Genomic DNA, 57531 nt, shown 5'->3' with positions numbered 1-57531 from the left:
CACTGGAGCAGTCTGACCGGGCAGGAGAAAGAAGGTTTCCGCTTCCTGCACGTCTCAACAGATGAGGTGTACGGCACACTCGCGCCAAACGATCCGGCGTTCACCGAAACCACCCCCTATGCGCCCAACAGCCCCTATTCCGCCAGCAAAGCCGCCAGTGACCACCTGGTGCGGTCCTACTTCCATACCTACGGTATGCCAGTCCTCACCACCAACTGCTCCAACAACTATGGGCCGTTCCACTTCCCCGAAAAACTGATCCCACTCATGATCGTCAACGCGCTCGCGGGCAAACCGTTGCCGGTCTACGGTGACGGCCAGCAGATTCGGGACTGGTTGTACGTTGAAGACCACTGCTCCGGTATCCGTCGTGTGCTGGAAGCCGGCACCACAGGCGAAACCTACAACATCGGCGGCTGGAACGAGAAAGCCAACATCGATATCGTGCGTACCGTCTGCGGCCTGCTCGACGAGATGGCACCAGCGTCCGCGCGCAATGTGACCAACCAAAAGACCGGTGCACCTGTCGAACACTACGCCGAGCTGATCACCTACGTGACCGACCGCCCAGGCCACGACCGCCGTTATGCCATCGATGCACGTAAGATCGAGCGCGAGCTAGGCTGGAAACCTGCGGAAACGTTCGATACCGGCATTCGCAAAACGGTCGCCTGGTACCTTGCCAATCAGGAATGGGTGCAGGGCGTGATGGACGGTTCGTATCGTGATTGGGTGGCTAAGCAATACGGGGCAAATGAAGCGTGAAAATCCTGCTGTTGGGGAAAAACGGGCAAGTCGGCTGGGAGCTGCAACGGTCCCTTTCGCCGCTCGGTGAAGTTGTAGCACTGGATCGTCAGGGTGACGGGGCGCTCTGCGGTGATTTGAGCCAGTTGGATGCATTGGCGAATACGGTTCGTTTGCTAGCGCCTGATGTAATCGTCAATGCGGCCGCTTATACAGCAGTGGACAAAGCAGAGAGCGATCCACAGGCTGCAGCGCTTATCAATGCTCAAGCCCCTGCTGTACTGGCACGCGAGGCCGCTCGCTTAGGTGCATGGCTGATCCATTATTCCACCGACTACGTGTATGACGGCAGCGGTGATCAGCCCTGGCAAGAAACCGCAGCCACAGGCCCGCTGTCGGTCTATGGCCGTACCAAGCTTGAGGGTGAGCAGGCCATTGAAGCCAGCGGTGCCAAGGCCGTGATCCTGCGCACCAGCTGGGTGTACGCGGCCCGCGGAAATAACTTTGCAAAGACCATGCTGCGCCTCGCCCAGGAGCGGGACGGCTTGAGTGTGGTATCTGACCAGTTCGGCGCCCCGACGGGTGCAGACCTGATCGCGGATGTTACCGCCCATGTCGTGCGGCAGGTGGTCAACCAACCCGCGAACGATCATCTCGCTGGGGTCTACCACTTGGCAGCCTCGGGTGAAACTTCCTGGCACGCCTATGCGCAATTAGTGCTGCAGGACGCGCTTTGCAGGGGCATATCGCTTAAAGTGAACGCTGATCAAGTATCAGCGATCAATACCGACGCTTACCCTGTACCCGCGCCGCGCCCGCGAAATTCGCGGCTGGCGCTGGGCAAGCTCGAAAGCGCGTTTAAGTTGAAAATGCCGCCCTGGCAGCAAGGCGTTAAACGTATGCTAGACGAAATCCATAAGTAAGGATTCCCATGGCTCGTAAAGGAATTATTCTGGCCGGCGGCTCAGGCACACGCCTGCACCCCGCAACGCTCTCGGTATCGAAGCAGCTGCTGCCGGTGTATGACAAACCCATGATCTATTACCCGCTGAGCACCCTGCTGCTCGCCGGTATCCGCGACATCCTGATCATTTCAACGCCGCAGGACACGCCTCGCTTCGAGCAACTGCTTGGCGACGGCAGCCAATGGGGCCTGAACCTGTCCTACGCCGTGCAGCCAAGCCCCGATGGCCTGGCTCAGGCGTTCACCATCGGCGAAGCCTTCATTGGCAACGACACTTCTGCGCTGGTGCTGGGCGACAACATCTTCTATGGCCACGACTTCCAGTCGCTGCTGTTGAACGCGGGCCAACGCGAAACGGGCGCCTCTGTGTTCGCCTACCACGTCAACGACCCTGAACGTTACGGTGTAGCCGAATTCAATGAGGCCGGGCGCGTCCTGTCGCTGGAAGAGAAGCCAAAACAGCCGAAGTCCAATTATGCGGTGACTGGCCTTTACTTCTACGACAACCAAGTGGTCGACCTGGCGCGTAGCCTGAAGCCATCGGCCCGAGGCGAGCTGGAAATCACCGACCTCAACAACCTGTACCTGCAACAAGCGCAACTGCATGTGGAGATCATGGGACGTGGCTATGCATGGCTGGACACAGGCACCCACGACAGCCTGCTCGATGCAAGCCAGTACATTGCAACCATGGAGCGCCGCCAAGGGCTGAAGGTGGCGTGCCCGGAAGAGATCTGCTTCCGTGCAGGCTGGATTGATGCCGAACAACTCGAGCGCCTGGCCCAGCCATTGCTCAAGAATGGCTACGGCCAGTACCTGCGTAACCTGCTTAGCGAAAAGGTTTTCTGATGCACGCAACCCCTCTGGCCATCCCTGATGTCCTTCTGTTCGCCCCCAAAGTCTTCGGCGATGACCGTGGCTTCTTTTACGAAAGCTTCAACGCCAATGTCTTTGAAGAAGTCACTGGCCTGCGACCCGATTTCGTTCAGGACAACCACTCTCGCTCAGTGAAAGGCGTGCTTCGGGGCTTGCACTACCAGCTGCCCCCTCATGCCCAGGGCAAATTGGTGCGCGTGGTGCAAGGTGAAGTGTTCGACGTGGCGGTTGATATCCGTCGCTCCTCCCCCACTTTCGGCAAATGGGTCGGTGCGGTGCTTTCTGCGGAAAACAAGAATCAGCTGTGGGTCCCGCCAGGGTTCGCACACGGGTTTGTCACTCTGAGTGAAACCGCTGAGTTCCTGTACAAGACCACCGATTTCTACTCGCCTGCCAGTGAGCGTTGCATCGCTTGGGATGACCCAGAAATCGCCATCGAGTGGCCGATTGATTTCAGCCCGAGCTTGTCTGGCAAGGATCAACTCGGCGTGCTGTTGGCTAACGCTGAAGTGTTCGAGTAATCCTGCAACGAGGCCAAGCCGCTTGAGGCTTGGCCTTGTCAGAAATTGCAGTCTAAGCAGTTCTGATTGCCTAGTGCCTAGGCTAGCCCTAGCAAGAAACGCTTAAAAGTGATTTCAGCCGCTGTAATCATCGAGGCCTCACCGGTTTTCTCGGTAAACGACTGAGTCTGCTTTTGAGCCCGCAGGCTTAGGCTTCAGAAAGCAAAAAGATCAGAATCTACCCCTTCCTTGTAGTCCGTTTCCCAAAGATACTCTTCCTCCCTATTTCCCGTTGCGGCCATTGTGGAAGCGACCTAGTCTCGCCCTGTCGTTGGCTATCAACGACACGGCTTTGACAGGCCGTCACGGTACATAGAGATCAGCTCGTCCTTTATGGCGGCTGTACGTGCGGGCACGCTTGCGTGCGCCGGAACTTGCTATGTCCGCCGGTCTGTCAACCCACGTACAGCTGCCACCCACTTGTTTGACAGCAAGAGGCGGCCGCATTGATCAAAGGACATACGCGATGCTTAAAATCGTCCCCGACCCACCGCACCACATCCACTCCCTTGAAGACACCCTGATCCAAGCCACGGACCACGCGCTATGCGCCGCGACCGTCGCCCATCAGGCCTTGCTGCTACAGCCCAAATCGCCGGCATCGATTCTGATCATGACGTCTCTGCACGAACTCGAGACGCTGCGGGCCTTGCTGGAGTCAGCGCTTGTGCACGTGCAAAAGCCGAAAGAACCTCAAGCAATGCATTGAAGCCAGCTGGCGCTGCGCCAGGCAGACCATTGCCAAGCAATGGTCGCCCGCACTGCAGCACTGGCAGCAAACAATTAGGGAGATCAACCAATGACCGCACACCACACCGGCGTCACCGCCGGCAAAACCAAGTTCTATCAAGGCAAACAGCAAACCGAGCCCCTGTTCTGTATCGAACCCGGCATACCGTGCGAGCACGCCCGCGCCCAAGCTTCTGAGTAGATCGTCCTTTGAGACATATTCAACAGATATTCAAAATGCTCTATTGCTGATCGAAATCCCCTATTGCTAATCTGGACCACCTTTTCAACTGGCCATGGATTGGCACTAAATGCTCAGACGACGTTTCTTGCAGTTCACAGGCTTGTCTACTTTGGGCCTGACTGGGGCAGGTAGCCTGATGGCGCAGCCCATGGCTACCTTCCCTCGCCCGGAGTTCTCGGTCACAGGTGTCCAGGTTAGGCTTTTCGGTCCCGCGTTTGCACAATCTACCCGTGTCTTTTTTTTGTCGGACACGCATCTCTGGCAAAGCGACGAGCGTGAATTGCCCTATCGGCAATACAGCGAACGCATGGCCGCCGCCTATAACCAAACGCAGCATTTCCAGACCGGTCAACCGACCAACCCCATGCAGGCGTTCGAAGCAACGCTTGATCTGGCTGCCGAGCAAAAGGTGGATTTGCTGGTTCTGGGTGGCGACATCGTTAGCTACCCGTCCGAAGCTGCTATTGAGTGGGTACAAGGCAAGCTCAAGGCGTGCGGTATTCCCTATACCTACATCGCGGGTAACCATGATTGGCACTACGAGGGTATGACGGGAAGCCAGGATAGCCTACGCCGGGAGTGGTCTGAAAAGCGGTTGAAGCCGTTGTACCAAGGGGCCAACCCCCTTATGTCTACACGCGACGTGAACGGTATCCGCTTTATCGTCATTGATGATTCAACCAACCAGATAGTGCCCGAGCAACTGGAGTACTTCGTCCGGCAGGCTGCGTTCGATGGGCCTGTGGTGTTGGTCGCGCATGTGCCTTTGTACGTACCGGGCAGGCCTATCACGTTCTCGTGTGGCAACCCGTATTGGGGGGCTGCCAGTGACACCCTGTACACCATGGAGCGACGGGAACAGTGGCCAGCCAAGCACAGCGACGTGACCATGGAGTTTCACCGACGTGTGTTTTCGACGCCAAACCTGGTCGGCATCCTGGCAGGCCATATTCACAGTCAGTCGGTGGATGTGTTCAACGGAATTGCGCAATTCGTGGCGCCGCCTAACCTTGCGGGCGGGTATCTGGACGTACGCTTCGAACCGGCCTAAGCAAGCCCGGGGTGCGAACCATCACCGGCAAGCCACCAACGCCTGAATACAGGCGCCAGTGGCGGCCCGAAGGCTATCAGCCGAGGCGTTCAGCCAACACGATTTCGGTTAGCCGTTGCGCGCTTTGAGCCCATGTCAGCGATGGCATGCCCTTGGAGTCAGGATGCTGGCCCTGCTCGAACAAGGCCAGCCAGGCCTTGATGCTCTGAGCCAAATCGGCGGGCTGCTCCCCCTTGAAGTAGTAAGCATGATCCAGCGCTACTTCCCTGAAGATCGGGATATCCCGCGCCAGAATGGGCAGGCCATGCTGAGCAGCCTCGATCAACGGCAGGCCGAACCCTTCGCCCACCGAGGTAAACACCAGGCAGGCACTGCTGGCGTACACCTGCTCGAGGTACTCGTCGCTGATGCCGGTCAGCCAGAACAGCCGCTGGCCCTGCTGTGGATGCTCACGCAACCGGGCGATAGTCTCTGGTATATCGCGACGTGCTTCATCGCCCAAGGCTTTCCAACCCTCCCCGCCCACGATGGCCAGGTTCACGTCTACCCCTTCGTCCCAAAGCAGCTCGAACGCTTTAAGGGCTTGAAGGTAGGACTTGCGAGGCTCGACGGTACCCACCAGCAGGAAGGTCGGCTTGGCACGCAGCGTGCTCAGCGTTTGTTCGGCACTGGCAGGCATGCCTTTGCTGGGCGCTGAGTTTGCAAGGTCCGCGCCGTGGTGAGACCAATTGATCTGCAGGGCTCGCTTACCCTTGCGTTCCAGGGCCTGCTCTTTGACCCACGCTTGCAAGTCATCGGCCACTGCCTTGGACACGGCGACAACCCCATCCATGCCCGTGAGCACCTTGAGCCACTGTGCAAAACCAGGTTCGGTCCCTGGTGGGAAGACATGGGGCATGCGCAGCGGTAGCAAGTCGTGAAGCATGAACCATACGGCCACCCCGGTATCGCGGTAATACTGGATAAGCCCCGCTTCGTTGGCCCGTACCAGTGTATCGCCGGAGAGGTCCAGGCCAATCAGCACGTCGCCGGCCATTGGGTCGACCCGCTCTTCGGTCGCCCAGTCATGCGCAACCCCCAGCATGTCCAGGGTATAGCGACGGGCGTAGTGATAGTTCCAGCTGCCGCTCTTGTCGCTCAGATAAACCGGCTCGATGCGGTAGCCGGCAGGCGGGTTTTGCAGCAGGGCCAGCATCAAGGCGCGGGCTACGCGCTCGATGCCTGTCTTCAAGTCGGAGTGGCTGGTGGCGGTTACGTCCAGGAATAGTCTGCGTTGCGGGCGCATCAACGGCATGTTGAGCGCGATGCACTGCGACAATTGCCGGCGTTCAACGTCGGTCAGGGCCTGGTTACGCGCTACAAGCTCAGTGACCAGGCTGTCTACCCCGGCGCGCGCGGTGCGGTCGAACGCTTCAATGGCTTCGAAATAGGCACGTGCACAGGCAGCGGGGGCGTGCTTGTCGTGGATAACGCTGCGTGCGTGGTTACCGAGGGTGGCGCGCAGCTGTGGGTCGCCGTGCAATGCGTTGATCGCCTCGATCAAGCTGTCAACGGTGCAGTCGTCAGGCAGTAGCCAGACCGCTTCAGCATCGAGCTCGGCCATGGAACCGTTGGCATTGACGACCAATGGCAGGCCGTAGTTCATGCAGTCCAGCACAGCGGCCGACGTCTCGCCGCGCGATGTGGTACGCAGCTGTATCGCCATGTCGGCGGCCTGAAGGTACTGATGGAAAGTTTCACGCGAGGCATAACCGGTGATCTTGACCGTACTGGCATGGCCGCTGCGGCGAATGGTGTCGAGCAGTTGTTGGCCATACGCACCGCCATGGTTGTCACCGACGAACACCAGCTTGCAGGTCTTGTCCTGCGCCAGCGAACTGCCAAACCACGCATCAAGCACCTGATGGTTGAGCTTGGAAGGGTCCAGGAAGCCGAAGCTGCATACGACAAAATCGTCCTCACCCAACCCCAATTGCCTACGTGCCGTGGCCCTGTCCGGTTGCAGGGCAGGCTCGCGCAGCAGGGGGATGACGTGCCAATTGGCGGGGTCAGAGTCGCTGTACCATTGCCGGGCAAGCTTGCAGGAGTATTCGGAATGAACGATCAGCCCCTGAGCGTGCTGCAGCGGGTGCAGGTTGACGGGGTAATTGAGCCTGGCTGCATCTGCATCCCGGTACAGCTCTGCTGCGGCCTTGTAGCCGTGGCTGGCGTACAGCGCCTTGACCCAGTCATGGGAATAGCCGGCGTGTTGCTCGCGCCAGCTCATCAGGCCGCTCATATAGAAATCATGCAGGACCACGGTGCCAGGCACTGCCTGCATCAACGCCAGCATATGGTCGTGATACGGCGAGTTGCCCATCTGATAGATCACCCGGTCGACGGTGTGGGCATTGTCCAGCAACCACTGTGCATCATGCACATCGAACCCGGCCTGCACCCAGTGCTGTTCATAGCGGTCTTGGGCCACGATCAAGCTGATGTGGTAATACTCGGCAAGCGCAGGCAGCAACTCTGCGCTGTAGTCGGCAATGCCTGTGCGCTCGGGCGGTAACGGCGAGACAAAGGCCAGCCTGGGTTTCGGCCCCTGGCCAGGTGTACTGTGCCGTGCGGGCTCGACGGCCGCGATGGCTTCGAAGGCTTCAATGGTGCGCTTTGCTGTCTGGTCCCAGGAGAACCGGCGTGCCTGCTGCAGCGCATGGGCGCGCTGGGCATTCAGAAACGCTTCGTTGCCAAGTGCCTCGGTCATCTTGGCCGTGATGGAGGCAACGTCGAGGGGATCGAAAAGCGCTGTTTCCAAGCCGATGACTTCAGGCAGGCTGGAGGTGTTGGCGGCGATCACTGGCGCACCACAGGCCATGGCCTCCAGCGCCGGCAGACCAAAGCCCTCATGCCAGGATGGGAAAACGAAGAGCTCGCACAGGTTGTAGAGCTGTACCAGCTCTTCTTCGGTCACGTAGTTGGTGAAGCGCAGTTCATCCTCGCGCAAGCCGGCTTTACGCGCCTCCTGCATCAACCCCATCCGGTCGCCTTCGGACATCTTCCCGGCGAACAGTAGCTGGTGGTGCTGACGCAGGCCGCTCTCGAGCCTGGCAAAGGCCTGGATCAAGCGCGGCAGGTTCTTGCGTTCGTCCGCCCCGCCGGTGTACAGCACGAATGGCCTGTCGAGCCCGAACTTGGCCTGAAGCGCTTGCGCATGGGCCGGGCTTACTTCACATGGCTTGAAATGGTCGTCGATGGCAGTCGATACGTTTACGACGCGCTCGGCTGGCACGCCGAGGGTATCCAGTGTTTCCTGACGGGAGAAGGCCGAGATGGCCAGCAGCCCACTGGCGCGCTGTAGGTACCCTACCTTGCGCATGTAGTACTGCTCGTAGCTGGGGTTGGGCTTGAGGTAGTGGTCGGGGTTGAGCAGCGGAATCAGGTCATAGAGCGAGACGGTGACCGGGACTTGGGTATCGAGCAGCCCTACGCTGCTGATCGCATCGTCGATATAGCCTTCGAACAAGCTGGTGATGTGAATGACGTCCGGCTTGAGGCTGGCGAGAAACGCCTCTCGTATCAACTCGGCATTCTGGCGGCGCGCCGTGTTGCCAGGGTCGATCTCCTGGACCGGGCCTGGGGCGTGCCAGACCCGAATGTTCTCCTGGGGCAAAAGCCCCTGGAATGCTTCGCGAATGCCTTCGATGGTATGCGCGAACAGGCCATTGAGTGCCAGGAAGACTTCGTGATCGCCGCGATTACGGACGATGCCCTGGGCAAAGGACAGTGTATAGCGACCAATGCCGCGGAAGCGGCTTTCGGTCTGTGCCCCTTGCATGTCAATAACAATACGCATCAACGCACATCCTTAATCTTGGTCGCTTTCTCGAACTTGTGTAACACCTCCAGCCCGCGTGCCGACAAGGTGTCATCGACAGTGCCAGCAGCCATGGCCTGCATCATGCTTGGCATTGAGGAGGCGACAGGATGTGCACCGGCCAGGCCGTGGTGACGGGCAAACTGGCGCAGCCTCGAGGCCAGAGGCGGGTATTGGTTGATCAAGTTGACCAGCTTGCGTTTGGCCTCCGGACGCGCGGCCGCCTGGCGGATTAGCACTACCAGCCCTTTGCGCACTACGGCCTTGCTGCGCTGTAGCAGGCCGCGGGTTACCCGCTTGCCCTGCACCACGGCTACCCGCATGGGCTTGGTCATGAACCAGGAGGTGCTGGTCAACAGCGCCTGTACCCGCTGCTCGCTGAGCGCGGCACGTTCCTCGGCTGCAGCCGCGTGGGCCTGACTGGCCTGCAATTGTGCCTGGCTGGCCGCCGCATGGGCTTCGTGCTCCTGGGCCTTTTTTGCCCAGCGGTCAAGGTCTGCCTGGGAGGCGCGAAGTTGCGCGTCGATCGCTCGGTTGGCCTGGATATGGCTTTGTACTTCATCGGCCAGCTTCGTCCGCTCCTGCTGAAGTTCAGCCAGGTGGCGTTCGTAGACTTGCGACATCCGATCGCTTTTCTCGTCCAGTGCTCTCAGACGGTCTTCGATGCGGGAGCTTGCAGCGTTTTGATGGGTTTCCACGTGGTGCACATGCTTTTTGATTGCTTGAAGAGCACTTTCGATGCTGCTCATCCACAGCACGCTCGACGTGTCGGGCACTGGCTCATCGCTGTGCTCTGAAAGCCCCTGCAACGTGTCGAGCAGCAACTGGAAGCTCCAGGTACTCACCGGCTTGCTCCAGAGGCTGTTCATCCAGTTGGCGTACGGTTGCGGCAGGCTGAACGGGCTGATGGCAATTTCACGCAACGGCATTGGCTTATCGACGCTGCCAGTCACCACTTCCTTGACGAAAATCATGAAGGCCAGATAAAGGTTGTGTGGCCAGACACAGTCAGTGGGCTGGTTGCCGATGGAGCCGAAATCTATGAGCCGAGCCTTGCCGCCGGTATCGAGCATCACGTTCCATACCCGGACATCGTCGTGATAGAAACCATGCTGTTCCAGCAAGGCCAGCTGCCTGAGTACATCCAGCAATACCGCCTGCTTGTTCAGCGGCTCACCTCTGGCAATCACGTCGAGTAGCAATTGCCCCTTGATCCGGTCAGTCACCAACCAGCTTTCTGTAGCGTTCGCGCCACTGACATGATGGGCCGGGGCGTCGAACCCTGCAGGCGGATGCAGAAGAAACTGCGCCTCGCGCTCCAGTTCAGTTCGGTTTCGAGCACCGAATGTGCCATCGACCCGAAAGACTTTGACGAAATAGTCATCACTCTCGTAATAACGGCGTGCGCCCTGGTGCGCACCATCTGCCAGTGCGTGAGAGTCGGGGGTCCAAGAGCTGATACGCTGACCGACCCCTTCGAGGTACCAGATCTGGTTACTGGCAACATAGAGGGGGCGCTGGATCTCGGCCAGGTGGGTGGAGTGTCGCGCAAGCTCATGCAGGAAGGCGCTGTTTTCGAGCAAATAGCGTGGGTCTTCCGGTTGGGCCGGCCCCCAGTACAACGGCTCTTCAGCCACTGCAAACTCACCCACGAAAACCACGACTTTGTGCAGCAACTGCTCAAGCAGCGCCTTTATGTGCTCTTTGCCCAAGTCGTATACCAAATGGTGGAACACACTCAGGCCCAACACCATATCAAACTGCCCAGGCTCGACCGTTTCGAGGAAGTCCTGCACCTTGCCGAACGTGAACTGAGCCTTGTACTCGGGGTGTTCGGCCAACAGGGCGCGACATACCTGGACGTTCTGCTCCAGATAGTCGATGCCGTGCACCTGCGCGCCCAGAGCTGCCAGGTTGAGGCTGAAAAAACCTTGTGCACAGCCCAGGTCAAGCACTTTCAGCGGGCGGCCCTGGATACGTTCCACCACCTTGTAGATACCCGCTATATGCGCCAGGCGGTCATGGCTGGTGCGCGAGCTGCCTTCGGATAATTCGGGGTGGCCAAAAATGGGCTGATACAGCTCCGGCAGACTGGCTACCTGCGACTCGATAGTGCTCATTTGGAGGGTACCTCAAGGTGCTTTCCGCATTCTGAGAATGCAGATTGCATATCAACAATTCCTGAAAACTGCATTGGCCTGGTGACATTCAGCAAAACAGAATCGTAACGGCGGTCCAGCGGTTGCAAGTCATGCAGCGGATCACCGGCCGAGACGCCGAAGGACACCAGGTAGTGACCTGCATTCAGGTGCATGGGCACCGAGAAGCGAAACACCTTGATGTCACCGGCACGTGCGCGAATGGTGTCGGCACTTTTACCCGCCAGGAAGGAGTTCGTGCCGTACAGGAAAATGCCTTCCAGCGTTTTGAGCAGAAAACCCGGGACTACGCTGTCGTAGTCCTGATCGAAGCGAACCTTGAAATAGAAGTCCACCGGGCTGTTGCTTTCAATCTGCGAAGGGTACTGCACGCCATCGGCGACTATCAGGTAATCGAGAATGGTCGCGCCCGTGTGCCCCCACCGGTATTCTTCCTTGCGGTAACCAGGACGGGTATGGAAGTCGTCCGTTGCGCCTTCGAGCATCTTCGAGCTCAATTGCTGTTCCACTTCTGCGCTCACCGCCTTCAGCACTGGCGCTTTTCCGAACAACTCGTCCAGGTAACGGTTGGTGACGTCGCGCGCACTACCGTCCATCTCGACGCGGCCGTCCTTGAGCATGATGGCACGCTCGCAGTGCTTCACGACGTCGCCTGGGCTGTGCGAAACAAGAATCAAGGCCGTGCCCTGCTTCTTGAATTCGGCAATGCGCGTGTAGCACTTGGCCTGGAAGTAGGCATCGCCCACCGAAAGTGCCTCGTCCACGATCAACACATCAGGGCGAAACGCCGTGGCCACTGCAAAGGCGATACGCATCTGCATGCCACTCGAATAGGTGCGCACGTGGGTATCGAAGTATTCGCCAATTTCGGCAAACGCTTCGATCTCGGGCATCACGCGATCGATTTCTTCAGAGCTGAAGCCCATAAGGCCGGCCACGTGCCGCACGTTCTGCCGCCCCGTAAGCTCGGGGTTGAACCCCATGCCCAATTCCAGGATAGCGGAGATGCGCCCGTTGATACGCACTTCACCCTGCGTGGGTTGGAGCGTACCTGTGATCATTTTCAGCAGGGTCGACTTACCGGCACCGTTCTTGCCGACAATGCCGATAGCTTCGCCCGCTTCGATCGTGAAGCTGACGTCGTTCAGGATCCAGTGCTCGGCCGAGGGCTTGAGCGGCACAAAGAACCAACGGGCAATACGCTGCCATTCGGAGCGGTAACTTCTGTAGGCTTTCCCCAGGTTACTGACTTTCACAAGGCTCATAGGGAATCCACCATCTCTGCCGACGCACGCCGGAACATGAACAGGCCGATGACCATCAGGCCCACGGCGACGGCGGTGATCATGCCGGTTTCATCCAGGTTCGGTGTACGGTTGTAGACCAGTACGTTGTGATACCCGGTCACGATCGGGTACATCGGGTTCATTTGCAGCACGCCCTTCATGTACTCCGGGATGATGTTCACCGAGTAAACGATCGGGGTAAACCAGAACCAGACCTGCAGAATGATAGGCACCACTTGCCCGATATCCCGCAAAAACACGTTGAGCACACCAAGAATCAGGCCAATGCCCACAGCCAGGGCCACCACTGCAAACGTCAAGGGCAGCAACCACAAGGCTTGCAACGTCGGCGGCTGGCCAAATGCGGTGAACACTGCGACCACTGCAACGAACAGCAACAGGTTGTTGAGCAACGCCGTTCCCACCACGATCACTGGCAAGGTAATGCGCGGGAAGCTCATTTTCTTCATCAGGTTGCCCTGCTCGATAAAGAGCGTGAGGCATCGGCTGACAACCTCAGCGAACAGGTTCCACGCTAGCATCCCTGCCATCAGATACAGGGCGTACGCGTACTTGTTGTCTATGCCGGGCAGCTTGGCGCCTAGTACATTGGACAGAATCAGCGCATAGATCGCCACTTGCGCCAGTGGATGAATGATCATCCACAGACCGCCTAACTTCGATCGCGAAAAACGAGCGATAAATTCGTTGCGGATCGACGTAACCACGAAGTTACGGTAGCTCCACAAACCTCTCAACATGCCTAGCATGGTTACTCCTGAATCAGACGCTCGATTTCCGCAACACGCTCATCCACCAGCGCCTGTTGGGCACGGCTTTCTACGTTCAGACGCAATAGAGGCTCGGTATTGGAGCCACGCAGACTGAATCGCCAGTCGGCAAACTCCACACTGATGCCATCGGTCCTGTCGACCGTCGGCTGTTGTGGCAGGTAGTACGCCAGGATCTTTTCGATGCTGCTGTTGACGTCATCGACCTGGTAGTTGATTTCGCCGCTGCACGGGAAGGCGGCGATGCGCTCGTCCACCAACTGAGCGAGGGTCTTGCCGGTCTGCGACATCAAGGCTGCTACGAGCAGCCAAGGGATCATGCCACTGTCGCAGTAGGCAAAATCACGGAAGTAATGGTGTGCGCTCATCTCGCCGCCATAGACGGCGTCTTCTGCACGCATGCGCTCCTTGATGAAGGCGTGACCGGTCTTGCTCTGGATGGCAATACCGCCGGCAGATTCGACTTGCTCGATAGTGTTCCAGGTCAGGCGAGGGTCGTGAATGATTTTGCTGCCTGGCTGCTGCCTGAGCAGCATTTCGGCCAGCAGGCCGACCAGGTAATAGCCCTCGATGAACCGCCCGCTGGCGTCGAAGAAGAAGCACCGGTCAAAGTCACCGTCCCAGGCCAATGCCATGTCGGCACCTGCGTCAAGCAGCGCCTGGCGGGTAAGCTCACGGTTTTCTGGCAGCAAGGGGTTAGGCACGCCGTTGGGGAAATGGCCATCGGGCTCGGCGTTGATCATCACCCATTCGATGGGCAAGCGCGCAGCCAATGCCTGCACCACCGGCCCGGCGGCACCATTGCCTGGGTCGGCGACAATCTTCAGGGGCTTGAGCGATGCCACATCGACGTAGGTAAGCAGGTGGTCTAGATAGGCAGTCTTGTCGAACGCTTCACGCACGCTACCTGATGTCGGGCTGACCTGGCCCAGGTCGCCGGCTTCAACACGCTGTTTCACGGCGCCAAGACCAGTGTCGCCACTGATCGGGCGTGATTGGGCCCTGACCAGTTTCATGCCGTTATAGCCCTTAGGGTTATGACTGGCTGTAACCATTATCCCGCCATCGGCCTGGTAGTGGCTGGTGGCAAAGTAAACCTCTTCGGTGCCACAAAGACCGATGTCGATGACATCAGCACCGGCATCGACGATACCGCGGGTCAGCGCCGCCGCCAGGCCTGGGCTTTCCAGGCGCATGTCGCGGCCAACGACAAAGGCCTTGCCGCTCAATTCCAGCACCAGCGCTCGACCGATGCGGTAGGCAATATCGTCGTTCAGTTGAGAAGGAACCTGGCCTCGGATGTCATAGGCCTTGAAGCATTGGGTCTGGATGGGATCGAACATTGTCTTCCAACTCAAGTGCCGAGGCCACCCTTAGGTGGCCATCGGTGGAGAATGAAACGCGAGCCGTCCCCGCGCCGTTGCGAGCCCGTATGGCAACAAAGATCGGCGCAGGTTCAGTGACGGCTAGTTAGTGCAGCGGCCGTAATTGTCTTCGAAGCGGACAATATCGTCTTCGCCCAGGTAGTCACCGCTCTGGACTTCGATCAGCACCAGATCGATGACACCAGGGTTTTTCAGGCGGTGCTTATGGCCAGCACGGATGAACGTGGATTCATTGGTGTTGAGCATCAGCTCTTGGTTGTCGTTGACCACGACGGCCATGCCACTGACCACGATCCAGTGCTCACTGCGGTGGTGATGCATTTGCAATGACAGGGATGCCCCTGGCTTGACGACGATACGCTTGATCTTGAAACGCTCACCGTTTTCCAACGTGGTGTAGGTGCCCCACGGACGGTGTACCGTCTGGTGCAGGAGATGAGCCGTATGGGATTGTGCCTTGAGCTGCCCGACGATGTGCTTGACGTCCTGGGCGTGATCCTTGTGAGCGACCAGCACCGCATCGGGTGTATCGATGACCAGCAGATCCTTTACACCAACCAACGCCGTCAGACGACCTTCGCTGTTGACGTAGTTATTGCTAGCGCCATGAGCGAGGACTTCGCCTTCGAAACGGTTGCCGTCCTGGTCGACCGAGGTCAGTTCGCTGACCGCATTCCAGGAGCCGATGTCGTTCCAGCCGATGTCGCACGGTACTGTCGCCACCTTGCTGGAGCGCTCCATCAGCGCATAGTCGATGGAGATGTCCGGGGCCTTGGCAAACTGCTCAGTGTCCAGCGTGAGCCAACTGTCGGCACCGCTGGTGGCCAGGCGCGAGGCTGCCAGTGTTTGCTGAGCCACTTCCAGCACCTCTGGCGCGTGCTGGTGCAGCTCGGCCAGTACGGTACCAACCCGGAAGCAGAACATGCCCGAGTTCCAGAAATAGTTACCGGCGGCGATATAGCCTTCGGCCGTTTTCAGGTCGGGTTTTTCGACGAAGCGGGCGACGGTGAGGCCGCCGGACTCACCACAGCTGTGGGAGGCCTCGATGTAGCCAAACCCTGTTTCAGGGTATTGAGGCTGAATACCGAACGTCACCAGCCAGCCCTCGGCGGCCAGCTGTTGTGCGGTGGCAACCGCGCGGGCAAATGCCTGCTCGTCCTGGATCAGATGGTCTGCGGCCAGCACCAGCATCTGCGCGTCGTCACCTTGGGCCTTCTGCAGCTGCAGCGCAGCCATGGCAACAGCGGCTGCCGTGTTACGGCCGAAAGGCTCCAGAATGTAGCTTTGCGCATGGCCGCTCTGGTTGACCGTGCGGTATTCGTCTTCAGTCTTGAACAACAGTTCACGGTTGGTGACCGTCATCACCTGGGAAACTCCTGGCAGCCGCGAGGCGCGCAGGAAGGTTTTTTGAATGAGGTTCTGACCACCAGGCAGCGTCATGAATGGCTTGGGGTGCGCTTCTCGCGACACGGGCCATAGCCGGCTGCCGACGCCACCTGAAAGAATTACCGGGACCAGGTCCATATATCTAATCCTTAGTTGCCACTCTCATGGCATCTGACAATTTACTGAAGAAGCCTGAATCATCGTGATGATAACGTTGCTTCATGTTTTTGCTTGCTCTGCCATGCGGCGAAGCGCGTAAGCCAGCACCAGTCCGTGTGCCGAAAGAATATCAGGAAACTCCCCTACCAGTCTTGCCTGCCCCGAACCATCACACCCGGTATCGCCAGGGCTTGACGACCATCCAAGGTAGGAACGGCGGGCCACCGGGGGCCCGCCATCGACAATGCTCACTGTGCAGCAGCACGCGATGATTGCAGGGCCGGATACTGCCCGCTCGGCTGCACCCTGATACGCGAAATACCCAGGCCTAAAAGGCGCTCGTCACTGCTGGCACCCAGCGCACTGGGGCTGATGGGCGAGGGAGGTAAAATTTCGATGCTGTTGCCTTGAACGCCTTCGAAGGTGATCTCGCGGGTACTTTGATCAGCGCCGAACACGACCTGGCGTTTGACACCCCCTGCACTGACCGTGACAGGCGCACCGGCGTTCGGCCCATAAGCCAAGGCGCTGATCTGGAGAACGAAGTCCCGTGGCAGAGGCTGCTCGAAGGTGAGGCTGACAGGCCCCAGATGAGCGTCGGTCCAGCGCCCCCAACTTTCAGCCTGGGAGAAGCCGGAAACCTTGGTAAGAAAGTCTGGAATGCCGGTCTTGCCCAAATCGATGCCTTGCTCCAGCGATGCCGGGTAGCGGCCCAATCGAGGCTCGATGAAAGCGGTGAAGGCTGGGAGCAACACCATGTTGCCATGCCCGCTCAGGTGGTCACCGTCAAGAAACAGCGGCTTGTCTCCATCAAAGGCACTGCAGGTATCACCCGGACACAGGGTAGGGAACGGGTCCCATACTTCGACATTAGGCAGCCGTGCGGCAATGTTGGCATAGCTGGAAAGCACTGGCGCCCTGAACGCCTCCATCATGCTTCGGGGCATTTCAAAACCTGGCGCACAAATAGGATTACTTTTGTCGAACCAGTCGGCGCAACGGAACGGTGGCGCCTTGTACAGGGGTTTCGGCCCTTCGAAAACGACGCGAACGCCTATGTCAGTGAACTCTTTGAGTACTGACACAGCGTAGTCTTCCGCCCGCTTGCGACCGGCTTCTGCCGCTGGGCCGAACATCTGGGAGCGTGCCGCCTGCTCGCCGAAGTACGCCCACTGATCAGCAAAGCGCGGCAAACGAAGTGACGCCAGGAACAAGATATCGCCTGGTTTAATGCGCTTTCGCAAGTCAGCCAACGCAGCATCGGTGTTGCGCCTGCACTCGCTGTTGTCCATATCGCGTGCGGGCTGCAGGCTGATGAACGGGCAGCCGCCGTTGTTGTACGCATTGATTTGCGTGGCGTGACGAATGGCGTACTGTTTGAACAGGCTGGAATAAGCAAGTGCATGGGAGTCGCCTATCACATAGACACTGGCGTCATTGCGCGGTCGATTGTCCTGGCACCCCAACGGGTTATAGCTCAACATCACCCCCCCGCCCACTAGGTGGAAGTCAGGGCCTGCGACGCAACCTGGGTAGTTGGGGTCGAGTGGATAGCCGTCTGGGTACCAGACGTCAGCGTGCTTGGCCACTTGGCTCAGCGAAAGCTTGGGCGCGGCATGGTTGATGCCCATGGCCAGCCAGCACGACAGGCCGATGACGGCAATACCACCTACGATGATGCCCGACTGCGGGACCTTGCGCATGGCGCCGGACTGGCGCACAGGCGTTTCAACAAAGCGATAGGACAGCCACGCTAGAGCGAAGGCGATCACAACAGCGCTCATCCATTGGGCCGGCGCATCCAGGCCGTAGGTCCAGCGGAACAATACGAATACCGGCCAATGCCACAGGTAAAGCGAATAAGAGATGCGCCCTATTCCGACCATCGGTGCACTGCCAATCAGGCGATGCATGAGGCGCAACTCAGGATGATGGTGCAGGCTGTAGATCAAGCCAAGCGTTGCCAACACCGCCATCAATGCACCGGGCATGGGGAAATGTTCGGGCCGGGAAACCCAGAAAGCGACAAGCAGCGCTGCCAGAGAAACTACAGCCAGCACTGCGCGCCACCATTGGACAGGGCTTTGGGCTGTGAGCTCAACAGGTTTACGACTGATGAACTGGTACAGCAGCACCCCGCTTGCCAGCTCCCAGAACCGGCCTGGGCTCAGGAAGAACGCCTGAGTAGGGTTGACCTGACTTTGCCAGGCCGAATAGATAATCGAGGCTACCAGCCCGATACCGAATAACGCTGACGAGCGCCAGCGTGTGTGAGTACCTCCCAACCATGCCAGGTAGAGAATCGGGAACACGAGGTAGAATTGCTCCTCGACTGCCAAGGACCAGGTATGTGTATAAGGGTTGAACTCGGTGGTGGGAGCAAAGTAATTGCGCCCGGTACTGGCCAGTACGAAGTTACTCAAGCCCAGGAATGCGTACAGCCCGGTCCGCTGATTGACGTCGCTGAGCCATGAGGACGGGATAAACAGCGCCGACATGTAAGCGGTGAACAGCAAACAAACGATGAGCGCAGGGAAAATGCGCTTGATACGGCGGGCATAGAAAAATGCGAAGAACTGTAAAAATGAGCTGCTTCGGTAATTCGCGATGGAAGCGCTTACAATGAAGCCCGAAATGACGAAAAAGACGTCAACGCCGACGAAACCGCCGGGAAGCCATGCGGCATGCAGGTGATAGATCACTACCGACAAAACGGCAAATGCACGTAAGCCGTCTATATAGGGGTAGTAGGAACCATGAGCGCTTTGCCCCGGCACTTTCTGGATCATGTTGTGTCCTAAACTGCTGAATCGTCTGTGAGGAGAGAAATTGGCGTCTTGTTCTCATACGGCCGGGCTGGTCCCAAGCGGTGCTTAAAATAGCACGGGGGCTGGTTTTTTGGACGGCAACGGCCCATGGATGAGCCCCGCACGATGCACCGGCTAAGGTGGACTGCGCGCAACCCTCGCAAATACTCACCTGCGACGTGACTGCAAACCGTGCCATCAGAGTTCAAACCCAGAAAATAATTCACACCTGTCTGCCTAATCTTCCGGAATGCTGATCTTCGTGGGCCATTGCAGGCGCCGATAGCAGCGTGCCAGTGCCTTGGACAAGGCAACCTTTGCTGTGCGCTCGCCGTGCACCAGCACCACCGCATGGGGTGCTTGCATCATCCCCGTTGCAAACGCCACTAACCCCGCCTGGTCGGCATGCCCCGAGTACCCCGACGCGTTCAGGACTTTGGCTGCGATAGCGTAACCCCGCCCCTCCAGTTCCACCTGCACCACTCCCGGCGCCCCACAGCTGCCCTGGATCACCGCCCCAGGCGTCCCCTTGGCCTGGTGGCCTACGAACATCACTTCATGCCTGGGGTCGCCCAGCATGCCCTTGAGGTAATTGACGATGCGCCCGCCCGAGCACATGCCGTTGCCTGCAATGACGATGGCGGGCCGGCCGGTGCTTTTGAGGTAGTTGACCACCTGCTGGTGGCGGGCGTGGGTGTCTACGCTGATCAGCTGGCCGAATGCGAGCGGATCGCGGCCACCTGCCAAGCGCGCCCTGGCCTGCTCGTTCCAATAAGGGTGCAGGTCGCGGTAGGCCTGGGTGATGCGCTGAGCCAGGGGCGAATCGAGAATGATCGGCAGCTGCGACCAATCCACGGGCTCGCCTTGTGGGGAGGGGCCCGTCTTGCCCAGCAGGGCCTTGCGATGCAGGACATCTTCAAGATCATGGAGCAGTGCCTGGGTGCGCCCCAGGCTGAAGGCCGGGATCAGCAAGGTGCCGTGATCGGCCAGCGCGCGGTCGATGGCCGCTTCCAGTCGCTGAATGCGATCACCCGTGGGTGGGTGAAGGCGGTCGCCATAGGTGCTTTCCAGCACCAGCACATCGGCACGCTCCGGGGGCTGCAAGGGGCGCAGCAAGGGATCGTTGCCGGGGCCCAGGTCACCTGAAAATACATAGCGCGTGTTGTTGGGCCCGTGCTGGATGTCGCATTCGACGTAGGCAGAACCCAAAAGGTGACCGGCACGCTGCAAGCGAATCGCGCAGGCCACCTGCGGGTGCTGAACCACGGCGTGCCAATGCCCGAATGGCAGGGGCACGATCAGGCTGTGCACCAGGGTGATGTAGCGGGCCACCTGGGCAGGTGTGCTGTCGATGCCGAGTTTGAAGGCGTCTTCGAGCACCAGGGGCAGTAATTTGGCAGAGGGCTCGCTGCAATAGATAGGGCCGCGGTACCCCTTGGCCAGCAATGCCGGAATGCGGCCTACGTGGTCCAGGTGCACGTGCGTGACGATCAGGGCCTGGACGCCGGTGATGTCGAACCCAAGCGCGCTGCCCTGCGCACCCGGCATTACATCGGCGCCCTGCTCGGCACCGCAGTCGACCAGCAGGCTGACGCCAGGGCCAAGATGAAGCTGATGGCAGGAACCCGTCACGCCGCGTACAGCGCCATGGTGGGTTAGGCCGGGGTAATCCATGCTGCGCACTCTCGCCGGGGCTAAAACGAAGTGGGCAATTAGTCCATGGTGACCGTGGCTTTAATAGGCAGACATTTCCTAAAGCACTATAAGAAAAATCCTCACCTGCCGCTCAGCGCCGCTTCGCGGGCCGAAGCCCGGATTTTGCGCTTGCTGCGCTGCACACCATAGGCGCCCAGCAAAGGCCCAACGGCCAGGCCAATGATCAACGCGGCCAGCACCACCACTGCCACCGGCACCTGTGGCGCAACCCAGCCAAACAGGGTCAAGGCTACGGTCTGCTGGTTTTCCAGCACGAAGAACAGCACTACAGCCGCCAGCAGCAGGACGAAGACAGCTGCCAGTGCACGCTTGAGGTTACGCATCGGGTTGCTCCTAGGGAATCAGGTATGGGCCTCGTCTTCTTCATTGACCCGATCACGCAATTCCTTGCCGGGTTTGAAGTGCGGAACGAACTTGCCTTCGAGGCTGACCGACTGGCCGGTCTTGGGGTTGCGACCTACCCGTGGTGCCCGATAATGCAGCGAGAAGCTGCCAAAACCGCGGATCTCGATGCGATCACCGGTAGCAAGGCATTGTGACATCTGTTCAAGCATGGTCTTGATGGCCAGCTCTACGTCCTTGGACGAGAGTAGCCCTTGATGGGTGACAATACGTTCGATCAGCTCCGACTTCGTCATGATTTTCCCTTCGTTATCAAGCAGCTAGATCATTGCTTAACCAGTTTGTAGCACGGTGCGAGGGATTTGAACAGGTCGGTTCTTGACTTATTCGAAGAATGTTGGTCCAGCCTGCCGGGCAAGAGTGGACAGCAACGCGTCGTGCCTGGGCGCAGCCAAAGGCCTGGGACCGATGTGCAGCATATAGATAGCACCGAGTGCCGTGGCACGCTTGGAACATTGTGGAAAGAACCCACAAGGAGCTCCACGCATGCCCTCTGCCCTCCCCTCTCCACCTGCACATGACCTCAATCGTGCCGTCGCCCTGCGCTTTGCAAGCCGCCCCACCTTGCGCCAGGTGGTAGGTGAGCAACTGATGAACCTTATCATCGCGCATTACCCCAAGGTGGCTGTTCACCGCCCCGACATGAAGTGTGCTGAGCCACTGAAATTTCTTCGCTGGCACATTGACGGCTACTGGACAGTCACCCCGCTTGTCGACGTTGTACTGCAACACTTTCTTGATAATGCGCCGGTGGACTTTTCCAGCCAGGACCGCTTCAGCCTTAAACCACCGCTTCGTTTTTTTGCCATCCCCGACGCGTGCGAAACAGCCGATGATGACCTCGTCGACCCCGGCACGCTGAACGACGCATTCAACGCGTTTCTACCGACCCTTCATGCGTGCTTTGAACAGGCTCAGATCGATTACTGGAATGCAGGCAACGGCAATGATCACGACACTTGGGTTCAACAGGTGCTTCGCGCTGGGCTTCTGAGTGGGCTGACCGATCAGACATTGACCGCCGATGAGCGCCGGTGCTTGAACGATCTGCTTCTCGAAAGAACTGAAGGTTTCGCTGTGCACGCCGTACGCATACATCGGCGCCTCGACCAAGGCAGCACCCGTGAACTGCTGCCTGGGCTGCTGGTGAGCGCCAGTAGCGAAGTGGCCAACGTGACACTCTGGTGCACGAGCGCAGGCGGTGTGAAAGGCTTCAGTTCACTAGACGCTTTTGGTGCCTACTTGCAGACGCAACACAGGCTGACGGAGACCGACGACGGTTTTTCGTGGGCGCTTTACGAAGCCGACGGCAACGCGTTTGCCTTGTTGTCCAGCGTGCTGCTCGAAATCCTGTTGTCGCGATTGAACCGCGTACGGTTGAGCGATCTGAACACGGTAGATGAGTTGGCCTCGGCCTACCAGGCCGTGGTCGACCCCTCGCCGTTCTTCGCCCAATTGGCCGATCTGCCCATTCAAAAGCTGGCCATAGAGTTGCCTGAGAAGCTCTTGAACGCCGACTTCAACGGGCAGAGCCGCTATCTGCAGGCGCTGCTGGACGTCTGTGTGTTACAAGCTTCCCTGGGCAATGCCCAGTGCCCCACAGAACCGGACGACCTGCATACCTACGCACGGCACACGTTGCGTGAACAGATGCTGGCCGATCATCCTGCTGACGGCGCCTTCGACGCGGACGAGTTGATACTGACCGTCAATACCTACGCCAATGACGGCCATGGGCTGGGGTTCCCACAGCTGATAGAAAGCAAAACGCTGACCTTGACCGAGTACGCCATCGGTCGCCTTGAGGCAACCGGCGCGAGCCCTGTGGCAGCTGTAGCCCATCGCACTCATGAAGAGCTCCCTGCCTGGCTTGACCCCGAGTACTTGCGCCAATTGGTTGCCACTGTTGACATAGGCGGCAACTACCCGCGCTACCTCGATGGCTTGCTTGGGGATGAACAGTACAAAGCCACGCACCTCGCCGCCTTTACCGCGCACTGGCGAAGGGGGCTGATGCTCGATGCCGCCTACGCACTCTGTGCCCGGCATATCGACCCACACAGCTATGAGGCGGTGGCCAGTTTCTGCCGTGTACCCGCAAGCGATGAGCAAGCATTGGCCATCGCGCCCCTGGCCTTCAAGCGCTCGCCCGACTCGCAGCTGATCGACAAGGCGCACGGTTTCTTTGTCATTCAGGTGGCCGATAGCGGCGCGCTGTTGCTGTATTGCCCGATGTACAAAGGTGCGCTCAAACAGTTCAAGAACCCGCAAGCCCTCATGCAGGAGATTGCCCGGCCCGGCCGCGTGCAGGAAGGCGTGCTGGCTTGGCTGGACCAAACGCACCGCGACGTGTACGACAACGGTGGCTTCAAAGAGCCTCACCTGCCGCACTGGGTGTTCGACCCGTATGAGCACCTGGACAAACCGGCCCCGGTCGAACCCGCCCTGACGTTCTGGACCGATGACATTGATGCGAACCTGTTCGAAGCCAGGCGCGCGATGCTGCTCGAACTGGCCGATCGCAGTGCCATGAGCAACAGTGAGGTACGCTGGCGGTCGATCAAGACGTTCGCCTGGCAATTGCTTAACGTGGTCGCGCCCGTGCTCCCGGGGCCGATCTCTTCGATTGCTTTGCTGTACATCGGTATAAATGCCATAGCCGAAGACCTGAAATTGCTGCTTGAAGGCAGCGCTACGGATCGAACCCAAGCTGTGGTGGATCTGCTCAACAACACACTGATGGTGTTGATCCATGCACAGCTGCCCAAAACCGAGCCGCCGCATGCCGGGGCAACTGCACTGACGGTCGATGCAGCTTCGATCCGCTTGGGCGGCGATGCCGATCCGTTGCCGCTGCCTGAGCCGGGCAGTGTGGCTCCTGTCGAGGCGCTGCAGGCCCAAGCGACCACTCAACTCGATTTTTCGTGGCGGGGCGCTCAGGGTTTCGACGCGCTGTCCGGCGCTCAACGCACGCAACTGCACGCCATGGCGGCCTCGGTAAGCCTGGAGGGCCAATCGGCGATCGAGCAAGGGCCTCTCGACGGGCTGTATGAACTTGAGCATGGGCTCTATGTGCGGCTGCAAGGACAAGTTTATGCGGTCGAGTCTGCCGATGGGCTTACCCGCATCATCGGCCCGGATGGCAGGCAGGGGCCACCGATCAGGCGTGACTCACAAGGTTGGCGTATCGACACGCGACTGCGAGGCGGCGGGGACCGACCCGGCTCAAGCACCCGGCAGCGATTGCGCGAACGCTTGGTAACCCGGATCCGGGCGGCGCAGCGGGCGGTCGAACAAAGTCTCGACAACGCTGACAGAGGCACCGCTGAATATGAAAGCTTGCGCCAACGTATCGAGGCTGCTCGTGCGCAATGGCTGAAAGTGGAGGAGCGGCTCAAGCAACCGCCGCCGCAAGATCCTGAACAGCGTGCTCAGTTCGAGCGGGCAACCAGTCTGTTCGCCAAACGGCATACGGAGTTGCTGGACCAGATAAAGGACTTGCGTCACCAGCGTATCGAATCCGCTGTAGGCATTTTCCAGAACTTCCTTGAGGCCGAGCGCAACATGGTTGCGCTGCTTGATGACCGTAGCTATATGGCAAGCACTCGCAATGCACCAGAACAGCGGCGAGCGTTGGCAGATGTAAGGCGCAATTTGATTGGTTATGCGCAGTTCATCATCGAAGAGCAGCTGTATACCGGCAGGTTCGCCGAGTACGATCGACTGACCACGGCGCTCAATGACGCCTTGCCGCAGGAGCGGCAAGCTGCGTATGAGCAGTACCGTGAAGTACTTGAAAGCATGGTTATCGACCAGCCTTTGATCATTGAATATACAGCGGCGCTTGATCGGCTGCTTGCCGTTACCGATCTGGACATGACGGCACCGAGCATTCGAAAAACGGACAGGACCGTTGCCCAGATCATCGAAACGCGCACCACTACCACGGTAAACATACGGTTCTTCCAAGCCATGGGTTTGGTTGAGCTGGCGCTGCGTTTTGAAGCCTTGCAAGACTATTCGCACTATGCGGTGTTCAGGGCTGCACTCGCTGGGGAGCGCCTGCGGGTGGCCGCTAATTCTCACCACCTGTCCATGTTCGCCGATCTGCAGACTGCTCAGCGTATCGACATTCTGCAGAGTGCCTGGGATGAATATTCGGCGGCCATCCTCAACAGTCAGCGCATTGCCCAGCTGGGCAGCGAACTTGTGGATATCGGGCGCCTGGAGGCGTATCGGCAGCAAATGGTCGAGCTCAAGACCATGGCGGGCGACGCGCTGGTTACCGCATTGCGGGAGCAGGCCGTCGGCCAGCAGCACTCCACCACCCGGCCGGTCTATCCCCGCCAGGCGTTACAAGTGGCTACAACAGCGAACGGCCAGACGGTGATCGGTTCGGAGTCGATCGTAGAGGGGCGGCCTGTGCTGCAAGTTCGCGGGACCTTCAGCAAGACTGTACTGCATACCTTTACCCGGGAAAGTGGCACGTGGGTCGAAAGATTGCCAGCTGCTGGCACCTCATCGCCACCCAGAGCGCCTACACCGGAGAGCGAGCGTCAGGAACAAGCGCTGGCTGAAGGCATGCTTGCTCAGAATCAGAACGTACTTGCCAACGCGCGCAAGCTGGTTGAAGAAGATGTCGATAGCCATTCATTGACGTCAATGCTCGATGCCCAGATCGGGGAAGTGCAGACACTGCGGGATCAGCTCGCCGACAGCGAAGCTGAATCTGAACTGCTGCAGCGCCTGGACGATGCCCTGGTGAGCTTGCGCGAGGGTAAACGCGAGATGCTGGTCAAACTGCACAGCACCACACGCTTTCCCAGCGCAGAAGGCTTGCACTACTTGCACAAGCAAGGGCTGTTACGTGTGACCTATCAGGGGCCGCGGCAGCCACTGGCCGAAGATTATCTTGATGAATACCGCATCGATGTGCTCGAAGCGCCGGGCAGCGAGCGCGGCAAGCCGCTGTGGGCCGCGCACTTTCACTTCAATGATGCGGGTGCCGCGCCGACGGCGTTCGGCAAAGGTCATCTGAAACTGTGGCGGCAGCGCAAGCTGGGTTACAGGGAACAGGTCAGAAGCGCTGCCATGGGCGAGGAGTTACGTATTCACCGTGGCAACCTGACCTACGCTCAGGCACGTGGGGTGATTCCTTTCAACTGACCAGTCGCCGACGTGCCTTGACGGCTGCGAGCAATCGGGGCTAGCGCGCAGCCAGTTCGGCGCCCCGGCAAAGCCGCTTAGCGGCCGGTGGATGCTGCTGAGCCGGAGAGCCTTGATAGGCACGACGCTCTGCTAAACCCGCAAATGCTTGACGAAATTGCAAGGCCGATGCCGGGCGTCGAGCTGTTCGGCAAGAATGCCTTCCCAGGCAGTACGACAGGCCCCGGTATAACCTGACAGACAACAGACCAGCGTACGATTGCTCAGCCCTGCCAAGGCGCGGCTGTGCACGGTCGAGGCGCCGACATCCAGAATGGACAGCGCACGGAACAACTCGCCGAACCCGTCCACGCGCCGTTCGAGCAGGCATTCGACCGCCTCCGGGGTGCTGTCCCTGCCACTAAAGCCTGTTCCACCGGTGATCAACACTGCCTGCACCTGCTCGTCGGCAATCCAGGTCGCCACCTGGGCGCGTATCTTGTAGACGTCATCCTTGAGCAGAACCCGTGCAATCAGGCGGTGCCCCACTTGCACCAAGCGATCCGCCAGCAGTGCACCTGATGTGTCGTTCTCGACAGTGCGGGTATCGCTGACGGTCAAGACAGCGATGTTGAGCGGCACGAAAACCGCATTGGGTTGAACACGCACAGCACAGCTCCTTGCAGTGGGGTTACGGCCACGCTAGTAATAGGCGCTGCCAGCGTCCAATCGATAGCGCAAACGGCTCGATCGATGGCATCTATCGCCACGGTACGTTACTGTCGGCGTAACCCTTTAGCAGGCGCAGGCATGGATATCAAGCAACTGAAGTTTCTCATCGCCCTGGACCAGACTCGCCATTTTGGCCAGGCGGCTGCGTTGTGCCACATCACCCAGCCCACGCTGTCCATGCGCCTGCGTAACCTGGAAGACGAACTGGACCTGGTGCTGGTCAAGCGCGGTCAGCGGTTCGAAGGGTTCACCGAGGCGGGCGAACGCATTCTGGCCTGGGCGCGGACCCTGCTGGCCGCCCATGACGGTTTGCACGCCGAAGCTGCCCATTGCCGCGGTCAGGTGGTCGGGAGCCTGCGCCTGGGCACGGTGCCGCTGGCCAGTTTCAACCCGATGCAACTGCTGTTGCCGTTGCGGGCCAAGTACCCGGGCCTGCACTTCGAACTCAGTTCCCTAAGCTCCGAGCAGGTGATCGACGGTCTGAGCCGTAATCAACTGGACTTGGGCATCTGCTACCTGGACCAGGTCAACACGCAGTTTTTCGACGTCATCGAGCTGGGTACCACTACCATGGGCCTGCTGCACGATACCCGGCATTTTCAGTTCGAGGCCCAAAGCCTGCGCTGGGACCAACTGGGCGATACGCCGCTGGGCCTGTTGAGCAAGGGCATGCATTACCGGCAGTCGCTTGACTTGAGCTTCCGTAGCCGCGGCCTGGAACCGAACGCTGTACTGGAAAGCGACTCCAGCTTCCAGCTGATCCAGGCCATCACCACTGGCCTGTGCTGCGCCATCATGCCGCTGGGGTGCGGCCTGGAAGGCCTTAGCGAGCACCTGCGCATCGTGCCGGTCACCGATGCTGCCATCCACAGCCCGGTGGGCCTGTTATTGCGCCGCAGCGAGCCCCGCTCGGCGATTGCCGAGCAGTGCTTCGCCGAGGCGCAGGTGGCACTTCAAACGCCCTGACCGCGACCCTTAGCGATACCGTTCAAGCCAGTGTGCATAGGGCGCTGGCAAGGTCCATGCAGCTTTCTCCACCCCCAGCTCCTTGGCCGCGAAATAAGCCCAGTGCGGGTCAGCCAGATGCGCACGCCCGACCGAGACCAGGTCCAGTTGTTCGGCACGTACGGCCGCTTCTGCCAATTCCGGTTTGCCAAAGCCCCATGCCGAGGTGACGGGGATACCCGCTTCGCGGCGCACGCGTTCGGCAATCGGGCCCATGAAGGCTGGGCCCCATGGAATGTTGGTGTCGGGGATGGTGAAGCCCACGCTTACGCTGAGCAGGTCCAGGCCGCCCGCCTTGAAGCGGCGCGCCAGCTCGATCGACTCTTCCAGGGTTTGCTCGTCACGACCATCGTATTCCAGCACCCCGAAGCGAGCGGTCAACGGCAGGTGCTCAGGCCACACTTCGCGTACCGCTGCCAGGGTTTCGAGCAGGAACCGGCTGCGGTTCTCGAAGTTGCCACCGTAGGCATCGGTGCGCTGGTTGGAGTGCTCGGAGAAGAAGCTCTGGCCCAGGTAACCGTGGGCAAAGTGCAGCTCGATCCACTCAAAGCCGGCGTCGCGCGCGCGGCGGGCTGCATCGACGAAGTCCTGCTTGACCCGAGCGATGTCGTCCAGGGTCATGGCGCGCGGCACCTTGGGCAGGTTGGCACCGAAGGCGATGGCCGACGGGGCGATGGTTTCCCAGCCGCGTGGATCATCGGCCGCGATGTGATCATCGCCTTCCCATGGGCGGTTGGCGCTGGCCTTGCGGCCGGCGTGGGCGATCTGGATGCCTGGCACGGAGCCCGCCGCCTTGATCGCCTGCACCACGGGCACGAACGCCTGGGCGTGGGCATCGCTCCAGATACCGGCGCAGCCTGGGGTGATGCGGCCTTCGGGCGAGACCGCCGTGGCTTCGACCACCAACAGACCGGCGCCGCCCCGGGCCATGCCAGCCAGGTGCACGTGGTGCCAGTCGTTGATCATGCCGTCTTCAGCGCGGTATTGGCACATCGGCGGGATGGCGATGCGGTTGCGCAGGGTAACGTCTTTGAGGGTATAGGGTTCGAACAGGGCTGCCATGGAACACTCCAGGATCATTGAATACTGTAGTTCGATCATAATCGAACTATGGCAATAATGAAAAGCCCCGGTATCATGCAGACCATGCGAGCCTACAAACATCCCAATCCTGATGACCTTATTCTCGAACGCGTGCTGTACGCCTTGAGCGACCCGGTGCGCCTGGGCATCGTCCGCCATCTTGCCGGGGTGACCGAGGCCAGCTGCGGCGAGCTGGACGGAGGGCGGCCCAAGTCGAGCATGTCCCACCATTTTCGTGTGTTGAGGGACGCCGGGCTGGTACACACCCGCAACGTGGGCACCACGCACATGAACTCACTGCGCAGCAAAATGCTCGACGAGCGTTTCCCGGGGTTGCTGGACTGCATTTTGCGGCAGGCCTGAGTGACCTGCGCCCTGCCCAGGTTTCCCCAAGCGATCGCCTCGCGCACCATCAAGGCTGCCGAGTGCCTGCGCGGGCGCGATCTTGGCCAAGCCCTGCCTGTCTAACCGCGCAAAAAAAAACCACGAGGTCACCCCCGTGGCTTTCGATTACGTCAGGGCCGTGAGTTACAGGGCCATGTCGTTCTCAGGCTTGCTTTCAACCGGCTGGCTTGGCGCAACGACGCTGGTGCCGACGCTTTCGTCGATGACCGGCGGCTTGGCCAACTGCAGCACTTCAGCGGTGTAGTTCCACTCTTTCTGCGTAGCAGCGGCCGAGTCGTTCAGCTTGGTGCCGTAGCTCGGGATGATTTCCTTGATCTTGGCCTGCCACTCTGGCGTAGCGACCTTTTCCTTAAACACGGTTTCCAGCACGTTCAGCATGATCGGCGCAGCAGTCGATGCACCTGGCGAGGCGCCCAGCAGACCGGCAATGGTGCGATCCTGAGAGGCCACCACTTCGGTGCCCAGCTTCAGCACGCCGCCCTTCTCTTCGTCACGCTTGATGATCTGCACGCGCTGACCGGCTTGCCACAGTTTCCAGTCTTCCTTCTTGGCATTCGGGAAGTAGGTGCGCAGGGCGTCGAAACGGTCGTCGTCAGACAGCATCAGCTGGCCTGCGAGGTATTCCACCAGTGGGTACTGGTCGATGCCCACGCGGGTCATTGGCCACAGGTTGTGGGTGGTGGTGCTGCTGAGCAGGTCCAGGTACGAGCCGTTCTTCAGGAACTTGGTCGAGAAGGTCGCGAATGGGCCAAACAGAATCACACGTTTGCCGTCGAGCACGCGGGTGTCCAGGTGGGGTACCGACATGGGCGGCGCACCGGTGGAAGCGATGCCGTAGGCCTTGGCCATGTGCTGCATGGCAATGGTTGGGTTCTCGGTCACCAGGAACGAGCCACCCACAGGGAAGCCTGCATATTCCTTGGCTTCCGGAATGCCGGACTTCTGCAGCAGCTTCAACGCGCCACCGCCAGCACCGATGAACAGGAACTTGGCATCGGTAGCCGACTTGCTACCGTCCTTCAGGTTCTTGTACTCGACGTGCCAGGAGCCGTCCTTGTTGCGGCTGATGTCCTGCACTTCGCTGGACAGCTTCAGGTCGAAGCCTTTTTGGGTCTGCAGGTGACCGACAAACTGGCGGGTGATTTCGCCGAAGTTCACATCGGTGCCGATTGGCGTCCAGGTGACAGCCAGCTTCTGGGCCGGGTCACGACCTTCCATCATCAGCGGGACCCACTTGGCGATCTGCGCGTGATCTTCGGAGTACTGCATCGGACGGAACAGCGGGCTTGCCTGCAGCGCTTCATAGCGCTTCTTCAGGAACTTGATGTTGTCGTCGCCCCACACGAAGCTCATGTGCGGCGTGGTGTTGATGAACGCGCGCGGGTTCTTCAACACGCCCTGGCGTACCTGCCAGGACCAGAACTGACGGGAAATCTGGAAGGCTTCGTTGATTTCGATGGCCTTGGAGATGTTGATGTTGCCGTCTTTGTCTTCGGGGGTGTAGTTCAGCTCAGCCAGTGCGGAGTGACCGGTACCGGCGTTGTTCCAGCCGTTGGAGCTTTCTTCGGCCACGCCGTCCAGGCGCTCGACCATCTCCATCGACCAGCTCGGCTCCAGCTCGTGCAGCCAGACGGCCAGGGTGGAGCTCATGATGCCGCCGCCGACCAGCAGTACGTCGACTTTCTTGGTTTCAGCGGCGTGTGCGTGCATGACAGTTGCAGCGACAGCCAGACCCAGCAAGGTCTTGCCAGCTTTCTTGAACATTGATCAATTCCAGTCAGGAGAACGGAGGTGGGCCTGTGGCTGACCCAGGTAACGCGTGTTCTTCAGCGCAGGCTTGTTATTGATCATTGTTCAGCAGCCAGAGAACCGGAAAACGAATCAGGCTTTTGTCGCATTGACCTACATCACTGAATCGTTTTTCCGATTGTAACCGAAATGCCAGCACAAACAAATTGCGCGGCCAAGCGCAAGACGACAGGTTGTCTCACGCTGACGGCGCTTCAGGCATTGATCGACTCGAAGGCGTGCATCGGCGCTGTCTTGGGGTAGAACTGAGGAAACTCCTCCTCCACGATCCATGGCTCTTTCATCACCAGGTACACATCGAGGTATTCGGAATACCCTTCCCAGATGTGCAGGTCGTTCGTCTCGGCCACGGCCCGCGACAGCACGCCCATGCCGCCGAAGCTCTTGATCATCGACACGCTGACGATCTCGCTGCCGGAATGGAACACGGTAGCAGCCTCGAGCCCGCCGCCCTGATGGTTGGCGAAACGCGAGAAAATGGAGGCGTACGGGCATTCGGGCAACGGCTTGATGACCACCGAAGGAGCGGTGTCGGCACTGACCGAGCAGGCCACCACCTCAATGCGCAGGCCCTTGAGCGAAACCGAGTAGAACCCCTCGGGCATGCTGTCGCCCAGGATCACCACCATGTCAGCTTCGCCCTTGGCCAGCTTGGTGAGGTTGTCGGGGGATTCGGAGCAGCTGAAGATGGGGCTGCACCCGAACAGATTGCTGGCCACACCGGCCATGATCTGCTGGTTGATTTCCATCGACAGGGTGCTGTTCAGGGCGACCCGCAAGGGCTGGCTCTGGCGCTCGCGCAGCTGTTTGATTTTCAGCTGCATGCGTTCGGAGCAGCGCACGATCTCCAGCACATGGGGCAGGATCCCGACCCCTTCCTGCGTCAACGACACGCCTTTGTTGGTGCGGTCAAAGAGCTTGAAGCCGCAATGGTCCTCCAGCTTTTTCAACTGCGCCGCCAGTGCCTGCACCGTGACGTGGACCTGCTCGGCGGCATCGGTGATCGACCCCGTCCTCGCGACATTGGCGATGTTTCGCAGCACCTTGATATCCATTCGACACCCCTCCCAAGACGTGCTCAAGCCCGCATGCAACAAGGCCTGGAAGGATAACGCACAACCGCCGCCGCTGTCTGCTCGGTACGTCGGCTGGCAACAAGCGGCGGTTGAGGCACCACAAAAAAAAGTGAAGTTTCTGCCATCTTTCCGCCTGCTAGATTGGCGCCCAGATTTCAACGGGAAGAGATGCCAATGCTTACACTCAAACGGAATGTTGATGACGCACTGCGCCTGAACAAGACAGTCAACGTGCTGGGCAACGACTTTGCACTCAACGGCGGCTTTGGCCATTTCGTGGCGTTTTCCAAGAGCTGGGAAACCATGGGCGTAGACAAGTACTACGGCCAGGCCGACAAGGGTACCCGCTACCGCCGCTACAGCGATTTCGACTTCAACCCAGCGACCGGCGAGCTGCAGCAGCTCGAACACCGTGCCTATGAACAGTCCGAGGCCCATAACCAGTATGTGGGCGGCGTGCGGCGCCACTTCGACGATGTGTCCAGCGATGTCTTCAACTCGCCGGTGCTGCGCGCCCTGATCAAGCTGGACTTCGACGTGTACAAGGCCGTGCTGCCTGAAGAACTGCACAACGTGCCTTGGCAGTGCCAGGTTCACCAGATCCGCATCGAGGTCAAACCCGGCGAGCAAATCGAAATCACGCCCGAAGGCATCCATTGCGACGGCTACCCTTTCAGCGGCGTGCACTTCTGGGGCCGTCACAACATCGAAGGCGCCACCAGCAAGGTCTACGACAAACAGTCGAACGTGATCGACTCCGGCACCTACCAGGAAATTCTCGACACCACGTATTTCCTCGACCGCGAGCTGCAGCACTACGTGACACCGGCCACCAACCCCAGCGAATCGGAAATGGGCTATCGGCAGATCATCGCCATCTCCTTCTCCCGGCCGGGGACCGAACATGACATTGTCAAATAGCCTTGAGCAGGCAACGCGCAGCGTTGCCGTGCCCGACCGCATGAACGGCCTGACCATCAAGAAGGCCACGCCGTTTCATGCCACGCGCCTGGTCAACTTCCTCAAGCGGTTCGACGAGATTGCGTTCTGCGACTGGCAGAACGAGGACCTGCTCAAGGGCCTGTTGAGCCATGACAACACGTTCTGCTACCTGGCGGAAAACCACAGCGGGGCGATCATCGGTGCCGTGGCCGGAGGGGCGATGGGTACGCGCGGTACCATCAACCACCTGGCCGTGTCGCCAGACTATCGCCACAGCCGCATCGGCACGTCGCTGACCACCTCGATCCTCAACGACTTCCGTCAGCATGGCATCCGTCGGGTGTTTCTGTTCATCGACCAGGACAATGCGTCGGCGGTGCGCTTCTGGAACCGGCAGGGCTTCAGCCAGACGCGCGGCGAGATCACCTGCGAGGTCGATCTATGACCGACCTCGCCTTGCACCCGGTCTCGCGCAGGGAAAGCTTCGTCGATGCCTTGCCGGTGATCACCGGCTACTTCGTGGTGAGCTTCGTGTTTGGCGTGATGTGCATCAATGCCGGGCTGCCCTTGTGGCTCCCGGTGGCGATGTGCGTGTTCGTCTACGCAGGCGCCGCGCAGTTTGCGGCGCTGGCGTTGATCACCTCCGGTGCGCCGTTGCTGACCATCGCGTTGTCGACGCTGCTGATCAATTCGCGGCACATGCTCATGGCCATGTACATGGCCAAGCAGAGCGATGGGCTGGGCATCTCCCGGTCGCAAAAGCTGATGTATGCCTTTGGCCTGACCGACGAATCGTTCGCCTTGCACAGCCAACGGCTACAAGCCGGCAAGTACACCCCGCCTGGCTATCTGCTGCAGTTCAACACCTGGTGCCATGCCAGCTGGATTGCCGGCGCCCTGCTCGGCGCCGTGGCCTCCGATGCGCTGAGCCGCTTCTCCGCGTTCAAGCTGGACTACGCGCTGACCGCCATGATGATCTTCGTGCTCGTGTCGCTGTGCAACAGCCGGCCCAAGCTGATCGTCGCCCTGGTGGTGATTGCCGCGACCTGCCTACTCAACGCGCTGTACCCCTCCCCTTTGAATGTGTTCGTGGCGACGGCCGTGGGCTGTGGAGTAGGCCTATGCCTGAAGAAAAATACCTGATCGGCGCGGTGGCCTTGATGATGGCCATCACCTACTTCACCCGGGCCACGCCCCTGCTGTTCCGAATGCAGGGCACGCCCAAGGTGTTCAACGATGTCATCGAGTACCTGCCTGTGGCGATCATCGCCAGTATCACCGTGCCTGCGTTGCTGATGGCCAAGGACGGCTCGCTGATGGCAGTGAACGCCGACATGCTGGCCGCAGTGCCGGTGGTGATCGTGGCCTACTTCACCCGGAGTTTGATTTTCAGCGTGGCGGCAGGCATCGCCGCGCACGTCGCCATCACGCTTGTGGCGTGACGTCGACCTCAATTGCACCTGTGCCTGAGCGCATCGAATCTACAAGGACACCGGCATGAGCCCTGCTCGTAAACACGTGACACTGGAAAACCTGAGCGAGTTTGCCCGCCTCATGCCCAAGGGCTTGCCACAGGAGCAGGTGATCGCGGCACTGGGTGAGCTGTCGCTGGAATGCTCGCTGAACTACCAGCTGAGCAAGACGTTTCTGGCCGACGGCTGGATCGTGGAGTACCGACACCTGCGCGCTGCGGCCCGGCTGAGCACCATCAACGACCTGCTTTTGTTCGCAACCGCCGGTGGCTTGAGGATCATCAAGGCCGATGGCACGCAGCAGATGATGAAAAGCGGCGACCAGCTTCTGCTGGCAGCGGATACCCAAGTGACGGTATGGCCGGAGGGCGAGGATGGAAATGCGAGTCTGATTGCATTGTCTGTTGAGCTGGATTTGGGGCAGGTGCTTGAGGATGTGGGGGATAAGCGGGTTTGGTAGATGAGTGACGCCCAGGGGGGTAACGGCCGCGATAGACCGCAACGCGGTCTCGGCAATGTTAGCGGCGAGGCTCCAATCCTGGGGCTGCCGCGATGGGGCCGTGAAACGGCCCCGGCATGCTTGCGGTTTGCACAAGGCCCGCCCCGACAACGTCCTAGTTCGTCTCCAGCTCATACGCCTTGCTCACGAACAACGCGGCGTACAGGCTCTTGCCTTCCTTGAAGGTGTAGGTTTCCTCGAAGTCGTCCCCGGCCGCCAGCTTCTGCGCAATGGCGCATTCCGAATCGCTGTGCTGCTTGGCCTTGGTGCCAAAATCGCTGCTCCAGGTTGAAAGCCCTACTTCTTGGCAGAAGTCGGCAAACTTGGCGTTGGGCGTGGTGTGCTGGAAGGCTTCGAATGCCGTACGCATGGGCTTGAACCCGCTATAGCTGACCTCATAGCGCTCCACCTTGGCCTTGCGCGCCAAGTCCGATACTGCGCCGCTGAACATGGCCAGGCCAGATGGCGGGCTGAAGGCGGCGACGATCTGGCCGCCCAGGGCTGCCTTGAACTGTTCCTGCACATCATCGAGTTCGGGCATGGATTGCAAGGTGGCCTTGCGCACGATTTCGCCCACCTTCGAACCGTCGTTGCGGTGAGTGACCACGAACGTCATAACGCCCTCGCCATCGCTTGAACGCTGCAGCGTGAGGTCAAGATCGATCTTGGTCCCGAATTGCCCCGTGCTGTTGACCAGGAAAGCGCCCGTGACCGGCTGGCGCGCCGCCAGGTTCACACCCCAAGGCAGCTTCGCCTGGGACGCGCGCCCGTTGGCCGTCAGCTCGACGCCCGGCTGGATTTCGTCGCTCACATCGCAGACACGGACGATGTCCTGGCCCTGGGCCGCGATATACGGATCGGCCATCTGCATGCCCAGCAACTGGACATGGATTTCGCCGTCCTTGCTGTCACCGCTGTGCGACAGTTTTAACGCATCAGCCTTTAGAAAAAGGCCGGTCACGTAGCGTGATTCGAGTGCGTTCATCTGGTACTCGGCCCAGTTGCCCAGGCCCTCCTGCATGTCCATGCCCCGCATCGAGGCCACTAAGCCGGCCATGCTGCGCATGAACTGTTGCGCGCCGTTGGTCTGCACGGCGGCCACACGGAGCTCCGGGTCGGCCACTGTCAGGTTACCGGAAAGTGCCGAGTACGAAATGTCGCCTTCAGATAGCACGTCTTCGAGGAAGTAGCGTTCCTTGAAGTCTTCGTAGTAGGCCATGGCTTGCTTCTTGCCACTGCTCGAAACCACGGCATAGGTGACGCCGAGCGCTACCGCCACGACCGCCACACCGCCAATCAACTTCTGCTTTGCGTTCATCTGCTTGATCATGGGTTATGCCTCACTGGACCTGTGCCGACGCGTTGTTCCAGTCGTTCACAAACTGTTGGGAGACTTCGGGCGTCCAGTTGGAGTCGATGCCTGCATTGGGGAATTCCTTGGCCAGCACGGCGCCATAGGACACGCGGTCGGCGCAGCGCTCCTGCTCGCAGGCCTTCGGCTCGCCCACGCTGTAGGCGCGGTAGGTAGGGATGGCGCGACCGTCTTCGAGCGGGTAGTAAGGGGTAGCGTTGGCCACCTGGGCCACGTACCAGCCTTCGGGGTACTGCTGCTCGGCAACCAGACGCCCTTCGCCTGGGTAGTCGAGGGTGTAGAACTCGCCCTTCTTGCCGGTGACATGCACCATCATCGGCGTCACGTTCTGCGACGACGTAGGGTCCTGCTGCTGCAGCGGCGAAGGGTAACGCACCTTGATGCCGGCCATCTGCGCCAGTGCCTCGGTTTCACGCCCCTTGAATTCCCCCATGCGCTCCTGCAATTGCTGGTAACGCTCAAGCACACGGGTGTGTTCCCAGGCCAACTGCTGCTGACGATTGCGGGCTTCCCGCACGCGCTGCTTCTCACGCTGCTGCGCCCAGTTGGCGCCGCTGCGCACATCGAAATACAAGCCCTGGCGGCTCATGCCGATGCGGTTGCGCACGATCTTCTGGTCATCGTTGCCCCAGATTCTGTTGGAAATGGCCGACAGGTCCTTGACGATGAGCAGGTCTGCCACGTCGGTGGTGCTCGGCGATGCGTTCTTGATCAGGTCGAAAACCTGCAGCGCAGTCTCCTTGTACTTCACCGGGTCCAGGGCGAAGGCGTCGTCCGGGGTTACGGCGACGTAGTACGGGTCGGCGAGGAAAGGCCCCACAGCGCCGTAGGTAGGCCGGGAGAACGCCAGGTATACCTTCATGTTCCGGTCGGGAATTTCGCCCACCAGCAACGCCACCTGGTCCGCTTCGGCCGTGAGGTAGCTAACCGACTTATCCTTGACCGCCGCCTCGTAACGCTTGCTGAACATCAAAGCACTGGGGTGGACGTAGATACGATTCCAGTCGTTGCCGCGGTAGGTGCCTTCGGCTTTCCAGCTGATCTTTTCGAAATTGCCCGCACCAAAGCCGGAAGCCGGACAGGGCATGGCCGGCGTGGTGCCGAACGTGAGGGTATCGCCCTCACTGATGATGGTGCTATTGAGCACCCACTTGCAGCCCGCCGCATCGGTGATCTGCATCAGCTTGCTGTTCTTCAGTACCACTGAGCGGCCATAGTCCGAGGTGGGGGCGGCCGCGACGGCTGCGCCGGCTACCTTGGGCGCAACGGCAGGTGCTGCCGCCGGTTCAGGTGCGGGCGTTGGGGTTGGCGTGGGGACAGCGGACGGTTCTGGCTTGTTGGCCGGCGCTGGGGCAGCCGCCACGGCCGGTGCTGGGGCCTCGACAGGCGCAGGCGTAGCGGCAGGTGCGGATGCCTCTGCGGGCGCTGGCGCAGATGATGGCGCTGGCGTTTGAGCCTGCTGGGGGGCTGGCGCCGTGGCTGCGGCAGGTGCAGCAGCCAGGTTCATCAGGCCCAGGTTGCTGGCAGTGCCAGCGCCGCTGGCATACAGCGTGCCCTTGTCATCGACCGCTTTCCAACTGACCTTGGCCGTGGAGCAGTCCTTGGCGAACACGAACGGCAACTTGTTCAGCAAGCCCGAAAGCATGTCCGGGTTGTCCCAGGCAGGCCGGGTGATGGTCAGCTCGACTTCAGGCTTGCACCAGGTCGCGGCCTCACCGGGCACTTCGACCTTGATATTGTCCTTTTTGGAAAACGCCAGCTCGTGGGCGAAAGCCTGCGGTACCAGACCGCAAGCACCGATCACGGCGAGCGCAAGGGCGTGCTTTTTCATGGAGGTTCTCAAATCAGTTCCCAGGTGCCATTGGCCTGTTTGCAGAAGGTGTTCTGTTCCTGTTCGGTCTTGCCTTCCTTGGACTTCAGGCTGACCGTCACAGGGCGACAAGCCGCTTCGGCAGCGACGGTCTGGGTAGGCAGGTTTTGCAGCGTATCCAGGTCGAAGCCTTGGGTTTCGCTACTGGCCGCCACGTCCAGCTCATCCAGGTTCACCGCCGGGGTGACGCGCTTGGCCACGGCCTGTGCCTTGGGCTCGACGTAGTCCTTGTGCACGTAACCGACCGTCACGCCTTTGCGCCCTACCAGCACCCAGTCGCCCGTTGAACCGACGGCCGTGAATTCGGTGTGGTTCTTCAGGCTGCCGACTTTCTCGCCCTTGGCGTTGGGCGCGGCGCGTACATTGAGGTTGTCGCTGGTGGTCACGTAGGGTTCGTTGATCAGCTTCATCGACGGAACGGCCTGGATCTTCGGCGCACGCTTGACCTCGACCTGCTTGGTCTTGGTGTAGGTCTTGCCAGTGACGATCTGCGCGGTGGCGCCGGAGTGGTCGGACTTCCAGGTCACCGGCTGTGCACTGACCGTGGCCTGTTGCTGGCTCAGCACTTCCTGGGTGCGCAAGGCCAGGGCCTGCTGGTCTTTTTCATCGAGCATGTTGCCGATGCGGTTACCCACGTAGGCACCGATGCCGCCTGCGATCAAGGCAGCCGCCAGTTTGCCGTTGCCGCTGCCCATGGTCGAACCGATGGCAACACCCGCCAGGCCGCCGATCACGGTGCCGGCCTGTTCCTTGCTGACGCCAAGCTGGGCGCAGGCGGTGGTCGAGGCGATGGCGACGGCCAAGAGGGAGGCGATGAATTTCTTATGCACGTGGATCACTCCATTTTCCAGTGGACGCACAGCCGTGAACCGCAGCCTTCGGGCAGCAGCGTGGGCGTGGTGTGGTGGGTTTGCAGAGGGGCGCCAGTGGCAGCCGCAGAAGGCGACGCCACGGATGAGCGAACAGTGATGGGTAGGTATGGCGAAGCGCAAAGCATCCAACGAATCCATGTCAGGAAGCGTTCATCGCCCGGCGCGCGTAGTCATTACGGCGTGTTGCCCGGGCGTGAGTGGCGAACAGAGGCCGGCATTGTAGCGCAGGTGGTGAATGGCAGATCAAGACAAAATGTTGCGGAGGGTTGAGCGGCAGGGGATCGCTTTGATCGGTACTTTTGGGTCTCCGAACTCAGATTAATCCCCTTACTTGTAGGCCGTTTCCGAAACATACTGCCCCGCTGCTCAAACGGTTGCGATGGAGCAGGTCGCCTTCTAGTCTCGGCGGGTCGTTGCAGATCAACGACCGGCTTTGACAGGCAGACCCTTCTCCCCACACGTGCAACCCTTATGGCGGTGGTACGTAGGGCACCTTGTGTGCGCTGAGTCTCCGGAGTCCTCGGTCTGTCAACCCGCGTATCGCTGCCACCCTCTTGTTTGACAGCAAGGCTGTAGCAGCCCGACTGACTCTGTTGAAGCGATGAGTTGTCACAATCCTTCGGTTGACCCAGCGGTGCAGGGAACAGGAATACCGACTGAGGAATTTAGGGATCCTATGAATTCAAGGAAGCCCGCTTAGAGGCTCAAACCAAATATGAACCACTCAATCAGACTCGCCAACCTAGCGGATATTGATGCGATTTTTGATATTCGAACCAGCGTGCACGAAAATCACTTATCCCGTGAGCAGCTAGCCGCAATGGGAATTAGCCCCATTACGGTAAGGCAGGCCATTTTAGAGGCCCCCTGTGCTTGGATTGCCGAGGTCAATGGTGCCCCTGTAGGTTTTTCTATGGCCGATGTCGAGGACGGGTGTGTGTTTGCCGCTTTCGTTCTACCCGGATTTGAGGGAAACGGGCTGGGCCGCAGACTCATGGAGCAAGCAGAGACGTTCCTCTTTCAACACCATCAAACGATCTGGTTAGAGACAGCTCAAGCGAGCCGTGCATGTGGCTTCTATCGGCACCTTGGCTGGCAGCCTGTGAAGAACTTGACTGAGGGTGATGTTCGCTTTGAAAAGTCTCGAAGCTAACAACCAATAAAGGTGCCCTGGATCTCATACCTGGGCGGGCATCCGCCTGATCACGCAAGCTGTGTTCGACAGACGCCTACTGGACTTGCTTGTACAGCCCGTCTCGCAAGCCTTAAAAAAGCTCTCAACAGCACCGCCACCACCCTAGTGATAAATACCATGAGACCGGGAAGCCCTAGCCCGGTTAGAGGTCTAAAAACATTGTCCTAAAATGGCCTGCTGCGTGCTGGAGGGTGAAGTTATTGCCCAAAAAACCAATATTTTCGAGCACCAATGAAAAAGCCCCCGAAAACTAACGTTTTCGGGGGCTTTGACTACTTCGCGTATGGCGGAGAGATAGGGATTTGAACCCTAGGTACTGTTGCCAGTACAACGGATTTCGAATCCGTCCCGTTCGACCACTCCGGCATCTCTCCAATGCCGCGCATCATACCAGCGAATTCTGAAAACGCAAACCTTTATTTTCAAAAAACCGCGTGGTATCAGGCGCTTGCGTGTGCGGGCGCCTTACAGCGGCACGCCCAGACGCTTGGCAACTTCTTCGTAGGCTTCGATCACATCGCCCAGGCCCTGACGGAAGCGGTCCTTGTCCATCTTCTTGCGGGTTTCCTTGTCCCACAGGCGGCAGCCGTCGGGGCTGAACTCGTCGCCCAGCACGATCTGGCCGTGGAAGACACCGAACTCCAGCTTGAAGTCGACCAGCAGCAGGCCGGCGTCGTCGAACAGCTTGGTCAGCACCTCGTTGACCTTGAGCGACAGCTTCTTCATTTCGACCAGTTGCTCGGCGGTGCCCCAGCCGAAGGCGACAACGTGGGATTCGTTGATGAAGGGGTCGCCCTTTTCGTCGTTTTTCAGGAACAGCTCGAAGGTGGACGGCTCCAGCTTGATGCCCTCCTCCACGCCCAAGCGCTTGACCAGGCTGCCGGCTGCGTAGTTACGCACGACGCATTCGACCGGGATCATGTCCAGCTTCTTGACCAGGCACTCGTTGTCGCCCAGCAGTTTGTCGAACTGGGTCGGCACGCCGGCTTCTTCGAGCTTCTGCATGATGAAGGCGTTGAACTTGTTGTTCACCGTGCCCTTGCGGTCCAGCTGCTCGATGCGCTTGCCGTCGAAGGCCGACGTGTCGTTGCGAAACAGCAGGATCAAGCGGTCGGCGTCATCGGTCTTGTAAACCGATTTGGCCTTGCCGCGGTAGAGTTCGTCGCGTTTTTCCATGATTGGGCTCCGCTTGCGTGAGGGGTGGGCTAGGCGATGGCGCGCCAGTCGAGCCCGTGTTCCTGATTTGCCACCTCAAGCCAGTCAGGGTCGCACCCAAGGGTGTCGACAAAGCACTGGCGGGCCAGGTGTGGCAGGTTGTTCTTGCTGCTGAGGTGGGCCAGCACCAGATACTGCAGGGTATTCCAGCCCAGCTCATGTACCAGGCTCGCGGCCTGGTGGTTGTTCAAATGCCCGCGCATGCCGCCGACCCGCTGCTTGAGAAAGTAGGGGTAGTGACCACGCGCCAGCATGTCGCGGCAATGATTCGCTTCGATCAACAGCGCATCCAGGTCGCGATAGCCGTTCAGCAGCCGCGCGTCGTACGAGCCCAGGTCCGTCAGCATGCCGAAACGGCGTGTGCCGTCGCTGACCACGTATTGCAACGGTTCATGGGCATCGTGCTCTACGCGCGATGCCGTAACCTCCAGGCTGCCGACGCTCAGGCGCTGGCCGCAAGCCAGGAAACCGGCCACTTCCACCGGCTTTCGCAGCCCGCGCAAAGTGCCCTGACTCAGGTAGACCGGTACATTGTAGCGCCGCGACAGCAGGCCGACCCCATGCACGTGGTCGGCGTGCTCGTGGGTGACCAGCACGGCGCTCAGCTGGGCTGCCGACACACCGAGCAGCGCCAGGCGCCGCTCGGTCTCGCGCAGGGAAAAGCCGCAATCGACCAGGATGTAGGTATCACCACTGGCGATCAGCGTGCCGTTTCCCTGGCTACCGCTTCCAAGTACGGCGAAGCGCACTTAACCCAGGTGGTCCTGAATGGCGCTCAGCACACGGCGAGCGACATCGGCCGGAGCCACGGTGTTGATGTTCTTCTCGACCGTGACCTGCACGTTCTCACCCACTTTGCTCAGGCGTACCTGATAGCGCTCGGCACGGGCTTCGCGCTCTTCCTTGGTGGGCTCGCTGCCGAACACACGGCCGAAGAAGCCAGGCTTGTTCTCTTTGTCCTCGGGTTTTTCGGACAGGTTGATGTAATACAGGCCCAGGCTGCGGTTGATGTCCTCGACCCGCCACTGGCCACCCTGCTCCAGGGCACGGCCCACACTGGACCAGGCGCGATCCAGGTCGGCGCCCACGTTCAGGACCGGGTTGCCGCTGCCGTCTTCGCTCAGGCTGACGCGGTTCGGCACATCGAAATCACGTTCGGCCAGCAGCGACACCGAACCGCCCTTCTCGGCGCTGCGGTTCATGCTGGCGAGCAGCTCGTCGACCAGCAGTGCGTCGGCGCCGGTGTTGGTGGAGCTGGACGAGAAGTCGGGTTCGGCGCTGCTGCCAGCCGGACGCTCGACGGTGACCACGTACACCTCGGAGGTGTTGCGCTGCACGCCGGGCTCCATGCGCACACGCACGCGCACTTCGCTGTCGTTGCTGCTGGCCGTGCTGGCCAGGCGCTGGCCAAGGGAGGCCGAGAGTTCGTCGAAACGCTGCCAGGTGGTGCTGAATTCACCCGTCTGCGGGCGCTCCTCAGCAATACGGAAGCCGTTGTCCTCGAAGAACTGACGCGCCACCGGCCAGACTTCAGCCGGGGCGTGCTGGGCCAGTACCCACCGGCTGCTGCCGCTGCGCTGCAGGCTGTAGTCGTTGGCCTGGCCCGCACCGCCGGTCAGCGGCTGAGGGCGCGGCACTTCGTACTCGCCGCTGACGTTGTCGTCGGCAACATTGCGCGGGATGGGCAGCAGGGGGTCGAGGCGCTTGACGCCGCTGACGTCCGAAGGCAACTGCATGGGCGCGGTCGAGTGCGCCTGCAGGTAATCGCTGCCGCGGTCGCGGAAATAACCATCCTCGCCCCACAGCCAGCCGCACCCACTGGTGCTGGAGATGATCAGGGCAAGGGCAGAAAGGCCAGCCAGTCGCTTCATGCAGGGTACTTCCTCTTAAACCAGTACGCCGGACTGGCGCAGGGCAGTACGGACTTTGTCGTGGCAGCCTTCGCTAAGCCAGGTCAGTGGCAGGCGAATGCCTTTTTTCATCAGGCCCATCTCGACCAGCGCCCATTTGACGGGGATCGGGTTGGACTCGCAGAACAGGTCTTTGTGCAGGGGCATGAGCGTGTCGTTGATTGCGCGGGCCTTCTCGGCATTGCCCTCAAGGGCGGCCTCGCACAGGTCGGCCATTTGCCGCGGGGCGACGTTGGCCGTGACGGAGATGTTGCCCTTGCCGCCCATCAGGATCAGCTCGACGGCGGTTGGATCGTCACCGGACAGCACGATGAAGTCGCTGGCAACGCCCTCGAGGATGGCCTTGGCGCGGGCCATGTCACCGGTGGCTTCCTTGATGCCGATGATGTTGGGCACCGTCGAGAGGCGGATGACGGTTTCGGCCTGCATGTCGCAGGAGGTGCGGCCTGGCACGTTGTACAGGATCTGCGGGATGTCGACCGACTCGGCAACGTGCTTGAAGTGCTGGTACAGGCCTTCCTGGGTCGGCTTGTTGTAGTACGGCACGACCAGCAGGCAGGCATCGGCGCCGGCATTCTTGGCGTTCTGGGTCAGGTGCACGGCTTCGGCAGTGGAGTTGGCACCGGTGCCGGCGATGACCGGGATCGGGCTCTTGCTGCGCTTGACGCGCTCGACCACGTGCTTGATGACCAGGATGTGCTCTTCGACATCCAGCGTGGCGGACTCACCGGTGGTGCCGACGGCGACGATGGCGTGGGTGCCGTTTTCCAGGTGGAAGTCTACAAGTTTGTCGAGGCTGCCCCAGTCAACACGCCCTTGTGCATCCATGGGAGTGACCAGTGCCACCATACTGCCCGCAATCATGTATCTGCTCCTGCCGGAAAAAGAGAGCGGTAATGGTACTGGGGGCATCGGCCTTGCACAAGCGAAGCAGGCGGGCGGAGCATTCCCCTCGGCGCCTTATTTCGCTACCCTTGATGCTTTGATCGGTGCAGCACGGCCCGCCGGGCCGTAGACCCTGCTCCCGGCCAGCGCCCCGGCCCTCGCCTGCGAGTGCCGAGCGCTGCCTACAGGAGGCTTTCGCCCGTCCTGCATCGACCGCTCATCGCTTTAGGAATGCTGCATGTCCACCCCCACTGTCCGCGAACAATTCCTCGTCATCAGCGCCTTGGGGCCCAACCCCATGGAGCTGGCCAATGTACTGAGCCGCGCTGCCTTCGAAAACCGCTGCGCGGTGGTCACCTCGCGCCTGAGCCGCCATGGCGAGACCAGCGCACTGGTTTTGCAGGTCGGCGGCAGCTGGGATGCCCTGGCGCGCCTTGAGGCCATGCTCCCCGGCCTTGGCAAGAAGCACGGCCTGACCCTTGACGTGGTGCGCAGCGCCGACCAGGAAGTACGCCCGCAGGCCCTGCCCTACGTGGCCTATGTCAGCGCCGCCTACCGGCCTGACATCATCAACGAGCTGTGCCAGTTCTTCCTTGACCACCGTGTCGAGCTCGAAGCCATGACGTGCGACACCTACCTGGCACCGCAGACTGGCAGCAGCATGCTCAATGCCCAGTTCACGGTGATCCTGCCGGCCGGCACCCAGATCAGTTGGCTGCGCGACCAGTTCCTGGATTTTGCCGACGCGCTGAACCTCGATGCCCTGATCGAGCCCTGGCGCCCACAAAACCCTGTCTGAGGAGGTTCCCATGGCCGTTGCACTCGACCAACCTGTCCCCGACTTCACCGCCCAGGCCACCAGTGGGCAGACGGTCAGCCTGTCCACGCTCAAGGGCCGCCAGGTGGTGGTGTATTTCTACCCCAAAGACAGCACGCCAGGCTGCACCACCCAAGGCCAAGGCTTTCGCGATCAACATGGCGCCTTCGAAGCCGCCAATACCGTGGTGCTTGGCGTCTCGCGCGACGGCATGAAGTCCCACGAGAACTTCAAGGCCAAGCAGGGTTTCCCGTTCGAGTTGATCAGCGACAAGGACGAGGCCCTGTGCCAGCTGTTCGATGTGATCAAGCTGAAAAAACTGTACGGCAAGGAATACCTGGGCGTGGATCGCAGCACCTTCCTGATCGATAAGGAGGGCGTGTTGCGCCAAGCGTGGCGGGGGGTGAAAGTGCCTGGCCATGTGGATGCCGTGCTGGCAGCGGCCCAGGCCCTTAACGAGGCCTGATCGGATCAGGCTGCGTCGGTCATCGGCGCAGCCCTATGGCTGTCAGAGCAAGGGCGATACACTGGGCTCCTGACGCGGCCAGGCATCCAGCACGGCCTTGATCAGGGTCGCCAACGGAATGGCGAAGAAGATGCCCCAGAACCCCCACAGCCCACCGAACAGCAAGACCGCGCAGATGATCGCTACCGGGTGCAGGCTGACGGCCTCGGAGAACAGCAGCGGCACCAGCACGTTGCCATCGAGCGCCTGGATGATCGCGTAGACCGTCATCAGGTAGATGAACTGGTCTCCCCATCCCCATTGAAACAACGCGATCAGTGTCACCGGCACGGTAACCACCACCGCCCCTACATAGGGCACGACCACCGATAGCCCAACCAACAGTGCCAGCAACGCGGCGTAGTTCAGGCCCAGGGCGATGAATGCGATGTAGGTGGCAATGCCACAGATCAGAATTTCGATGCCCTTGCCCCGGATGTAGTTGGCGATCTGCCGGTTCATCTCGCTGCCCACACGGTTGAGCAAGGTGCGCTGACGCGGCAGGTAGCCACTGACCCAGCGGCCGATCAGCTCGCGGTCCTTGAGGAAGAAGAACACCAGGATCGGCACCAGTACCAGGTAGATCATGGCGTTGACCAGCAGCGGCAGGCTGGACAGGGAGAACGTCAGGGCCCATTGCCCGAACTTGCCGATCTCGCCACGGACCGACTCGATGGCATGCAGCACCTGCTCGTCCGACACCAGGTGCGGGTAGCGCTCTGGCAGCAGGAGCAGCAGTGACTGCCATTTGCCAAGCATGCCCGGCAGCTCGTTGAACAGGGTGATCAGCTGGTGCCACAGCAGCGGCACCAGCACCAGCATGAACACCGCCAGCGCGCCCATGAACAGGGCAAATACCAGCATGACCGCCAGTCTCGAAGGCACTCGCAGACGCTCCAGGGCGTTGACCAACCCCTGCATGAGAAATGCCAGCACCATGCCGGCCAACACTGGCGCCAGCATCCCGCCCAGCGTGAGCACCGCCGTGAACGCCAGAAACAGCAAGACCGCCAGCACCACCGCTTCTTCATCGGAGAAGTAGCGCTGGACCCAGTCGCGTAGCACTTTGAACATGAACGATCCTTGTAGGACTCAGGCCTTGCGCAGCCAGTAGGTGTAGGTACCGGCCTCGGCCGTTTCGTGCAACAGGCTATGACCGGCCAATTTAGCGAAGGTGCGAAGGTCGCGTTGGGAACCTGCGTCGGTCGCGATGATCTTGAGCACGGCACCACTGGCCAGGCCATTGAGCGCCATCTTGGCCTTGAGCAGCGGTAACGGGCAGTTCAGCCCGCTGGCATCGAGTTCGGCGTCACAGGTCAGGGGGGTGCTCATCAACGGGGCTCTCCAGGGCAATGCCGGCCTACGGCCTGATCGGCCGCCTAGGATAGCGCCACTGGTCGCCAACGTGTGAGCCCGCTACAGTAGCAATCTTTGACCGACGCGAGCTTCGTGCATGAATCTACTGCGCCCTACCCTGCTGACGCTGGCCTGCCTGATGGCCCTGCCTGGCCATGCTGACGACTTGCCGTCGCTGGGTGACGCCAGTTCGGCGATCGTTTCGCCACAGCAGGAACATCAGCTTGGCCGCGCCTGGCTGAGCCTGCTGCGCGGCCAGGTCAACCAACTCAACGACCCGCAGCTCAAGGACTACGTGGAGACCAGCGTGTACCGCCTGGCCGAAACCAGCCAGCTGCAGGACCGTCGCCTGGAATTCATCCTGATCGACAGCCGCGAACTCAACGCGTTTGCAGCACCAGGCGGCATCGTGGGTGTCAACGGCGGGTTGTTCCTCAATGCGCAGACCGAAGGCGAGTACGCGTCGGTGCTGGCGCACGAACTGGCGCACTTGTCCCAACGGCACTTTGCCCGAGGTATCGAGGCCCAGCAACGCATGCAGTTGCCGATGATGGCAGCGTTGCTCACCGGTATCGTGCTGGCGGCCGGTGGCGCCGGTGATGCCGGCATCGGCATGATTGCCGGTACCCAGGCTGCGGCGATTCAGGAGCAGCGCAGGTTCTCCCGGCAAAACGAGCAGGAAGCCGACCGCATCGGCATCCAGAACCTGGAAAAGGCCGGCTACGATCCGCGCAACATGCCGACCATGTTCGAACGCCTGGCGCGTCAGTACCGTTATGACGCCAAGCCGCCGGAATTTCTGTTGACGCACCCGGTAACCGAGTCGCGGATCGCCGACACCCGTAACCGGGCAGAGCAGGCGCCAAAAGGCGGTGTGGAAGACAGCCTGCGCTATCAGCTGATCCGCGCCCGGGTAGCGCTGACGTATGAAGGTACGCCGGGGCTTGCGGCTAAGCGTTTTCGCGCCCAGCTCGACGAAGACCCCAAACTCGATGCGGCGCGTTATGGGTTGGCGCTGGCGCAGATCAAGGGCGGTCAGCTCAACGAAGCACGGGAGATGCTCAAGCCGCTGCTGGCCAAGGCGCCCAACGACATTACCTACAACCTGGCGCAGATCGACCTGGATATCACCAACAATCGCCTGGCCGATGCACAGCAGCGGGCCGAGCGCATGCAGGGGCTGTACCCGGGTAACTACCCGCTCAAGCAAGTGCGCGCCGACCTGTTGGTCAAGCAGAACAAGCCTGCCGAGGCGGAGAAGGTGTTGAACGATCTGATCAAGAGCCGCCCGGATGATCCGGACGTCTGGTACGACATGGCCGAGGTGCGCGGGCTGTCGGGCAATACCATCGGCCTGCACCGGGCGCGGGCGGAATACTTCACCTTGGTGGGGGACTTTGATCAGGCCATTCAGCAGCTCGACTATGCCAAGCGCCGCGCCGGGGGGAATTTCCCGCTGGCCTCGCAGATCGACCAACGCCAGCGAGAGGTGCTGGAGCAGCAGCGCATGGTGCGGGAGATGATGGGGCGCTGAGGCGTTTCAGGGTCTGGGGCGGGACCGTTTCCAATGTTGAACAACATGCCTGAGCGGTCTCGCCGGGGCGCCGGACCGGCCGCGCCGGCCTGTGATGCGGGGCTGACACCTGAGGGCTGCTGCGCAGCCCATCGCGGCGCGAGGCCGCTCCCACACAAGATCCTCTAGCTCACCGATTCGGCGCAATGTAGGAGCGTCATCTGCCTCGGGCATGGCACCAGGACCTGCATTTCAGCCAGCGCTTACCTCACGCGTTCCCGGAAAGCTTCAACCTGGCCGCCTGGGTGAAATCCAGCATCCGGTTCAGCGGCTTGATGGCCTTGGGCACCAGGGCTGGGTCGACGAAGATCTCGTCCCCGCCACTGCGCAGGCAATGCAGCACGCGCTCCAGGGTGTTCATGGCCATCCACGGGCAGTGGGCACAGCTGCGGCAGGCCGCGCCGTTGCCGGCAGTGGGCGCCTCGATGAAGACCTTGTCGGGGCATAGCTGCTGCATCTTGTAGAAGATGCCGCGGTCGGTGGCGACGATAAAGGTCTTGTTAGGCAGCGTCTGGGCAGCCTTGATCAACTGGCTGGTGGAGCCCACCGCATCGGCCAGGTCGATCACCGACTCCGGCGACTCGGGATGGACCAGCACCGCGGCGTCCGGGTACAGGGCCTTCATGTCGGCGAGCTGACGCGACTTGAACTCCTCATGAACGATGCAGGCACCGTCCCACAGCAGCATGTCGGCACCGGTCTGCTTCTGGATGTAGCGACCCAGGTGCTGATCGGGGCCCCAGATGATGGTCTCGCCGTTATCCATCAGGCTTTCGACGATTTCCAGCGCGCAACTGGAAGTGACCACCCAATCGGCCCGTGCCTTCACGGCAGCGGAGGTGTTGGCGTAAACCACCACGGTACGCTCGGGGTGCTGATCGCAGAAGGCAGAGAATTCTTCGATGGGGCAACCCAGATCAAGCGAACAGGTCGCTTCAAGCGTGGGCATCAATACGCGTTTGTGAGGAGTGAGAATTTTGGCGGTTTCACCCATGAAACGCACGCCGGCTACTATCACCGTCTCGGCCGGGTGCTGCTTGCCAAAGCGGGCCATTTCCAGCGAGTCGGACACACAGCCGCCGGTTTCCTCCGCCAGGGCCTGGATCACCGGGTCGCAGTAGTAATGGGCAACCAGCACGGCATTCTGCGCCTTGAGCTCGGCAGCGATGGCCGCACGGTATTCGGCCTGCTGCTCGTCCGTCAGCGGGTTGGGCTGCTTGGCGTCGAGGTGAGCCTGTACCAACAGGCGTTCGGAAATCTGGGTCATGATCGCTGGACCTGCAAGCGCGTGCGCGCATCAAATCGAGTGTATCACCCGGCCCTGGCAGATCGGCTAAGGGCGCCGGACGGCGCAGGCCGCCACGGCCCTCTGCGGGCGCGGATTATTATGGAGGCCGAAGGCTACAGAGAAACCCAAGATTTCTAAAGCGGTTTTTATCCAGCCCTTACCCGCCCTCGTACCAGCGGCTCAAGGGCAGGTAAAGCCGGGCACTCAGCGTTGCGGCGAGAGCATTGCCAGCCGTGTATTGACGAACGCGGCAAAGGCTTCGAGCGTCATTTTCTGGCCATTGAAATCGACCATGCCATCGGCATAGTGCAACGAGCTGATCACCTTATCGCCTTCCACCGTAGCCAGGCCGCTCTGCACGCCCATCAAGCCGACCATCTCTCCTGCCTGGCCAGACTGCGTGGCGATGGCCTGGGCATCGGTCTGACCGTCGAGCAGGGCCTGCAAGGTCGCCAGGTCTCCTAGCATTGGCTTGGACAAGGACAGTTTGCTGGTGACCTGCGTCACCATCTGCTTCAACGCCTGATCTTGTGGCAAGTCGAAGGAAGACGGCGCGTCGAAGTCCATGGCCAGGTTGAAGTGGCTCTCGCCATTGGCGGTCTTGAGGCTCAAATCTTCGAGCGCCACCTTGGGTTTTGCGGCCAGCAGCGTGCGCAAGTCACCTTGGAATTTAGCCTTTTCAGCTTCGGTCATGTTGATCTGTGGCGCCGACTGCCCGGCAGCTGCCGCTGCCTCGAACTCAGGCAAATGCGCCGCATACCAGTTACTCAACGCCTGCAGCGCGGGCGCATGAATGGACTTGAAGCCGACGATCATCTGGACCTTGCCGACCGCTCGCCCATCCCAGGTGATGTCCCCAAGTTTGTATTCGACACGCCCGCCAAAGGTGTCGGGACCTTCGAGGCTTTGCAGGGTACTGAGCTCTCCCCCCTTGATGACCAGCGCCTGCTGCCTGGGCCCGAGGATAATCTTGGTCTCGGCCAGATAAAGGTCAGCGTTGCCCGAGAACAGGTTGTCATGCGCAGTCGCCGCCAGCTTGCCACCCAACTTCAGCCCATTGAGCTCGAAGATGACGGGAGGTTGGTCTTCGCTCACCAGCTTCATCAGAAAGTGATCGGCTTCGCCATGGAAGCGCGAATCCTTGCCGTCGCGATCCCCGCTGACCCCAAGCTCCATGCCCGAGAACGCCAGGCTGGTGCCGTTGGCATCGTCGAGCTTGACCGGCGCCAGGCGAACCTGGCTGTCGACACTGCCGCCGTACCCCATGCTGGTCTGGGCGCTGAACGGCACGCGGTCCCCGGCTGCTGCGTACCAGGGCGCCGTGACATCGTCCTTGTCCAGCGTGGTGTTGCTCAGCGCCAGCACTGGCAAAAGCTTGAAGGTCTTGACGCGGGACCATGGAAACGGGCCGTGCTCGATCTGATCGGTCACGCCCACGTCAAAATTCATGACCTGCTGGCTGCTGGCACGCACATCGCGAGCGATCACACGGTAGTGTGCCGTACTGCTGAACCAGCGCTGGTCCAGCGATACCAACTCGATGCGTACGCTGCCACCTGTGTTCACCAGCGACTTTTGCAGCTGCGCGTTGCTCAGGGCCAAGGCATGGTCCAGCTCACTCGGCAGTAGCTTGCCGGTGTACCAGGCGCCGCCAATGACCACTGCGGCAAAGGCCACCGCTACGCCGGACAGAATTGCTACTGAAGTCTTCTTCATGAATAAAACCGATTGATGTCCATAAAGGCTCGCACATCGCCTGCGCAGCCAGGAAAATGCAGCATATCACCGAAGGCCAGGCAGGTTGGCGGCAGTTCCAGGCAGGAAATCGTGCAACCCGTTGCACAGGCCCACTTCAAAGATGTCAATTTTTACGAACACGCTTATGGCCTTAGCAGTGAAAATAAAGACTACAGAGACGCTCGAATGCGTTGATTCCTCGATAAAAAGCGGACCCTCGAAACACCTTGTCACGTTTAACTTGACACCCGAGACCCTATCGTTTTTTATTTTGATCACTTGCGTGATCCCGTCACGCCTCTGCTGCTCCTACATAAAGGTGAACAATATGGAGCCCACCCGCTCGCCGCTGCTGCTTGCGCCCTTCGCTGTGCCTGTCTTTCAAGCCCTCGCCTTGGAGCCACGCCAGCATGCAGCCTGAATCCTACGCACCCGAAGCCGGCCAACTGCGCAAGACCTTGCGTCTGTGGCATGTAATCATCATTGGCCTGGCGTACCTGACGCCCATGACCGTGTTCGACACCTTTGGCATCGTGTCAGGCATCACCGCAGGGCACGTACCGAGCGCCTACATCCTGGCCCTTGCCGGGATCCTGTTCACGGCCGTCAGCTATGGCACCCTGGTCAAGCGCTTTCCTCAGTCGGGCTCGGCCTACACATACACCCAGCGTGCCATCAATCCACACGTGGGCTTTCTTGTGGGCTGGTCCTCTTTGCTGGACTACCTGTTGCTGCCCATGGTCAACGCCTTGCTGGCCAAGCTGTACCTGTCTGCCATGTTTCCCGAGGTGGCGCCGTGGGTCTGGGTCGTGGCCTTCGTGTCCCTGATCAGCCTGATCAACATGCGCAGCGTCAATCTGGTTGCGCATTTCAACCTGCTGTTCGTCGGCGTGCAGGTGGCGATCATCGCAGTGTTCATCTACCTGTGCATACGCGGCCTGGACCAGGGCGAAGGGCTGGGCACGGCATGGAGCCTGTTGCCCTTCGCCGACCAGCAGACCCACCTGAGCGCCCTGGCGGCAGGCGCAACCATTCTGTGCTTCTCGTTCCTGGGTTTCGATGCGGTCACGTGCCTGTCCGAAGAAACGCGTGACCCGGCCAAAACCATACCGCGGGCCATTTTCCTCACGGCATTGATCGGCGGCGTTGTATTCATCACCGTTTCCTACTTCATCCAGGCCTATTTCCCCACCATGGCACGCTTTCACGATCAGGAAGCCGCGCTGCCGGAAATCGCCCTGTACGTGGGCGGCAAGCTGTTCCAGTCGGTCTTCATCGCGTGCACGGTAATCAACACCATCGCCTCGGGGCTGGCGTCGCAAACCAGCGTGTCGCGCCTGCTGTATGTCATGGGCCGTGACAAGGTCATACCCGCGAGCGTTTTTGCGCGGTTGCATTCGCGTTACAAGACACCCGTACTGAACATTGCCGTGGTAGGGGTGATTTCGCTGTCGGCCATCTTCTTCGACTTGGTCACCGCCACCTCCATCATCAACTTCGGTGCATTGGTAGCGTTCAGCTTCGTCAACTTGTCGGTGATCAATCACTGCTACCTGCGAGAGGGCAATCGCCGAGGGCTGGCCAACCAACTGAAGTACCTGGTACTGCCCACCACTGGCTTCTGTATCATCGTTTCGCTGTGGCTGGACCTGAACATGCACTCGCTGCTGTTCGGCGGGATCTGGGCCACGTTGGGCCTGGTGTACCTGGCCTGGTTGACCAAGGCGTTCCGTGCGGCGCCGCCCAACTGTATCGCCGAGGGATGACGCGTACCGACCATGCACAGCTCAACCACAACCGGTTTCTTCGACATCACCACTGAGCAGGGCCTGCTGCGCACCTCGATCGCGGTCACGCTGTTCATCGCCTGCATCGGCATTGCCTTTGGCTTGGCGTCGGGCTCGTTTTCCATCGTGTTCGACGGCGTCTACTCGCTGGTCGATGCCAGCATGAGCGGGCTGTCGCTAATGGTGGTCAGGCTGATCACCTCCCATGCCAGCAGCCTGCAGATGTCGCGCAAACTGCGTGAGCGCTTCACCATGGGCTTCTGGCACCTGGAGCCAATGGTGCTGGCACTCAATGGCATCCTGCTCAGCGGGGTCGCCATCTATGCCCTGATCAACGCCGTGAGCAGCCTGCTGGAGGGTGGCCGTCACTTGGAGTTCGGTATCGCCATGGTCTATGCGGCGCTTACCGTCACCGCCTGCGTGACCATCGCGGTGATCGAGGGCAAGGCCAACCGCAAGCTGCGCTCTGATTTCGTCGCCATGGACGTCAAGGGCTGGGTGATGTCCGCCAGCATCACGGCGGCGCTGCTGATCGCCTTCTGCTTTGGCTATGCCGTGCAGGGTACATCGCTTGAATGGGTATCGCCCTACATCGACCCGGCGGTGCTGGCACTGGTCTGTCTGGTGATCGTGCCGCTGCCGATGTCGGTCGTTCGCCAGGCGTTGGCGGATATCTTTCTCGTCACGCCGGGCGATCTCAAGCAGCATGTGGATGTGGTTGCGCAGGCTTTCGTTGAACGCCATGACCTGCAGTCCTACCGCGCCTATGTGGCCAAGGTGGGGCGCTCACGGGAGATTGAGCTGTACTTCATCGTGCCGCCGCAAATGGCGGCCAAGACCATCGAGCAGTGGGATGCCTGGCGCAACGAGATCGGCGAGGCCATCGGCGGCGAAGGGCCCAACCGCTGGCTGACGGTGGTGTTTACCGGCGACCCCGAGTGGGCCGAATAGACATCAGCACTCAGCCACGCAGGCGTTCGATCAGCGGCAGCGCTTCGATTTCAGGCCGGGCGAAATAGTAGCCTTGCATCAGCTCGATACCCAGGGCTGCCAACGCCTGGCACTCGGCTTCTGTTTCCACGCCTTCGGCGACCAGCAGAATGTTCAGCCGCTGCGCCACCAGCACGATGCCTGCCACAATCACCTGGCGCACCGGGTCGGCCCCAAGGTTGCGTGTCAGCGCCATGTCCAGCTTCAGCAGGTCCGGTTGAAACTCGGCAAGCAGGTTCAAGCCCGAGTAGCCTGACCCGAAATCGTCAATGGCCGTGGTGAATCCCTGCCGGTCGTACTCGCGAAAGATGGACTTCAGGTGTTCGGTGTCCTCGACCCGTTCGCCTTCGGTCACTTCGAAGATCAGCCTGTCGGCCGGAAAATCGAACTGCCTGGAGGCCTCGAGCGTTGCACGAATACAGGTGGCGGGACGGTACACGGCGTTGGGCAGGAAGTTGATGCTGAGCTTGCAATCCTGCACCCGATTGAGCCCAAGCTCGGAGGCTTTTTCGATGGCCTTGACCCGGCAGGCCTGGTCGAAGCGATACAGGTTATCGGGTGTGACCTTGGCCAGCACCTGCGCAGCCCCCTCCCCCGCTACACCTCTGACCAGCGCCTCGTAGGCGTACGGTTTACCCGAAGGTTGGTGAACGATAGGTTGGAAGGCCATGGTGATGCCGAAGCCGAGGTCCGCCATCTCACGGCATTGCTTGCAACCCACAGCTTCGAAAGGCTGCGCAAAGATCAAATCAGCCATGGTGTCTCCGGCAGCTTGATGAAGAGAAAGTAGCGCTGGAATAACACGATCGTTAGAACGTCAGGGCAGCGTTGTTGGCACTTTGACAGCATGCTTGCCCAGAGGTGCGGTGCGCAAGGTGAAGACCAGACAAAAAGGCCTGGCAGCTCGGATTCATTGGGCTTGAGCGGGCAACTCGGTACACTGGCGCCCGATATAACAGCTGACGACACGGACAACTTCGACATGACTGTCTTCAACCACCGGGGCGGCGAGTACCTCACCGTCGGTGATGCACGCCTTTATTACGAACAGCTGGGCGCACCTGACGCACCAGTACTGATCCTGCTGCATGGCGGGCTTGGACATATCGAAACCTTCAACGCCATTACTCCGCATTTAGCCCACCGCTGGCGCGTAATCGGCATCGACAGCCGCGGCCAGGGCATGTCCACCTTGGGCAGCGCACCACTCACCTATGAACGCATGCAGCACGACGTAGAGCGGGTGATCGAGCATCTGGCCCTTGAACGCGTCAGCCTGATCGGGCACAGCGATGGCGGAATCGTCGCGTTGCGCATGGCTGCCTCGCAGGCTGTGACGGTCGATAGGCCCGTCACCATCGGGGCTCACTGGGCGCTGGGCGAGAACGACCCTGCGCGGGCCCTCTACGAGGGTATTACCGCCGCGAAGTGGAGCGGCCTGTTTGCCGAAGATGTGGCTCGCTATGAGGCGATCAACCCGCAACCGGACTTTGCAAGGTTGCTGGAGGCCGTGCGGGGGATGTGGCTCGATGACAGCGAGCACGGTTATCCCGCAGCCAGCGTGGGTGGCATTTCCGCGCCATTGCTGGTAGTGCGTGGCGATCGTGATCGCCTGGTTTCACGCGCCAATGCCCTGGAGCTGGTAGAGCAAGTGCCTGGGGCGCAGCTGTTGAACCTGGCGCTGGCTGATCACTCACCTCATGAAACGCACCCGCAATGGCTACTGCCTGTGGTGGAAGCTTTTTTGAATCAGTGATGACGAGAGGCGAAAGCGGTCATCGCTTAACGCCCCTTTGCCCGGTACCTGCTTCCCACTACCGGGCTACGCCTTGGGCGCCATGTCGATGACCGCACAGCGACCATTGGCCCTGACTTTCTGCACCACGTGCGCCCTGTCGACAAAGACGTTGATCTCGCAACTGCCTGAATGCTCTACATCCTGCCAATACTCCCGGTGTACCAATTGGCCATTTTCAGGGCCGGTGTAGGTGCCCGCAGCCTCCCGGGAGATATACGTGCTGTCGCGCACGTACCTGAGCACAACCATGTCCTGATCAGGTGCCACCATGATGACCCTGGGCACACCGAAATAGTCGATCAGCTCACCGACCGGGCGGCCTTTCCACGCACTGGTTGCCTCAAGTGACGAGCAACCGCTAAGCAGGACAGCGCCCAGGCAAAACACGAGCAGACGGATCATGGCTTCTCTCCTTGGTGGCCAGTTACTTGGCAGGCATCTGTGTGAAGGCGTGGTCGATCTGCCTGATGACCTCGGCCCTGAGCGCTTCGCGGTTCGTTATCTCAAATAGCTGGGGGCCAGCGCGGCTCAACTGCGAAGCTGACATCACACCCAGGTGCTCCATTTTGAGCGCTTGGCGCTCAGCTGGCTTGCAGATGAAATTACGGCTTTGCGCCAACCACGCTTGTTGATCGCCCTGCCATTGATTGGAGAACTTGGCCCTGCGCAAGGTATTGGCCACGCTGCTGAAGTCGAGCGCCCCTGTGACACGGGCCCGCTTGTTCTTGCAATCGACTTCGACGTCGTAGACCGTGAAATCGGGCTTGCCGGGCTGCTGGTCAAACAGGTAGACGCCCACGGATTTGGCGCCGCCGGGGCGCTCGTAGATGTTACTGGGGTCGCCATCTGCAAGGTACACCTTGCTCTTGCCCAGGCTGGCTTGATGATGCACTACCCAGTAATCGCCCTTTTGGGCATTGTCCGCATGGACGGATAAGGCACCCAACAGGAGTGCAAGCGACAGCAGTTGTTTCACTGGGGAGCGCATGACTGGCCATCTCTCTGCCATTACTTAGACGGAACATTTTCCCATCCGCAGTAGTGGGCAAAGGGCTATCTAGTACACCTGGAGTAGGGG

At 60.3% G+C, this 57531-nt stretch carries 50 protein-coding genes and 1 tRNA gene (1 of these 51 cut by a window edge); 22 read left to right on the top strand and 29 right to left on the bottom strand.

Features of this window, described 5'->3' with window-relative positions:
• The 7 genes from rfbB to B2J77_RS05805 form a co-directional block, all read left to right on the top strand.
• Positions 1 to 765: the 3' portion of a dTDP-glucose 4,6-dehydratase gene (gene rfbB, locus B2J77_RS05835; protein ID WP_078478159.1), read on the top strand. Its footprint begins 336 nt before the window's first position; the window shows 765 of its 1101 coding nt (coding positions 337-1101); the start codon falls outside the window, past its left edge; the stop codon is at positions 763 to 765.
• Entirely contained in the window at positions 762 to 1667 is a 906-nt protein-coding gene (gene rfbD, locus B2J77_RS05830; protein ID WP_078478158.1) for a dTDP-4-dehydrorhamnose reductase, read from the top strand. The genes rfbB and rfbD overlap by 4 nt, the downstream gene beginning before the upstream one ends.
• An 8-nt stretch (positions 1668 to 1675) precedes the next feature.
• Positions 1676 to 2557 (top strand): glucose-1-phosphate thymidylyltransferase RfbA, encoded by an 882-nt coding sequence (gene rfbA, locus B2J77_RS05825; RefSeq protein ID WP_027914271.1) that lies wholly within the window; start codon positions 1676 to 1678, stop codon positions 2555 to 2557.
• Positions 2557 to 3105, top strand: coding sequence for a dTDP-4-dehydrorhamnose 3,5-epimerase (rfbC, locus tag B2J77_RS05820; protein WP_078478157.1), 549 nt, complete (start codon positions 2557 to 2559; stop codon positions 3103 to 3105). The genes rfbA and rfbC overlap by 1 nt, the downstream gene beginning before the upstream one ends.
• 505 nt (positions 3106 to 3610) lie before the next feature.
• Complete coding sequence (locus B2J77_RS05815; RefSeq protein WP_078478156.1) at positions 3611 to 3853, top strand: hypothetical protein; 243 nt, start codon at positions 3611 to 3613, stop codon at positions 3851 to 3853.
• A gap of 90 nt (positions 3854 to 3943) precedes the next feature.
• The gene (locus B2J77_RS21705) at positions 3944 to 4075 is read left to right on the top strand and encodes a hypothetical protein (protein WP_267128938.1); all 132 of its coding nucleotides are present in this window, start codon (positions 3944 to 3946) and stop codon (positions 4073 to 4075) included.
• Between the two features lie 178 nt (positions 4076 to 4253).
• Positions 4254 to 5168: a metallophosphoesterase family protein gene (locus B2J77_RS05805; RefSeq protein WP_194286094.1), complete on the top strand. Its 915-nt coding sequence runs from the start codon at positions 4254 to 4256 to the stop codon at positions 5166 to 5168.
• Between the two features lie 76 nt (positions 5169 to 5244).
• On the opposite strand, the gene B2J77_RS05800 is transcribed toward B2J77_RS05805, so the two are convergent.
• The 10 genes from B2J77_RS05800 to ihfB all read right to left on the bottom strand — a co-directional run bounded on the left by B2J77_RS05800 (position 5245) and on the right by ihfB (position 21351).
• Positions 5245 to 9003, bottom strand: a complete 3759-nt coding sequence (locus tag B2J77_RS05800) for a glycosyltransferase (protein ID WP_078478154.1) — start codon at positions 9001 to 9003, stop codon at positions 5245 to 5247.
• Positions 9003 to 11144: a methyltransferase domain-containing protein gene (locus B2J77_RS05795; protein WP_078478153.1), complete on the bottom strand. Its 2142-nt coding sequence runs from the start codon at positions 11142 to 11144 to the stop codon at positions 9003 to 9005. Before B2J77_RS05795 ends, B2J77_RS05800 begins: the two co-directional genes overlap by 1 nt.
• The gene (locus tag B2J77_RS05790) at positions 11141 to 12448 is read right to left on the bottom strand and encodes an ABC transporter ATP-binding protein (protein WP_078478152.1); all 1308 of its coding nucleotides are present in this window, start codon (positions 12446 to 12448) and stop codon (positions 11141 to 11143) included. The genes B2J77_RS05795 and B2J77_RS05790 overlap by 4 nt, the downstream gene beginning before the upstream one ends.
• A complete protein-coding gene (locus B2J77_RS05785) occupies positions 12445 to 13239 on the bottom strand; it encodes an ABC transporter permease (protein WP_058638471.1) in 795 nt (264 codons plus the stop codon). The genes B2J77_RS05790 and B2J77_RS05785 overlap by 4 nt, the downstream gene beginning before the upstream one ends.
• A 2-nt stretch (positions 13240 to 13241) precedes the next feature.
• Entirely contained in the window at positions 13242 to 14603 is a 1362-nt protein-coding gene (locus B2J77_RS05780) for a phosphomannomutase/phosphoglucomutase (RefSeq protein ID WP_058638472.1), read from the bottom strand.
• A gap of 123 nt (positions 14604 to 14726) precedes the next feature.
• Entirely contained in the window at positions 14727 to 16169 is a 1443-nt protein-coding gene (locus tag B2J77_RS05775) for a mannose-1-phosphate guanylyltransferase/mannose-6-phosphate isomerase (RefSeq protein WP_058638473.1), read from the bottom strand.
• A gap of 269 nt (positions 16170 to 16438) precedes the next feature.
• Positions 16439 to 18979 carry an acyltransferase family protein gene (locus B2J77_RS05770; protein ID WP_078478151.1) on the bottom strand — a complete coding sequence of 847 codons (2541 nt, stop codon included), beginning with the start codon at positions 18977 to 18979 and terminating at the stop codon, positions 16439 to 16441.
• Positions 18980 to 19234: 255 nt separating this feature from the next.
• Positions 19235 to 20671 carry an MBL fold metallo-hydrolase RNA specificity domain-containing protein gene (locus B2J77_RS05765; RefSeq protein WP_078478150.1) on the bottom strand — a complete coding sequence of 479 codons (1437 nt, stop codon included), beginning with the start codon at positions 20669 to 20671 and terminating at the stop codon, positions 19235 to 19237.
• Between the two features lie 101 nt (positions 20672 to 20772).
• Positions 20773 to 21036 (bottom strand): lipopolysaccharide assembly protein LapA domain-containing protein, encoded by a 264-nt coding sequence (locus tag B2J77_RS05760; protein WP_078478149.1) that lies wholly within the window; start codon positions 21034 to 21036, stop codon positions 20773 to 20775.
• 18 nt (positions 21037 to 21054) lie between these two features.
• On the bottom strand, positions 21055 to 21351 hold the full coding sequence (gene ihfB, locus B2J77_RS05755; RefSeq protein ID WP_056807345.1) for an integration host factor subunit beta: 297 nt from the start codon (positions 21349 to 21351) through the stop codon (positions 21055 to 21057).
• Positions 21352 to 21601: 250 nt separating this feature from the next.
• On the opposite strand from ihfB, the gene B2J77_RS05750 reads away from it, so the two are divergent.
• Positions 21602 to 26281 (top strand): dermonecrotic toxin domain-containing protein, encoded by a 4680-nt coding sequence (locus B2J77_RS05750; RefSeq protein WP_078478148.1) that lies wholly within the window; start codon positions 21602 to 21604, stop codon positions 26279 to 26281.
• Between the two features lie 132 nt (positions 26282 to 26413).
• Here B2J77_RS05750 and moaB read toward each other — a convergent pair whose 3' ends face one another.
• A complete protein-coding gene (moaB, locus tag B2J77_RS05745) occupies positions 26414 to 26929 on the bottom strand; it encodes a molybdenum cofactor biosynthesis protein B (protein ID WP_078478147.1) in 516 nt (171 codons plus the stop codon).
• 141 nt (positions 26930 to 27070) lie between these two features.
• Between moaB and B2J77_RS05740 the strand changes: the two genes are divergently transcribed.
• Complete coding sequence (locus B2J77_RS05740; protein WP_078478146.1) at positions 27071 to 27958, top strand: LysR family transcriptional regulator; 888 nt, start codon at positions 27071 to 27073, stop codon at positions 27956 to 27958.
• Between the two features lie 9 nt (positions 27959 to 27967).
• Here B2J77_RS05740 and xenA read toward each other — a convergent pair whose 3' ends face one another.
• Positions 27968 to 29059, bottom strand: coding sequence for a xenobiotic reductase XenA (xenA, locus tag B2J77_RS05735; RefSeq protein WP_078478145.1), 1092 nt, complete (start codon positions 29057 to 29059; stop codon positions 27968 to 27970).
• A gap of 48 nt (positions 29060 to 29107) precedes the next feature.
• Between xenA and B2J77_RS05730 the strand changes: the two genes are divergently transcribed.
• On the top strand, positions 29108 to 29443 hold the full coding sequence (locus B2J77_RS05730) for an ArsR/SmtB family transcription factor (protein WP_078478144.1): 336 nt from the start codon (positions 29108 to 29110) through the stop codon (positions 29441 to 29443).
• Positions 29444 to 29608: 165 nt separating this feature from the next.
• On the opposite strand, the gene mqo is transcribed toward B2J77_RS05730, so the two are convergent.
• Both mqo and B2J77_RS05720 read right to left on the bottom strand, forming a co-directional pair.
• Positions 29609 to 31249, bottom strand: a complete 1641-nt coding sequence (mqo, locus tag B2J77_RS05725) for a malate dehydrogenase (quinone) (protein ID WP_058638482.1) — start codon at positions 31247 to 31249, stop codon at positions 29609 to 29611.
• A gap of 239 nt (positions 31250 to 31488) precedes the next feature.
• Entirely contained in the window at positions 31489 to 32349 is an 861-nt protein-coding gene (locus B2J77_RS05720; protein ID WP_058638483.1) for a LysR family transcriptional regulator, read from the bottom strand.
• Between the two features lie 195 nt (positions 32350 to 32544).
• On the opposite strand from B2J77_RS05720, the gene B2J77_RS05715 reads away from it, so the two are divergent.
• Genes B2J77_RS05715 through B2J77_RS05695 form a run of 5 tightly spaced genes read left to right on the top strand, consistent with a single transcriptional unit; the run spans position 32545 to position 35244 of the window.
• Entirely contained in the window at positions 32545 to 33291 is a 747-nt protein-coding gene (locus B2J77_RS05715) for a 2OG-Fe dioxygenase family protein (RefSeq protein WP_058638484.1), read from the top strand.
• Positions 33275 to 33757 (top strand): GNAT family N-acetyltransferase, encoded by a 483-nt coding sequence (locus B2J77_RS05710; RefSeq protein WP_145129942.1) that lies wholly within the window; start codon positions 33275 to 33277, stop codon positions 33755 to 33757. Before B2J77_RS05715 ends, B2J77_RS05710 begins: the two co-directional genes overlap by 17 nt.
• Complete coding sequence (locus tag B2J77_RS05705; RefSeq protein ID WP_027914243.1) at positions 33754 to 34455, top strand: AzlC family ABC transporter permease; 702 nt, start codon at positions 33754 to 33756, stop codon at positions 34453 to 34455. Before B2J77_RS05710 ends, B2J77_RS05705 begins: the two co-directional genes overlap by 4 nt.
• Complete coding sequence (locus B2J77_RS05700; RefSeq protein ID WP_023536306.1) at positions 34434 to 34754, top strand: AzlD domain-containing protein; 321 nt, start codon at positions 34434 to 34436, stop codon at positions 34752 to 34754. Before B2J77_RS05705 ends, B2J77_RS05700 begins: the two co-directional genes overlap by 22 nt.
• Before the next feature lie 55 nt (positions 34755 to 34809).
• Positions 34810 to 35244, top strand: coding sequence for a hypothetical protein (locus tag B2J77_RS05695; RefSeq protein WP_078478143.1), 435 nt, complete (start codon positions 34810 to 34812; stop codon positions 35242 to 35244).
• A 154-nt stretch (positions 35245 to 35398) separates the two neighbouring features.
• Here B2J77_RS05695 and B2J77_RS05690 read toward each other — a convergent pair whose 3' ends face one another.
• Genes B2J77_RS05690 through B2J77_RS05680 form a run of 3 tightly spaced genes read right to left on the bottom strand, consistent with a single transcriptional unit; the run spans position 35399 to position 39355 of the window.
• Positions 35399 to 36613: a hypothetical protein gene (locus B2J77_RS05690; RefSeq protein ID WP_078478142.1), complete on the bottom strand. Its 1215-nt coding sequence runs from the start codon at positions 36611 to 36613 to the stop codon at positions 35399 to 35401.
• A gap of 10 nt (positions 36614 to 36623) precedes the next feature.
• Complete coding sequence (locus tag B2J77_RS05685) at positions 36624 to 38486, bottom strand: hypothetical protein (protein ID WP_058638487.1); 1863 nt, start codon at positions 38484 to 38486, stop codon at positions 36624 to 36626.
• A gap of 8 nt (positions 38487 to 38494) precedes the next feature.
• Positions 38495 to 39355 (bottom strand): SH3 domain-containing protein, encoded by an 861-nt coding sequence (locus B2J77_RS05680; protein WP_078478141.1) that lies wholly within the window; start codon positions 39353 to 39355, stop codon positions 38495 to 38497.
• A gap of 757 nt (positions 39356 to 40112) precedes the next feature.
• Between B2J77_RS05680 and B2J77_RS05670 the strand changes: the two genes are divergently transcribed.
• Entirely contained in the window at positions 40113 to 40550 is a 438-nt protein-coding gene (locus B2J77_RS05670; protein ID WP_058638488.1) for a GNAT family N-acetyltransferase, read from the top strand.
• Positions 40551 to 40876: 326 nt separating this feature from the next.
• On the opposite strand, the gene B2J77_RS05665 is transcribed toward B2J77_RS05670, so the two are convergent.
• From B2J77_RS05665 to dapA, 5 genes are all read right to left on the bottom strand, one after another.
• Positions 40877 to 40966: transfer RNA gene (locus tag B2J77_RS05665), tRNA-Ser, on the bottom strand.
• Positions 40967 to 41057: 91 nt separating this feature from the next.
• Complete coding sequence (gene purC / locus B2J77_RS05660; RefSeq protein WP_016498342.1) at positions 41058 to 41768, bottom strand: phosphoribosylaminoimidazolesuccinocarboxamide synthase; 711 nt, start codon at positions 41766 to 41768, stop codon at positions 41058 to 41060.
• Positions 41769 to 41797: 29 nt separating this feature from the next.
• Positions 41798 to 42556, bottom strand: coding sequence for an MBL fold metallo-hydrolase (locus B2J77_RS05655; protein WP_058638489.1), 759 nt, complete (start codon positions 42554 to 42556; stop codon positions 41798 to 41800).
• Positions 42557 to 43678: an outer membrane protein assembly factor BamC gene (bamC, locus tag B2J77_RS05650; protein ID WP_078478140.1), complete on the bottom strand. Its 1122-nt coding sequence runs from the start codon at positions 43676 to 43678 to the stop codon at positions 42557 to 42559.
• 15 nt (positions 43679 to 43693) lie between these two features.
• Entirely contained in the window at positions 43694 to 44581 is an 888-nt protein-coding gene (gene dapA / locus B2J77_RS05645) for a 4-hydroxy-tetrahydrodipicolinate synthase (RefSeq protein ID WP_058638491.1), read from the bottom strand.
• Between the two features lie 259 nt (positions 44582 to 44840).
• Between dapA and B2J77_RS05640 the strand changes: the two genes are divergently transcribed.
• Together B2J77_RS05640 and B2J77_RS05635 are read left to right on the top strand one after the other, a co-directional pair.
• Positions 44841 to 45401, top strand: coding sequence for a glycine cleavage system protein R (locus tag B2J77_RS05640; protein WP_023536329.1), 561 nt, complete (start codon positions 44841 to 44843; stop codon positions 45399 to 45401).
• 10 nt (positions 45402 to 45411) lie between these two features.
• On the top strand, positions 45412 to 45885 hold the full coding sequence (locus tag B2J77_RS05635) for a peroxiredoxin (RefSeq protein WP_078478139.1): 474 nt from the start codon (positions 45412 to 45414) through the stop codon (positions 45883 to 45885).
• A 42-nt stretch (positions 45886 to 45927) separates the two neighbouring features.
• Here B2J77_RS05635 and B2J77_RS05630 read toward each other — a convergent pair whose 3' ends face one another.
• Positions 45928 to 46998, bottom strand: a complete 1071-nt coding sequence (locus B2J77_RS05630; protein WP_058638493.1) for an AI-2E family transporter — start codon at positions 46996 to 46998, stop codon at positions 45928 to 45930.
• A gap of 18 nt (positions 46999 to 47016) precedes the next feature.
• Positions 47017 to 47256 (bottom strand): sulfurtransferase TusA family protein, encoded by a 240-nt coding sequence (locus tag B2J77_RS05625; protein ID WP_058638494.1) that lies wholly within the window; start codon positions 47254 to 47256, stop codon positions 47017 to 47019.
• Positions 47257 to 47377: 121 nt separating this feature from the next.
• Between B2J77_RS05625 and B2J77_RS05620 the strand changes: the two genes are divergently transcribed.
• Positions 47378 to 48814, top strand: coding sequence for a M48 family metalloprotease (locus tag B2J77_RS05620; RefSeq protein WP_058604302.1), 1437 nt, complete (start codon positions 47378 to 47380; stop codon positions 48812 to 48814).
• A 247-nt stretch (positions 48815 to 49061) separates the two neighbouring features.
• Here B2J77_RS05620 and nadA read toward each other — a convergent pair whose 3' ends face one another.
• Both nadA and B2J77_RS05610 read right to left on the bottom strand, forming a co-directional pair.
• Positions 49062 to 50120, bottom strand: a complete 1059-nt coding sequence (gene nadA / locus B2J77_RS05615) for a quinolinate synthase NadA (RefSeq protein ID WP_058604303.1) — start codon at positions 50118 to 50120, stop codon at positions 49062 to 49064.
• A 225-nt stretch (positions 50121 to 50345) separates the two neighbouring features.
• A complete protein-coding gene (locus tag B2J77_RS05610) occupies positions 50346 to 51857 on the bottom strand; it encodes a YdgA family protein (protein WP_078478138.1) in 1512 nt (503 codons plus the stop codon).
• Positions 51858 to 52288: 431 nt separating this feature from the next.
• Here B2J77_RS05610 and B2J77_RS05600 point away from each other — a divergent pair, with 431 nt between their 5' ends.
• Positions 52289 to 53644: an APC family permease gene (locus tag B2J77_RS05600; protein WP_078478136.1), complete on the top strand. Its 1356-nt coding sequence runs from the start codon at positions 52289 to 52291 to the stop codon at positions 53642 to 53644.
• 12 nt (positions 53645 to 53656) lie between these two features.
• Positions 53657 to 54616: a cation diffusion facilitator family transporter gene (locus B2J77_RS05595; RefSeq protein ID WP_078478135.1), complete on the top strand. Its 960-nt coding sequence runs from the start codon at positions 53657 to 53659 to the stop codon at positions 54614 to 54616.
• A 10-nt stretch (positions 54617 to 54626) separates the two neighbouring features.
• Here the strand turns inward: B2J77_RS05595 and B2J77_RS05590 are convergent, their stop codons facing one another.
• Positions 54627 to 55412 (bottom strand): EAL domain-containing protein, encoded by a 786-nt coding sequence (locus B2J77_RS05590; RefSeq protein ID WP_058638499.1) that lies wholly within the window; start codon positions 55410 to 55412, stop codon positions 54627 to 54629.
• Between the two features lie 225 nt (positions 55413 to 55637).
• Between B2J77_RS05590 and B2J77_RS05585 the strand changes: the two genes are divergently transcribed.
• Positions 55638 to 56411, top strand: coding sequence for an alpha/beta fold hydrolase (locus B2J77_RS05585; RefSeq protein WP_078478134.1), 774 nt, complete (start codon positions 55638 to 55640; stop codon positions 56409 to 56411).
• A 66-nt stretch (positions 56412 to 56477) separates the two neighbouring features.
• Here the strand turns inward: B2J77_RS05585 and B2J77_RS05580 are convergent, their stop codons facing one another.
• Both B2J77_RS05580 and B2J77_RS05575 read right to left on the bottom strand, forming a co-directional pair.
• A complete protein-coding gene (locus B2J77_RS05580; protein WP_058638501.1) occupies positions 56478 to 56855 on the bottom strand; it encodes a hypothetical protein in 378 nt (125 codons plus the stop codon).
• 22 nt (positions 56856 to 56877) lie between these two features.
• Entirely contained in the window at positions 56878 to 57441 is a 564-nt protein-coding gene (locus tag B2J77_RS05575; RefSeq protein WP_058638502.1) for a hypothetical protein, read from the bottom strand.
• Between the last annotated feature and the right edge of the window lie 90 nt (positions 57442 to 57531).

This window comes from Pseudomonas parafulva (assembly GCF_002021815.1).
Classification (GTDB): domain Bacteria; phylum Pseudomonadota; class Gammaproteobacteria; order Pseudomonadales; family Pseudomonadaceae; genus Aquipseudomonas; species Aquipseudomonas parafulva_B.
Note: the sequence above shows the minus strand (reverse complement) of the source record. Positions and strands in the feature narration are given on the sequence as shown.

Excerpts from the sequence above, each read along its gene's own strand:
- rfbA (WP_027914271.1), top strand. The coding sequence starts at position 1,676 with ATGGCTCGTAAAGGAATTATTCTGGCCGGCGGCTCAGGCACACGCCTG.
- rfbC (WP_078478157.1), top strand. The coding sequence starts at position 2,557 with ATGCACGCAACCCCTCTGGCCATCCCTGATGTCCTTCTGTTCGCCCCC.
- B2J77_RS05815 (WP_078478156.1), top strand. The coding sequence starts at position 3,611 with ATGCTTAAAATCGTCCCCGACCCACCGCACCACATCCACTCCCTTGAA.
- B2J77_RS21705 (WP_267128938.1), top strand. The coding sequence starts at position 3,944 with ATGACCGCACACCACACCGGCGTCACCGCCGGCAAAACCAAGTTCTAT.
- B2J77_RS05805 (WP_194286094.1), top strand. The coding sequence starts at position 4,254 with ATGGCGCAGCCCATGGCTACCTTCCCTCGCCCGGAGTTCTCGGTCACA.
- B2J77_RS05800 (WP_078478154.1), bottom strand. The coding sequence starts at position 9,003 with ATGCGTATTGTTATTGACATGCAAGGGGCACAGACCGAAAGCCGCTTC.
- B2J77_RS05795 (WP_078478153.1), bottom strand. The coding sequence starts at position 11,144 with ATGAGCACTATCGAGTCGCAGGTAGCCAGTCTGCCGGAGCTGTATCAG.
- B2J77_RS05790 (WP_078478152.1), bottom strand. The coding sequence starts at position 12,448 with ATGAGCCTTGTGAAAGTCAGTAACCTGGGGAAAGCCTACAGAAGTTAC.
- B2J77_RS05785 (WP_058638471.1), bottom strand. The coding sequence starts at position 13,239 with ATGCTAGGCATGTTGAGAGGTTTGTGGAGCTACCGTAACTTCGTGGTT.
- B2J77_RS05780 (WP_058638472.1), bottom strand. The coding sequence starts at position 14,603 with ATGTTCGATCCCATCCAGACCCAATGCTTCAAGGCCTATGACATCCGA.
- B2J77_RS05775 (WP_058638473.1), bottom strand. The coding sequence starts at position 16,169 with ATGGACCTGGTCCCGGTAATTCTTTCAGGTGGCGTCGGCAGCCGGCTA.
- B2J77_RS05770 (WP_078478151.1), bottom strand. The coding sequence starts at position 18,979 with ATGATCCAGAAAGTGCCGGGGCAAAGCGCTCATGGTTCCTACTACCCC.
- B2J77_RS05765 (WP_078478150.1), bottom strand. The coding sequence starts at position 20,671 with ATGGATTACCCCGGCCTAACCCACCATGGCGCTGTACGCGGCGTGACG.
- B2J77_RS05760 (WP_078478149.1), bottom strand. The coding sequence starts at position 21,036 with ATGCGTAACCTCAAGCGTGCACTGGCAGCTGTCTTCGTCCTGCTGCTG.
- ihfB (WP_056807345.1), bottom strand. The coding sequence starts at position 21,351 with ATGACGAAGTCGGAGCTGATCGAACGTATTGTCACCCATCAAGGGCTA.
- B2J77_RS05750 (WP_078478148.1), top strand. The coding sequence starts at position 21,602 with ATGCCCTCTGCCCTCCCCTCTCCACCTGCACATGACCTCAATCGTGCC.
- B2J77_RS05740 (WP_078478146.1), top strand. The coding sequence starts at position 27,071 with ATGGATATCAAGCAACTGAAGTTTCTCATCGCCCTGGACCAGACTCGC.
- xenA (WP_078478145.1), bottom strand. The coding sequence starts at position 29,059 with ATGGCAGCCCTGTTCGAACCCTATACCCTCAAAGACGTTACCCTGCGC.
- B2J77_RS05730 (WP_078478144.1), top strand. The coding sequence starts at position 29,108 with ATGGCAATAATGAAAAGCCCCGGTATCATGCAGACCATGCGAGCCTAC.
- mqo (WP_058638482.1), bottom strand. The coding sequence starts at position 31,249 with ATGTTCAAGAAAGCTGGCAAGACCTTGCTGGGTCTGGCTGTCGCTGCA.
- B2J77_RS05720 (WP_058638483.1), bottom strand. The coding sequence starts at position 32,349 with ATGGATATCAAGGTGCTGCGAAACATCGCCAATGTCGCGAGGACGGGG.
- B2J77_RS05715 (WP_058638484.1), top strand. The coding sequence starts at position 32,545 with ATGCTTACACTCAAACGGAATGTTGATGACGCACTGCGCCTGAACAAG.
- B2J77_RS05710 (WP_145129942.1), top strand. The coding sequence starts at position 33,275 with ATGACATTGTCAAATAGCCTTGAGCAGGCAACGCGCAGCGTTGCCGTG.
- B2J77_RS05705 (WP_027914243.1), top strand. The coding sequence starts at position 33,754 with ATGACCGACCTCGCCTTGCACCCGGTCTCGCGCAGGGAAAGCTTCGTC.
- B2J77_RS05700 (WP_023536306.1), top strand. The coding sequence starts at position 34,434 with ATGCCTGAAGAAAAATACCTGATCGGCGCGGTGGCCTTGATGATGGCC.
- B2J77_RS05695 (WP_078478143.1), top strand. The coding sequence starts at position 34,810 with ATGAGCCCTGCTCGTAAACACGTGACACTGGAAAACCTGAGCGAGTTT.
- B2J77_RS05690 (WP_078478142.1), bottom strand. The coding sequence starts at position 36,613 with ATGATCAAGCAGATGAACGCAAAGCAGAAGTTGATTGGCGGTGTGGCG.
- B2J77_RS05685 (WP_058638487.1), bottom strand. The coding sequence starts at position 38,486 with ATGAAAAAGCACGCCCTTGCGCTCGCCGTGATCGGTGCTTGCGGTCTG.
- B2J77_RS05670 (WP_058638488.1), top strand. The coding sequence starts at position 40,113 with ATGAACCACTCAATCAGACTCGCCAACCTAGCGGATATTGATGCGATT.
- purC (WP_016498342.1), bottom strand. The coding sequence starts at position 41,768 with ATGGAAAAACGCGACGAACTCTACCGCGGCAAGGCCAAATCGGTTTAC.
- bamC (WP_078478140.1), bottom strand. The coding sequence starts at position 43,678 with ATGAAGCGACTGGCTGGCCTTTCTGCCCTTGCCCTGATCATCTCCAGC.
- dapA (WP_058638491.1), bottom strand. The coding sequence starts at position 44,581 with ATGATTGCGGGCAGTATGGTGGCACTGGTCACTCCCATGGATGCACAA.
- B2J77_RS05640 (WP_023536329.1), top strand. The coding sequence starts at position 44,841 with ATGTCCACCCCCACTGTCCGCGAACAATTCCTCGTCATCAGCGCCTTG.
- B2J77_RS05635 (WP_078478139.1), top strand. The coding sequence starts at position 45,412 with ATGGCCGTTGCACTCGACCAACCTGTCCCCGACTTCACCGCCCAGGCC.
- B2J77_RS05630 (WP_058638493.1), bottom strand. The coding sequence starts at position 46,998 with ATGTTCAAAGTGCTACGCGACTGGGTCCAGCGCTACTTCTCCGATGAA.
- B2J77_RS05625 (WP_058638494.1), bottom strand. The coding sequence starts at position 47,256 with ATGAGCACCCCCCTGACCTGTGACGCCGAACTCGATGCCAGCGGGCTG.
- B2J77_RS05620 (WP_058604302.1), top strand. The coding sequence starts at position 47,378 with ATGAATCTACTGCGCCCTACCCTGCTGACGCTGGCCTGCCTGATGGCC.
- nadA (WP_058604303.1), bottom strand. The coding sequence starts at position 50,120 with ATGACCCAGATTTCCGAACGCCTGTTGGTACAGGCTCACCTCGACGCC.
- B2J77_RS05610 (WP_078478138.1), bottom strand. The coding sequence starts at position 51,857 with ATGAAGAAGACTTCAGTAGCAATTCTGTCCGGCGTAGCGGTGGCCTTT.
- B2J77_RS05600 (WP_078478136.1), top strand. The coding sequence starts at position 52,289 with ATGCAGCCTGAATCCTACGCACCCGAAGCCGGCCAACTGCGCAAGACC.
- B2J77_RS05595 (WP_078478135.1), top strand. The coding sequence starts at position 53,657 with ATGCACAGCTCAACCACAACCGGTTTCTTCGACATCACCACTGAGCAG.
- B2J77_RS05590 (WP_058638499.1), bottom strand. The coding sequence starts at position 55,412 with ATGGCTGATTTGATCTTTGCGCAGCCTTTCGAAGCTGTGGGTTGCAAG.
- B2J77_RS05585 (WP_078478134.1), top strand. The coding sequence starts at position 55,638 with ATGACTGTCTTCAACCACCGGGGCGGCGAGTACCTCACCGTCGGTGAT.
- B2J77_RS05580 (WP_058638501.1), bottom strand. The coding sequence starts at position 56,855 with ATGATCCGTCTGCTCGTGTTTTGCCTGGGCGCTGTCCTGCTTAGCGGT.
- B2J77_RS05575 (WP_058638502.1), bottom strand. The coding sequence starts at position 57,441 with ATGCGCTCCCCAGTGAAACAACTGCTGTCGCTTGCACTCCTGTTGGGT.